Origin of the sequence: Streptomyces sp. CB02400, assembly GCF_001905725.1 — a bacterium.
Taxonomy (GTDB): domain Bacteria; phylum Actinomycetota; class Actinomycetes; order Streptomycetales; family Streptomycetaceae; genus Streptomyces; species Streptomyces atrovirens.
On the sequence record NZ_LIWB01000022.1, the window covers coordinates 1 to 56,064 of the forward strand.

Consider the following 56,064-nt stretch of genomic DNA (forward strand, 5'->3'; position numbering starts at 1 on the left):
GCTGATTTCGCCAACAGCGTCGTTCACATCCGGCGGGGCGTCCGCCGTTTGTCCGGAGCCGGGAAGTCGCCCGGAGCCGGGAAGTCGTCCGAGTCCCCGGACAGCGAAAACACCCGAAAACTTTCGGCACTTCCAGCCCCTCCCGCATCTGTTGACGCCCCGCACTCCGCTGGTGACACTCCGGGAAACAACAGAATCCCTCAGACTCCGACAGGAAGTGTCATGCGCCGCCACACCGCCCGTCGCACGCTTCTCGTCCCGTTCCTCGCCCTCCTCCTCGCCCTGCTCGCCGCCCCGCCGGGCACCGCACACCCCGGAGCACCGCCCTTGAAGAAACCCACGTACGCCGGTTACCTCTTCGCCTACTTCACCGGCGAGGGCACCGCCGACGGCGAGCAGATCCGCTACGCCCTCAGCCGCGGCAACGACGCCCTGCACTGGCGCGAACTGAACGCGGGCGAGCCGGTGCTGACCTCCACGATCGGCGAGAAGGGGCTGCGCGACCCGTTCGTGATCCGCTCCCCCGAGGGCGACAGGTTCTACATGATCGCCACTGACCTGCGGATGTACCGCAGCAGCAGCGGAAGCTGGGACGAGGTCCAGCGGCACGGCAGCAAGTCGATCATGGTGTGGGAGTCCACCGACCTGGTCCACTGGACCGACCAGCGCCTGGTGAAGGTCTCCCCGGACAACGCGGGCAACACCTGGGCCCCGGAGGCCTACTGGGACGACGAGCTCGACGCGTACGTCGTCTTCTGGGCGTCCAAGCTGTACGCCGACGACGACCCGGACCACACCGGATCGACGTACAACAAGATGCTGTACGCGACCACGAAGGACTTCCGCACCTTCAGCGAGCCGAAGGTCTGGAACGACCCCGGTTACTCGGTCATCGACTCGACCGTCGTCAAGCACGAGGACACGTACTACCGCTACACCAAGGACGAGCGCGACCCGTCCTCCGGCTCCCCCTGCTCGAAGTTCATCACCGGTGAGAAGTCGGCGTCGCTGACCGACACCTCGTACGACTTCGTCTCCGACTGCATCGGCAGCGGCGCGATGAGCCGGGGCGAGGGGCCGACGGTGTTCAAGTCGAACACCGAGGAGAAGTGGTACCTGTTCATCGACGAGTACGGCGGCCGGGGCTACCTCCCCTTCGAGACCACCGACCTCGACTCCGGCGAGTGGACCCCGTCGACGGACTACCAGCTTCCCGCCAGCCCCCGGCACGGCACGGTGATCCCGGTGACGCAGGCGGAGTACGACCGGCTGCTGGCCGCGTACCCGGAGAGCCCCGCGTCGATCGTGGACGCCACGGCCCCCGGCCAGAAGGGGTACGCCGTCGTCAGCGAGGAGACGAGCAAGGTCGTGCTGCCGATGGAACCGGGCGCGGACCTGCGGCACCTCGCACCGAAGCTGTGGGTGGGCGAGGGCGCGACGGTCAGCCCGAGGCCCGGTGCCCGACGTGACTTCCGCGAGCCGCGGACGTACACGGTCACGGCCGCCGACGGCACGCGGCGCACCTGGACCGTGGAGGCGGTACCCACCCGCAGCCCGGTCCTGCCCGGCCTGTACGCGGACCCGGACGTGCGGTACATGGACGGCCGGTACTGGATCTACCCGACCACGGACGGCTTCCCCGGCTGGAGCGGTACGCGGTTCAAGGCGTTCTCGTCGAGGGACCTGGTCCACTGGAAGGACCACGGCGTGATCCTCGACCTCGGTCCCGACGTGTCCTGGGCCGACAAGAACGCATGGGCGCCCGCGATCGCGGAACGCGACGGGAAGTACTACTTCTACTTCTGCGCCGAGCAGCAGATCGGCGTCGCGGTGGCCGACTCCCCGGCCGGCCCCTTCGAGGACGCGCTCGGCGAACCGCTGATCGGGAAGACGCAGTTCAGCGGCCAGATGATCGACCCGGCCGTGTTCACGGACGACGACGGGCAGTCGTACCTGTACTGGGGCAACGGGCACGGCTATGTGGCCCCGCTCGACGACGACATGGTGTCCTTCGACGCCGCCCGGGTGAAGGACATCACCCCGGACGACTTCCGCGAGGGCTCGTTCGTGGTGAAGCGGGACGGCACGTACTACTTCATGTGGTCCGAGGACGACACCCGCAGCGAGAACTACCACGTGGCCTACGCGACCGGCCCGTCCCCGCTCGGCCCCTGGACCGAGCGCGGCACGATCCTGTCCAAGCGCCCCGAGTACGGCATCCTCGGCACCGGTCACCACTCCGTGGTCAACACCCCAGGCACCGACGACTGGTACATCGTCTACCACCGGTTCGCGCTCAACGGCCCCGGCACGTCCGGCGGGGACGGCACGCACCGCGAGACCACCGTCGACCGGCTGGAGTTCGCGGCCGACGGCACGATCGAGCCGGTGGTGCCGACCCTGGAGTCGGTCAGCCCGGTGCGGCGGCGGTGACCGACCCCAGCCACGCGTAAACCTCGTCCTGCATCGCGGCGTCGAAGACGTGGCCGCGCTCCGGCCACGTCTTCAGCCGCAGCCGCTCCTCGGCACCGCACGCGCGCCAGACGGCCCGCAGCTTGTCGTACGCGACGCGCACCCCGTCGGCGGTGAACAGGGCGTCGAGCCCGCCGTGGAAGAACAGCATCGGCTTCGGCGCGGCGATGCCCGCCACGTCGGGGATGTCGAGGTGCCGGGCGAGCCCCGGGTGGAGCATGTGGAACGCGGACTGCCCGCGCAGGGCGTTGTTGCCCGGCACCATCATCTCCTTGAGCCCCGTCATCCAGCACACGCTCACCGCGGCGGCGATGTCGTCGCTGAGCGCGGCGGCCTGCCAGGCGCGGTAGCCGCCCATGGAGAAGCCGACGGCGACGACCCGGCGGGCGTCCACCCGGTCCAGGCCGGCCAGGAAGGCCGCGGCCCGCTGGTCCTCGCGGGCGTGCAGTCCGGCGAGGGAGGAACCGAGGTGGTAGAGGGTGCTCGCCAGTGCCTGCTGCCGCTCGTAGGCGAGCGGCTCGCGGTCGCCCCAGCCGAGGGCGTCCGCGCAGAACACCGCGTACCCCCGCCGGGCCAGTTCGTCCCCGACGAAGCGCCCGCCGAAGCACCGGTCCGCCCACTCCTCGGCGGAGGCGAGGCGGGTGTCGTCGTACCAGGGCCGGACGCACTTCTCCTTGCCGATGTCGAACCGGGACCCGTGGTCGTGCAGGAGGAGGACCGCCGGGAACGGGCCGGCGCCCCGTGGGGTGAGCAGGGCGCCGCGGACCCGTCCGTGGCGGGTGAGGGAGAGGGTGACCAGCTCCCGCGTGTACCCGTCACCGTCCGAACGGGCGGTGAACTCCGGGGCGTACGGCGTCCCGTCCTGCCGGCCGACGAGGAGGTGCTCCTCGACCACCGCGCGGGCCGCGCGCCGCCACGCCCCGAAGTCCCGGACCGGCGAGGTGCCCCAGGCGAGCGGGAAGGTCAGCTCGTCCTTGAGGGACGTATGGAATCCGGGCAGGTCACCGGTGGCGGGCATACGGCCGCCAGTCGCCGAGGTACGCCTCCCGCGTCTGCGAGGCGGCCTCCGCGCGGGTGAGCTGGGGCCGGTTCTCGGGGACGGTGACGACCGCGCCGGGGCCGGTGTTGCGGTACTCGGCGAACCGCTGGTCCTGCCAGGGGTGCGCGTCCCGCATGTTGGCGTAGGGCGCGACGGCGTCGATGCCCGCACCGAGGTGGGTCTCGCGCACGGTGAGCATGGGGCGGGCGGTGGTGTCGGAGCTGGGCACCCAGGGGCGGGCCAGCTTGTAGTAGCCGTCGGGGGCCTCGCTGCTGATCCTGCTCCGGGTGACCAGGTAGCCGCGCGGGTTGGCGCCGGCGGTGGAGGGCGCGAAGACGAAGCCGTACGGGGCCGCCGCCAGGTCGGGGCGGACCAGGGTGCGGAAGTGGCAGTGCTCGAAGACGGCGGTGGCCCGGCCGAAGACGAAGTCGACGTCGCCCTCGGCGTAGCAGTGGGCGAAGTACTGGCGGGCGAAGGTGTCCAGCGAGCGGGAGTCGGCGTACAGGGTGTCCTGGTGGCCGAGGAACCGGCAGTGGGTGAAGGCGCTGCGGTCGCCCTGCACCTTGAGGGCGACCGCCTGGGTGCCGCTGGTGCCGGGGAGGTCGGTGCGCAGCCAGTCGTTGGCGAAGGTGATCCAGCGGGCGGTGAAGCCGTCGGGGCGCACGGTGGTGGTGGCGGAGCCGGAGGTGCCGTAGGTGCTGGAGCCGTCGGGCTTGGGGGTGCCGGCCGCGTTGTCGTAGACGATCACCACGGCGCGTGGGTCCTCGGAGGCGCCGAGCCAGGTCATGTCGGTGCGGTCGGCGTCGACGGAGACCGTCTCGCGGTAGGTGCCCGGGGCGATGACGAGGGTGCGTCCGGTGCCGGTCGCGGCGGTGACGGCGGCCTGGACGGTGGTGAAGTCACCGGCGCCGCGCGGGTGGACGTACAGGGTGCCCGGGGTGAGGCGGGCGGACGGTGAGCCGTACCGGCCGAACGGGCGGCGGGGCCGGTGAGGCCGGTGGGCGGCCTGGGCGGGGACGGTGGCCAGGGCGAGCGCGGCGGAGGCCGTGGCGCCGGTGAGCAGGAAGTTCCTTCTGGACAGGGGCGAGGGCATGCGGGTGCTCCTTGGGTGACGTCGGACGGCCGGGGCGGTCCGCGATGGGGGCGGACCGCCCCCGGCCGGCTGTCGGGGAGGGTCAGCGGATACGGCCGGCGCCCGCGCCGTACTTGACCAGGAACGGGACGACCCGGGCCGGGTGGACGGCGGTGCGCAGGGTGGGCGTCCAGCCGGCGCCGGACTGGAGGGTCTCGGCCGGGATCTCCGCGTTGTGCACGGCGATCAGGTCCACGCGCTTGCCGTTGACCACGTTGTGGGCGGCGGTGAGCGGTGCCTCGCTCCACTTCTTGAGGATCTTCGCCGGGCTGATGCCCTTCGCCAGGGTGAAGGCGTTGTGCTCGGCGACGAGCTGGGACTCCTTGCCGACTCCGAAGCTGTAGGAGTAGCCGTCCTCCGCCACGAAGTGGTTGTTGTACACGTCGACCTGCCCGAAGCGGACGCGCGGCGCGCGCTCGACCAGGCCGGAGAACAGGTTGTGGTGGAAGGTCGCCTTCAGCTTGCCCCGGTCGCCGACGGCGGTGGACTCGCTGTCGCTGTTGCCGATGAGGATCGTCTTGTCGTGTTCGGTGAAGACGTTCCAGGAGGCGGTGACGTAGTTGGCGCCCTTGACGATGTCCAGCTCGCCGTCGTGCTGCTGGTACAGCATGCCGAAGTAGGTCGGGGCCTCGCTGTCGGGGTGCTCGCCGTCGGTGAACGTGTTGTGGTCCAGCCAGACGTGGGTGGAGCCGTGGACGACGGCGGTGTCGTACTCGGAGTTCCAGTTGCCCTGGCTGCCGTCGGTCGGGTCCCACTGCGGGAAGCAGTCGATCGGGCTCTCGAGGGCGAGGTTGCGGACGATGACGTTGTCCACGCCCTTGATCTGGAGGCTGGCGCCCTTGATGCCGGCGTTCCGGCCGACACCGATGATCGTGGTGTTGGAGGGGACGGACGCCTTGATGGCCGTGTCCTGGGCGGCGGCGGAGGCCCTGCGCAGGCCCTCCGGGCTGTCGTCCGGCTCGGCGCTCAGGTCCTGCTCCAGGCCCCAGGTCTCCGGCGCGTACGCCTCCAGGTAGGCGTCGAAGTCGTAGCCGGGCGCGGCGAACGCCTCGCAGCCCTCGGAGACCGCGTCGATGGTCCCCTTCACCTTGATGATCTTCGGGGCGTCTCCGCCGTCCGCCAGGGCCGCCTTGAACTCGGCCCAGGTGCGCACGGTGTAGACGTGCTCGCGGTCGGCGTCGGCGCCTCCGGTGGTGCCGGTGCCGTAGGAGGCCCAGCCGTCGCCCGCGCCCAGCGTCTGCCGGGCGGCGTCACGGTGGTGGTGCGACGGGGAGTGGGCCTGGGCGCCGGTGCCGGTCAGGGCCAGCACGAGGGCGGTGCAGCCGGCCAGCGACGCGGCTCTCACTGTGGCATGCCCATGCCATCCGGATGTGCTCATGGTGCGGCTCTCCTTTTTCATGGTCCAGGGGGTGTTACGCGACTTTCATGGTCCGAGGGGTGTTACGCGACGGCCTCCGGCCAGGTGATCCACGACTCCGGGATCTCTCCGTCCAGCCGCCGCACGTCGCGCGGCGCGAGCACCCGGGTGCGCAGCAGCTCCCGGGCGACCAGCCGCGCCACGGCGATCGCGCCCGGCGGATCGAAGTGCGTGTTGTCCTGCTCGGTCGCCGTCCAGTTGAAGTACTTCTTGGTCTCCTCGACCCCGAGCTCCTGCCACAACGCCAGCGACAGGGCCTGGATGTCGAGCAGCGCGACCCGCTCCTCGGCGGCCAGCGCCCGCATCGCCGCCGGGTACTCCCCGTGGCTCGGCACGGCACGCCCGTCCGCGTCGAACCGCCGCCGCTCCACGGCGGTGGCCAGCACGGGCCGCGCCCCACGGGCCCGCGCCCCCTCGACGTACATCCGCAGATACTCCTGGTACGTCGACCAGGGCTCGGTGTAGCGGGTGGGATCGGCGGACTTCTCGTCGTTGTGCGCGAACTGGATGAGGAGGAAGTCACCGGGCCGGATCGAGGAGAGGATCACCTCGAGCCGCCCCTCGTCGACGAAGCTCTTGGAACTCCGCCCGTTCACGGCGTGATTGGCGACGGTGAAATTCCGGTGCAGCAGAAACGGCAACGCCATCCCCCACCCGGTCTCGGGCGCGGCATCGGCGTATTTCTGCGCGGCGGTGGAATCACCGGCGATGTAGAGGGTGCGGTGACGGCGTCCGCCGGCATGAGCGGTACCGGTTGCGGCGAACGCCAGAGGAATGGAAGCGACGGCAGCGGAAGTAACCTGTCTACGGCTGAGCGACACGCCGATAGCCCTTTCAACTGGGGAACGGACGGACACCTAGGGGCGCGGGGCTGTTTCGATTTGCGGCTCCGCCGCGTGGGCGCGATCAACCAGGGACGGCCCGCAGCCCGAAAACCACAGGCCGCCCCACGGCGAAACCGCTGATTAACCCTTCTGCTCCTGCCACTCCGCCTGAGCCTCGTTCAACTGCTCAGCCATCGTGTCCAGGAATTCCTGCGCACTCATGTCCCCCAGAAGCACTTTCTGGAAGTTCGGCTCATTTTCAGCCTTGGAAATCGTGTTCCAGTCCGGCAGGTAGTACGGAAGCTGCACAATGCTGGTGGAACCGTCGTTCAACGCCTCGGCCGCCAGCTTCGTGGGCTCCGCCTTGCTGATCCACTCGTCCTTCGCCGCGTCCGTGTTCGCCGGCACCTGACCGGCCGACTCGTTGAACTTCGAGTTGGACTGCGCCGACACGGCGAACTCTATGAACTTCCAGGCGGCCTCCTTGTTCTTGGAGCCCTTGAACATGCCGATGCCGTCGACCGGGTTGGAGACCTGGACCCGCTTGCCGCCGGGCCCGGTCGGCTGCGGGATGCCCCGGAACTTCTCGGTGGTGAGCGCCTTGACGTGGTCCTGGTACGAACCGAGGTTGTGGTTCAGCATGCCGATCGTGCCGGTGTCCCACTGCGCGGTCATCTTGGTGAAGTCGTTGTTCAGGTCGGCCGCGGGGGTGACCTTCTTGAACAGGCCCGCGTACTTCTCCAGGGCCTCGGCGTTCTTCGGGTCGTTGACCGTGGTCTTCTTGCCGGAGGAGTCCCAGAACGAGGTGATGCCGGACTGCCCGTACATCGCGTCCAGGGCCTGGGCGATGGAGCCGGCGCCGCCGCGGATGGTGTAGCCGAACTCGTTCTTGCCCTTGTTCGTCAGCTTCTCGGCGGCCTCGTAGAACCGGTCCCAGGTGGTCGGCTCCTCCAGGCCCGCCTTCTCGAACAGGTCGGTGCGGTAGTACAGCACGCCGTTGTTCGCCGAGGTCGGGATCGAGTACAGCTTGTCGTCACCGCCGCCGGCGGCCCGCATGGACTCGACCATGTCCTTGTTGAGCTTGCCGTTCAGCGGGGACTTGGCCAGCCGGAAGTCCAGCGTGTCGAGCGCTCCCTGGGCGGCGAAGCCCGCGAGCATCGAGGCGCCGATGCCGCCGACGTCCGGCAGGCCGCCGCCCTGGATGGCGGTGTCGACCTTGGACTGGTACTCGGTGGAGGCGATACCGACGTACTGGACGTCGATGTCCGGGTTCGCCTTCTCGAAGTCGGCGATGATCTCCTTCCAGATCTCGGTGCGGACACCGCCGTTGTTGTCCCAGAAGACGATCTTGCCCTTGCCGCTGCCCTCGGCCCCGTCTCCGCCGCCGCTGCCGTCGTCGCCGCAGGCGGTGGCGGTCAGGGCGAGCACGGCCCCCAAGGCGACGGCGGTGGAGGTCCGGCGCCTGCCTGTGCTGTTTCTGAGAATGCTGATCTTCATTGGTCGGCTCTCTTCTTCTGGATTCGACGGAGCGGTGAACGGACTGAACACGTGGGGGGGTCGGTGGGATGGGTCGGTGGGAGGGTCCGGTGGGCCGGCTCAGTGGGCGCCGAGCTGCTTCTGCGGTCCGGAGAAGCGCTTGACCAGCGCGGGGACGGCGGCAGCCGGGTCGAGCCGGTAGTCGTAGAAGTCGCCCGGTTCGAAGGCGTCGCCCCACGCGTCGTGCCGGCCGGTCGTGTCCTTCAGGATCGACCCGCGCTGCACCAGTTCCGCGGTGGCGTCCGCCTGGTAGGGGTGCTGGACCCCGTCGTAGTAGCTGTTCTCGATGACCATCCGCGTCGCGCCGCGCGCCCAGTTCCCGTACGTCCACTGCGGGTCGCCGTCGGCCACCTGGGCGGAGAGGTAGTTGTTGTACAGGTGCGCGTAGGCGCAGTTGTCCGCGGAGGGGTTGCGCTGCTTCGTGCCGGTGAACCAGTTGTGGTCGATGGTGATCTGGGTGCGGACGTTGTCCGTCCAGCCGATGCCGAGCGCCTTGTTGTGGTTCTCGAACCGGTTGTAGGAGACGGTGACGTACTCGCTGTCCTTGCGGATGTCGAGCAGTCCGTCGCCCATGTGCGTGAGGCGGTTGTGGTCGATCCAGACGTGGTGGACGGAGTCCATCTGGATCGCGTCGAAATCGGTGGTCTTGCCGTCCCAGTCACCCTCGACGTAGCTGTCGCGGATGGTCAGGTTGCGGATGATGACGTTGTGCGTGCCGGGGTTCAGGTGCAGCTCGCCGTGGACGATCTCGCCGGTGTCGCCGACACCGATGATCGTCTTGTCGGAGCCGACCACGATGTCCGAGCCGAAGGGCGCGACGGCGATCGAGCCCGCCACCCGGATGACGTACGGCCCCTCGGCCGCGGCGTACTTCGCCAGCGCGGCCTGGTCGGTGACGGTGACGACCCTGCCTCCCTGGCCGCCGGTGGTGCCGCCGGCCAGGGAGGCGAAGCCGTGCGCCCTGTCGGTGTGGCGGGGTGACCCCGTCTCCCGGTCCGGGGCGGCCTGGGCCTGTCCGGCCGTCCCGAGGGCCAGGGCGGCGACCAGGCCGAGGACGGCGGTCAGCGCCCTGCCGGTCCCCGGCAAACGCTTGCTACGGTGCGTCACTGCGGCTCCCAACAGGCGTACGGATGAGTGCGGTGGTTACCGGGTTCCGATCCGGAACCGGGTGAAGGTGGCGGTGCCGGCGTGTCCCTCGCCGGCGGGCGCGAGCGCGAACAGGCCGAGCAGGGCGCCGACCCAGCGCCACGGGGTGGCGGCGAAGACCTGGCCGGTGGGGCGCGGTCCGTCGCCGAGGTCGTAGGAGAAGCGGCAGCGTGCCCCGGGGCCGGTCTCGATCCGCAGCCGTACCCGTCCCTGGGGTGCGGGGCGGGGGTGGTCGGCGTCCCGCTCGGCCTGGGCCACCGACTCCGCGAACCGGTGCACCAGGTGGACCGTCCCGTCCGCGCCGCGCTGGAGCCCGATCCAGCGGTAGGCGTCGCCGAGCACCGCCAGTCCGGCCCGCGCGCCCGTCTCCTCGCCGTCCAGGCGCAGCTCCACCTCGATCACCGAGGGGTCGCCGGGCAGCCGCTGGGTGAGCACGTTCGGCAGTCGGCGCAGGTCGTGCGCGTCGGCCGAGCGGACGCAGGCGAGCCGCAGCCCGTCCCCGGAGTGCTGGGTGGCCCAGCCGTCGCGGGGGTTGGCCGTCCACGACCACTGGCGGCCGAACCGTCCGCCGGGGAAGTCGTCGTCGGTCGCGGGCGCGGCCGGCGACTGCGGGGGCAGCGCGGGACGGACGTGCCCGGCGACCGGGGCGCCGTCGTCGCCCAGTACCGGCCAGCCTCCCCCACTCTCGGCTTCGCTCGACCGGGAGGTGCCCCCATCCGCCCACCGCATCGGCTGGAGGTGGACCACCCTGCCATACGCGCCGCGCTGCTGGAAGTGCAGGAACCAGTCCTCGCCCGCCCCGGTGCGCACCCAGCCGCCCTGGTGGGGGCCGTTGACGTCGGTGTCCTTCTGTTCGAGGACGACCTTCTCCTCGTACGGGCCGAAGAACTCGCGGGAGCGGAAGGCGCCCTGCCAGCCGGTCTCCACTCCCCCGGCGGGGGCGAGGATCCAGAACCAGCCGTCGTGCTTGTAGAGCTTGGGCCCTTCCAGGGTGAACCAGCCGGGGATGCGGTCGGCGTCGACGATCACCTTGCCCTCGTCGAGGAGTTCGGTGCCGTGGGGGTGCATCCGGTGGCCGGTGAGGCGGTTCTTGACGCCGGAGCGGGACTTGGCCCAGGCGTGCACGAGGTAGGCCTCGCCGGTCTCGTCGTCCCACAGGGGGCACGGGTCGATCAGGCCCTTGCCGGCCTTCACCAGCAGCGGCCGGGTCCAGGGGCCGCGGATCTCGGGGGCGTTGACCTGGAAGATGCCCTGGTCGGGGTCGCCCCAGAAGATCCAGAACCGGTCGTCGTGGTGGCGCAGGGACGGGGCCCAGACCCCGCAGTCGTGCCGGGGCGTCCTGAACTCGGCTTCGGGTTCCAGGCGTTCGAGGGCGTGGCCGACGAGGGTCCAGTTGACCAGGTCACGGGAGTGCAGCAGGGGCAGTCCGGGGGCGCGGCCGAAGCTGGAGGCGGTCAGGTAGAAGTCGTCGCCGACGCGGACGACGTCCGGGTCGGACCAGTCGGCGTTCAGGACGGGGTTGGCGTACGTGTCCGCGGTCTCGGGGGTCACGGGCCCACCGCCTTTCGTACGAGGGTGGCGGCGCCGTCGGCGTCGAGGCGGCCGTCGGCGACGACGGTGACGATCCGGCGGACGAGGGTGTCGCCGGGGGCGATCGCGGGCCGTTCGTCGTACGCGAGGGACGAGCCGACACCCGGGTACTCCTCGGTGCGCACGAACCACGGGTCGTGCCGGGTCCGTTCGGTCGCCCCGGCGAACACCAGCGACCAGGTGTCGCCGGTCAGGGCGAGCCAGTCGGCGCGGGTGCCGTGGACCTCCCGCTCGCCCTCGCGGTCGGCGGTGAAGACCCTGGGGGCCGTGTCCTCCTTGCGGGCGCGCCAGAAGAAGCCGCCGTAGGCCGCGCCGGGGCGCCCGTTGGTGGCGGGGCTGCCGATGGTGAGCGGCGCACTTGTGACGTTGGTGAGGGAGAAGGTGAAGTCCAGCGCCCAGGCGGAGCCCGTGAGTTCGGTGGCCGCGACCGTGCGGCGCTCGCGCAGCAGCTCGGTGCCGGCGGCGACCCAGCGCAGCTCCTCGACGAAGCCGTCGGGGTCGCGGAGCTGGAAGGCGGTGTGCCGCTGGGCGCCGTGGTTGTCCAGCTCGGTCGGCCCCCGGTCACGGACGTAGGTGCGCCCGCCCCAGAAGTTGTGCCCCTCGACGTCGGGAACGGCGACACCGACGCCGAGGTGGTGGAGGTGGTCGGCAGGGCTGAACTCGGTCACGGCCGTGCCGGCCAGGGTGGTGACGGGGTGCAGGTAGGGGCGCGGGGAGAGCCGGGCGGGCAGCTCGGGGCGGGTGACGTAGCGGCCGACGGGGCGGCCCGCCACGCGCAGTACCGGGGAGTCGTTGCCGGTCATCGGGTGCTCACCTCGTTCAGCGGGTGCTCGGTGCGCGGCGCCCAGGGCGCGCCCAGTTCGGAGTAGAGGGAGAGGGTGTCGGCGGCGGCGGCCACGAGTCCGTCGATGCCGGGGACGACCCGGCGGTCCTCGCCGGGGACGCGGTGCCAGGCGGCGTCGGGCAGCGGCTCCGGGTCGGGGGCCCGGCGGATCGCCTCGACGACCCGCATGAAGGCGCCCGTCTCGTCGGGCGGGACCAGCAGGCCGGCGCCGGTGGTGAGGTGGTCGGCCAGGTTCTCCAGCAGGTCGGTGCGGCCGTGGTGGTACTCCTCGGGGCCGTGGCCGCCGCGCTGGAGCAGGACGCGGTCCTGTTTGTACCAGAAGGTGATGCGGCCGCTGCTGCCGTGCAGCAGGACGTACGGCTCGTCGGCCCGCTCGGCGCACAGGGTCGCGGCGACGGTGACGCGGAGCCCGCGCGCGGTGGTGATCCGTACGCAGGAGGTGTCGTCGGCCTCGATGTCGTTGGCGTGGCCGAGCTCGGTCTCGATGCCGGTGACGTCCTCGGCGCGGGCGCTGCCGCCGAGCGCGAGGGCGGTGGCGACGGCGTGCGCGAGGGGGTTGGTCAGCGCGCCGTCGATCACGTCGGCGCCGTTCAGCCGCCGCCGGCCCGACCAGGGCGCCCGGCGGAAGTAGGCCTCGTCGCGCACCCAGGCGCCGGCCCCGCCGATGCCCATCAGCTCGCCGATCGCGCCCTCGGCGACCAGCTCGCGGATGGCCGGCACGGCGTGCGAGCCCAGCGACTGGAACCCGACCTGGCAGGCCACGCCGGCCTCGGCGACCCCGTCGGCCATCCGGCGGAACTCGGCGTACGACGGTGCCGGGGGCTTCTCCAGGAGCAGGTGCACGCCCCGCCGGGCGGCGGTCAGCGCGAGGTCGGTGTGGGTGGGGATCGGCGTGCAGATCACGGCGATCCGGGCGCCGGTGGAGTCGAGCAGGGCGCCGAAGTCGGCGGACTGCTCGGGGAGTTCACCGCCGGCCTCCTCCTCGGTCAGCGGGGTCAGCTCGCAGATGCCGGCCAGCCGGACCAGTCCCGCCCGCTCCAGGCGGCGGATGTTGGCGACGTGCCAGCGGCCGTGGCCGCGGGCGCCCGCCAGGACGACGGGCAGGGGTGTCCTCATCGCAGCCTCCCCGCGCCCGCGCCCCTCGCCACCGCCCGGTCGGCCGCGGCGGCGTTCTCGACCTCGCCGTGCAGGGTGGGTGCCCAGCCGACGTCGGCGGTCAGGTCGCGTTCGCTGCCCGAGTTGTAGGCGTTGTGGATGGCGAGCAGGTCGACCGGGTAGCCGTTGAAGAGGGTGCCGCTCTGGTGCAGGGCGCTGCCGTTCCAGCTCTTGACCAGGTCGGCGGCCTCCACGTGGCCGGGTGTGGTGAAGGCGTTGTTCTCCGCGTAGAGGGCGGACTCGGTTCCGACGCCGAGGGAGTAGCGATGTCCGGCGTCCCGGTCATCGATCACGTACCGGTTGTTGTAGAGGTGCACCTGGCCGTAGCGGACGCGCGGGGCGCGCTGGGCGACGGACTCGAACTCGTTGTGGTGCAGGGTGATCCGGAGCCTGCCGCGGTCACCGGTGGCCGAGTCGCTGTTGCCGATCAGCATCGCCTTGTCGTGGTCGGCGAACCGGCTCCAGGAGACGGTGATCAGGTCGGACTCGTTGGTGATGTCGAGCAGGCCGTCGTGGCGCAGGTAGTTGCGGGCGAAGTGGGTGGGCTCCTTCTCGTCCGGGTGGCCCTTGTCGCTCGCGGTGACGTGGTCGACCCAGACGTGGGTGGCGCCCCTCAGCCAGAGGTTGTCGTACGCCGTCTTCCAGTCGCCGAGGCCGCCGGTGTTGGGCTGCCAGACGGGGAAGCAGTCGTAGGCGTCGCGGAGTTCGAGGTTGCGGACGATGACGTTGTCCGCGTCCTTCACCTGGAGGCTCGCGCCCTTGAGCACGGCGTTCCGGCCGGTGCCGACGAGGGTGGTGTTCGAGCCGACGGGCAGCACGATCCGTTCGGCCTGCCGGGCGGCGGAGGCCTTGCGGGCCTCCTCCTGCGGGCCGCTGGGCTTGGCCTGCCCCCAGGTGCGGGGGTCGTAGGCGGCCAGGTACTTCTTCAGGTCGTAGCCGTCGGTGGCGTAGTCGGCGCAGTCCAGGCGGCGGCCGTCGTCGTCGGTGTTGGCGTCGATGGTCCCGGCGATCCTGATGATCTTCGGGGTGTCGCTGCCGCCGTCGAGGGCGCGGACGAGTCCGGCGCGGTCGGTCACGGTGTACACGTGGGCGTCGTCGGCGGCGGCGCCTCCGGTGGTGCCGCCTTCCGCCGCGGCCCAGCCGTCGTTCGGGGCGAGGGTGTCGCGGCCGATGTCGCGGCCGGTGCCGTGGGTGTCGCGGGTGGCGGGGCCGGTCCCACGGGTGTCGTCGGCGTGTGCCGGCACGCAGAACAGGCTCAGCAGGGTGGCGGCCATCACCGCCTGGCGCAGACTCATCCCTTAACCGCCCCCGCGCTGAACCCGGTGATCAGCCACTTCTGGATGAAGGCGAAGACGATCACGACGGGGACGGCCGCGATGATGCCGCCCGCGGCGAGCGCGCCGAGGTCGACGCTGTCCGCGCTCATCAGGGTGTTGAGGCCGACCGGGATGGTCTGCTTCTCCTGGTTGTTGAGGAACATCAGGGCGAACAGGAAGTGGTTCCAGGAGTGGACGAAGGCGAAGGAGCCGACGGCGATCAGACCGGGCCGCAGCAGCGGCAGGACGACCACCCGGAAGGCCTTGAACCGGTTGCAGCCGTCGACCCAGGCGGCCTCCTCCAGGGAGTACGGCACGTTCTTGATGAAGTTGCTGATCAGGATGATCGACAGCGGTAGCTGGAAGACCGTCTCGGCGATGATGACGCTGCCGAGGGAGTTGATCATCTGCAGTTCGGCGAAGATCTCGAACAGCGGTACGAGCAGCAGCGCGCCGGGCACGAACTGGGAGCAGAGCAGGGCCAGCATGAAGGCCCGCTTGATCTTGAAGTCGAACCGGGCGAGGGCGTAGCCGCCGGCCAGGGCGACCAGCGTCGTCATGATCAGGGTGGCGACGCCGACCAGCACGCTGTTGTAGAAGAAGGTGCCGAAGCTGCGGTCCGTCCAGACCTTCTCGAAGTGGACGGTCGTCATCGGCCAGGGGATGAGCGAGGAGGAGCCGGCCGGGCGGAGCGCGAACAGCAGGATCCAGTAGAAGGGGATGAGGGTGAAGACGAGGTAGATGCCCAGCGGCAGGTAGATCTGCCAGCGGGGTGCCTCGTCCCAGGCCCGGCGCTTCTTGTTCGGCCGGGGCGGCTCGGGGGTGGTGCGCGCGGGGGCGGGGGCGGCCACGGGGGCCTCTTTGGTGATCACTTCTCGCCTCCGAACTTGCTCAGCCGCAGGTAGACCATCGAGCAGAAGAGCAGGATGAGGAACGCGACCGTGGTCAGGGCCGACGCATAGCCGAAGTCGTGGGCGTCCACCGAGGTGTTGGCGATGTACAGCGGCAGTGTCGTGGTCTCGCCCGCGGGTCCGCCGCCGGTCAGCGTGTAGAGCAGGTCGACGTTGTTGAACTCCCACACCATGCGCAGCAGCGTGGACAGGATGATGGCGTCCTTCAGGTGCGGCAGTGTGATGTGCCAGAACTGCTTGAAGCGGCTCGCGCCGTCGACCTCGGCGGCCTCGTAGAGGTCCTTCGAGACGGACTGGAGGTCGGCGAGGATGAGGATCGCGAAGAAGGGGACACCGCGCCACAGGTCGGCGACGACCGCCGCCGGGAAGACGGTGGAGGTGTCCGACAGCCAGCTGACGCCGTAGTCGCCGATGCCCATGTCCGCGAGGTAACGGGTGATGCCGGTCTGGGAGTTGTAGAGCAGCACCCAGATCGCGGAGGTCAGCACGCCGGAGACGGCCCACGGGGAGAAGACGAGGGCGCGGCCCAGACCGCGGCCGACGAAGGTCTGGTTGACGATGAGGGCGAGGGCCAGGCCGAACAGCAGCTGCAGTCCGACCTCGACGAAGACCCACTTGGCGCTGAAGACGAGGGTGTCCCAGAACAGGGGGTCGTCGGTGAAGATGCGGGTGAAGTTGTCGAAGCCCGCGAACCCGTTGCGCCAGGGCTTGGTGGGGTTGTAGTTCTGCAGGCTGTAGTAGAAGACGCTGATGACCGGGTACGCGATGAAACCCAGCATGAGCAGGGCGGCCGGCCCGATCAGCAGGTACGGGAGCCTGCGGGGCGTGGCGGAGGCACGGCGCCGCCGGGGTGGCCTGGGCGGTTTCGCCACGGCTGCGGCATGGGCCATGACTGTTCTCCGTTTCTCGGTACGTCGTGCTGTGTGGTGCGTGTGCGGGTGAAGCGCTTTCTTCGTATGTGTGCGGAGGCCGGGACGTACGGCCGGTCAGCCGGCGTAGGGGTCCTGGACCGTGCCCGGACGGGCGAGGAACTCGAAGTCGCAGCCGGTGTCGGCCTGCGTGATCTGCTCGTTGTAGAGCGCGCCGTAACCGCGCTCGTAGCGCACGGGCGGCGGCGTCCACCGCTCCCGGCGGCGTGCCAGCTCCTCGTCGTCGACATTGAGCCGAAGGACGCGGTTCTCGACGTCGAGGGTGATCGAGTCCCCGGTGCGTACGAGGGCGAGCGGTCCGCCGACGTACGACTCGGGGGCGACGTGCAGGACGCACGCGCCGTAACTCGTCCCGCTCATCCGGGCGTCGGAGATCCGCACCATGTCCCGCACCCCCTGCTTGAGCAGGTGGTCGGGCAGGGGCAGCATCCCGTACTCGGGCATGCCGGGGCCGCCCTTGGGGCCGGCGTTGCGCAGGACCAGCACGCTGTCGGCGGTGATGTTCAGCGCCGGGTCGTTGATGGTCCGCTGCATCTGCTTGTAGTCGTCGAAGACGACGGCGGTACCGGTGTGCCGCAGCAGGTGCGGTTCGGCGGCGATGTGCTTGATGACGGCGCCGTCCGGGCAGAGGTTGCCGCGCAGTACGGCGACCCCGCCCTCGTCCGCGACCGGGTTGTCGCGGGTGCGGATGACGTCGTCGTCGTGCACCTGCGCGCCGGCGATCTGCTCGCGCAGGGTGTCGTGGCAGACGGTGGGACGGTCCAGGTGGAGCAGGTCCGGGATCCGGGAGAGGAACCCGGGCAGTCCGCCCGCGAAGTGGAAGTCCTCCATCAGGTACGTCTGTCCGCCGGGCCGCACGTTGGCCAGCACCGGGACGGTGCGGGCGATGCGGTCGAAGTCGTCGAGGGTGAGCTTGACGCCCGCGCGTCCGGCCATGGCGATCAGGTGGATGACGGCGTTGGTGGAGCCGCCGAGTCCGAGGACGGTCGTGACCGCGTCCTCGAAGGCGTCCGCGGTGAGGATGTCGCTCAGTTTGCGGTCCTTGTGGACCAGGTCGACGATGGTCAGGCCCGCCTTGGCGGCCATCCGGTCGTGCCCGGAGTCGACGGCCGGGATGCTGGAGGCGCCCGGGACCGTGACGCCGAGGGCCTCGGCGGCGGCGGTCAGCGTGGACGCCGTACCCATGGTCATGCAGTGGCCGGGCGAGCGGGCCAGGCCGCTCTCCAGTTCCTGCATCTCGCAGTCGCCGATGACACCGGCGCGCTTGTCGTCCCAGTACTTCCACATGTCGGTGCCGGAACCGAGGACCTCGTTGCGCCAGTGCCCGGGCAGCATGGGCCCGGCGGGCACGAACACGGTGGGCAGGTCTGCACTGGCGGCGCCCATCAGCAGGGCGGGCGTGGACTTGTCGCAGCCGCCCATCAGCACGGCGCCGTCGACCGGGTACGACCGCAGCAGCTCCTCGGTCTCCATGGCGAGGAGGTTGCGGTAGAGCATGGGGGTCGGCTTCTGGAAGGTCTCGCTGAGGGTGGAGACCGGGAATTCGAGGGGGAAGCCGCCCGCCTGCCACACCCCCCGCTTGACGGCCTGCGCGCGGTCGCGCAGGTGGACGTGGCAGGGGTTGATGTCGGACCAGGTGTTGAGGATCGCGATGACCGGCTTGCCCAGGTGCTCCTCGGGGAGGTAGCCGAGCTGGCGGGTGCGGGCGCGGTGGCTGAAGGAGCGCAGGCCGTCGGTGCCGTACCACTGGTGGCTGCGGAGCTGCTCGGGGGATTTCATATGGCCCACCCCGCGGCGATGGCGGCGACCTCGGCGCGCTCGCTCTCCGGCAGCGGTTTGCTCGGCGGGCGGACCTCGCGGCGGCACAGGCCGAGGGAGGCGAGGGCCTCCTTGACGACGGTGACGTTGTTGGCGGAGCCGTTGGCGGCGCGCAGTTCCTCGAAGCGGCGGATCTGCTCCCACACCTTCATGGCGGTCGGGTAGTCGCCGGAGCGCAGCGCCTCGATCATGTTCAGCGAGACGGACGGGGCGACGTTGACCAGGCCCGAGGTGAAGCCGGTGGCGCCGGCCGAGAAGTAGGAGGGGGCGTACGGCTCGGCCAGCCCCGCCACCCACACGAACCGTTCCAGTCCCGCGTCCCGGGCGAACGCGGCGAACTTCGACGCGTCCGGCACGGCGTACTTCACGCCGATCACGTTGGGGCAGGCGTCGGCGAGTTCGGCGAGCCGGGCGCCGGTGAGCTGGGCGTTGCGGATGTAGGGGACGACGCCCAGTTCGGGCACCGCCTCGGCGATCGCGCGGTGGTAGTCGACCCAGCCGCTCTGCGAGACGTAGGGGTGGACGGGCTGGTGCACCATCACCATCTGCGCGCCGAGTTCCCGGGCGTGCCGCGCGGAGTCGACGGCGGTGGGCACGTCGTGGCCCACCCCGACCAGGATCACCGAGCGGTCGCCGGCCTCCTCGACGGTCAGCTCGGTGACCAGCCGGCGCTCGTCGGGGGTCAGGGCGTAGAACTCGCCGGTGTTGCCGTTGGGGGTGAGGGTCGTGATGCCACCGTCGAGGAGACGACGCAGCAGGGCCCGGTAGGTGCCTGGGTCGACGGAGCCGTCCTCGGCGAACGGGGTCACCGGGATCGCCACCACGTCGGCCAGGGCCGCCCGCTGGGTCTCGAACGTCGTTGTCATGCCTGACCGTCCTCTTTCTGGGCTTCCGGGGCCGCCTCGAAGTCCTCTTCGACCTCGGGGAAGGCCCGTCGCACGAACGACGCGATGTGCGAGTGCAGGGCGCGTGCCGCGCCGTCCGCGTCCCCGTCGAGCGCGAGCCGCAGGATCTCGCGGTGCTCGCTCGCCTCCCGTTCCCAGGAGGGGTCGGCGGCCCAGGCGACGGCCGAGACGAGGGCGGCCTGGTCGCGGACCTCGTCGAGCATCCGGCCGAGCAGCGGGTTGCCGCAGGGCACGTAGAGGGCGCGGTGGAACTCGCGGTTGGCGAGCGACCGTTCGGCGGTGTCGTCGGCCTGGTCGGCGCGGGTCAGCGCGTCGCGTGCGGCGTCCAGGGAGGCGCCGCGGCGCACGGCGCGCTTGAGTGCCTCGGGCTCCAGGAGCAGCCGTACGTCGTAGACCTCGCGTGCCATGTCCGCGTCGACCATGCGCACCGTGACGCCCTTGTACTGGTTCATCACGACCAGACCGGTGCCGGCCAGGGTCTTGAGCGCCTCGCGCACCGGGGTCTTGGACACCCCGAACTGTGCGGCGAGGTCGGTCTCGACCAGGGCCTGGCCCGGTGTGAACCGGCCGGTGAGTATGCGGCGTTTGATCTCCTCCAGCACGTACTGCGTGCGGGAGGGGATCGGCGTGGGCACAGAGGTCATGCGCGCCTCTCGGATTTCGCGTCGGATCTCGCGTATCGGATCTCGCGTATCGCGTCTCATATATGACGTACGAAGTACGACGCCGATGACCGTAAGAGCGGCCCGGAGTTTCGTCAATGCTTCTGACAAAGGAACTTGGTGTTGCCTCACACGGTGTACGTGCGGCCCTCCCGGGCGGTGGCGGTGGGTCCGCCGAAGGCGGAGGCGGCCCGGACGGTCGCCTCCTCGGGGGTGAGCGTGGGGCCGACGTGCGTGACGAGGAGTTCGCGCACGCCCGCCCGCCAGGCGGTGTCACCGGCGTCCTCGGGTGTCAGGTGGACCCGTTCGCTTTCGCGATGCTCGTCGATGTCCGCCTCGCAGAGGAACAGGTCGGCGTCGCGGGCGAGTCCGGTGAGGGCGGCGCACGGTCCGCTGTCCCCGGAGTAGGCGAGGACGCGCCCCGCGCACTCGGCGCGCAGCCCGTAGGCCTCGACGTCGTGGACGACGGCGGTGGAGGTGAGGGACAGGCCGCCGTATTGGACGGCCTGCCCGTCGTCCAACGGCCGGAAGTCGAATACGCCGCTGAGGAAACCGGTGTCGGGGCGCCCGAAGAACCCGGCGAGGCGCCGCGCGCAGTCGGCCGGCGCGTGGACCGGGATCGGCACGGGCGGGGTGAGCCCGCCGTAGGCCAGGCCGTACACGGCGGCGAGCAGATCGGCGCTGTGGTCGGCGTGCAGATGGGAGATCCACACGGCGTCGATGCGGGCGGGGTCCGTGTGCCGTCGCAACTCGGCGAACGTCCCGAACCCGGCGTCGACCCACACCTCGGCGCCTCCGCCGCGCAGGAGGTGCCCGGAGCTGGGGCGGTCCGGGCCGGGGTGCGGGGAGGCGGTGCCGAGGACGGTGAGGGTGAGAGTCATGCGGGGAGGCTACGAGGCGCTCCCCGGCCCTCGCGCGCGCTTTGTGCCGACCGCGGTCCAGCCCTGGTTATGCCGACCTCGTCCAGCCCGGGTCCCGGCCGCTCAGCCCGATCGTCCGGTCCAGGAGCGGGGCGTCGGGCGGGACGGGGACGACGGGACCGAAGATGCCGCCGCCCCCGTCGGAGTCCGCGGCGGTGGCCAGGAGGAAGTCGTACGACGCCCGCAGCGGGGCGGGGTCGGGCGCGTACGACTGGCCGGTCGCGCGGGCCAGGTCCCAGCCGTGGATCACCAGTTCGTCGGTGACGACGGCACCGGCGGCCGCACCCGGCAGGTCCACACCGCCCGCGCGGGTCATGCCGGTCCAGGCCGCCGGGTCCCGCCAGACCTCGGCGAGCTCGTCGAGCACCTTGGGCAGCTCCTCGCGCCAACCGGGTCCGATGTCCGGCAGGGCGGCCTCCGGGCTGGTGTCGGTGGTGACACCCAGCTCCTTGCGGCCCGCGTCCCGGAAGGCGACGGCCAGCCCGAGAAGGTGGCCCAGCATGTTCCGTACCGCGTACCGCGGACAGGGTGTCCCGTCCGCCAGTTGCTCGTCCGTGACGCCCTCGGCGAGACGCGCCACGATCCGGGTCTGCGGTCCGAGGTCGAAAATGGTGTCGGGCATCGGGCTGCTCCTCCTGACGGTCTTCCTGGGAGGTAGACCGATCCCGGCCGCGGAACTCATCGCCCGGCCGTCCCGTTTCTAAGACACCTGCCCGATCCCCGCGGCCGGTCCTTAGAACCACGATGACCAGGCATGACGACGACATGGACGGCGGCCCGCGTGGTGCGGGACCGGAATGCGGGCCTCTACCTCGCCGGGGTGGTGATCTCCGGCTTCGGCACCTCCGCGCTGTGGCTGGCCTCGGGCGTGTGGGTCAAGGACCTCACCGGCTCGGACGGCCTCGCGGCCCTGTGCGCGCTGGCGATGTGGGCGCCCACCCTCGCCGGCCCGCTGCTCGGCACGCTCGCCGACCGGTTCCGCCGCCGCCCGCTGCTGATCGCCGCGAGCCTGCTCATGGCGGTGCTCCTGCTCACCCTGTGCGCCGTCGACTCACCGCGCGGGCTGTGGCTGCTGTACGCGGTGCTGTTCGTGTACGGCGCGGCGGGCGTCGTCCACGACGCGGCCGAGTCGGCGCTGGTCGCCACCGCCGTGGACCGCTCCCTGCTCGGCGACTTCAACGGTCTGCGGATGACCGCCGACGAGGGCATGAAACTGCTGGCCCCGTTGGCGGGCGCGGGCCTCTACGCGGCGTACGGCGGGGCGGCCGTCGCCGTCCTGGACTCGGTCACCTTCCTGCTCGCCACGGTCGTGTACGCGTTCCTGCGGGTACGGGAGGACCGGCCGGCGCGCCCGACGGGCAGCCGCCGGGAGCAGACGGCCGAGGGTGCCCGCCGTCTGTGGGCGCATCCGGTGCTCCGCCCACTGGTGCTGGCGGGCGGCGCCACGATGCTGTGCGCGGGCCTGAGCGGGGCGCTGGTCTACGCCGTGGTCGACGCTCTCGGCCACTCCCCCGCGTACGCCGGTGTGCTGTACGCCGTCCAGGGCGCGGGGTCGGTGGCGGTCGGCCTGCTCTCCGGCCCGGCCCTGCGCCGCCTCGGCGAACGGCGCTTCGCGGCGTACGGCATCGCCGTACTGGCCGTCGCGGTGGCACTGCGCGCGGTGCCGGACGATCCTCTGGCATGGACGTGCAGCGCGGCGATCGGCGCGGGCCTGCCCGCCGTACTGATCGCCACACTGACCGCCGTGCAGCGCGAGACCCCGGCCCCCCTGCTGGGCCGGGTCACCGCCACCGCCAACACACTGGTGTTCACCCCGAACGTCCTCGGCCTGGCGGCGGGAGCGGCCCTGGTCGAACTCCTCGACCACCGACTGCTCCTGGCCACCGTCGGCTGCGTCCTGACGGCAACGGCGGCAGCCCTGCTCGGCCACCGCCCCCTGGCCGTGTCGCCCTAGCTGCGGGCAATCGTGCCTCCCCCAGTGCCTTGAAGGCCTGGGAGGCACCCCCAGGGCGGCACGGGTGGGCGCAGCGGCACCCCTCCAGCGGGGCGAGCGGACACCCCCGGCCCGCACCCACACCCACACCGGCACCGGCACCGGCACCGGCACCGGCTCAGAACCCGGCCAACGCCGCCCGCACCGCCTCCAGATCCCCGTCCGACGCCAGCCCCGCGTGGTACAGGCGCAGTTCCGTCGCGCCCAGGCGGCGGGCTTCGGTGGCGTCGGCCGCTAGGGTGCCGGGGCTGCCGCCCATGCCGGAGACCACGGTGAAGTTGGCGGCCAGGACGGTGTCCGCGCGGGCCTCCTCCGCGAACGGGGTCAGCAGGCCGGCGCCTCCCGTGCAGGGCACGACCACTCCGTCGGCGACGGAGAGGACGTGGGCCGGGTCGACGCCGGCGTTGGCGCCGCAGTGGTAGGAGACCGGGTCCGCGTGCAGGAGGACCTGGAAACCCCCGGGAGCTGCCTGTCGTACGGCGGTGACCGCGGCCTCCTGGAGCGTGCGGGCCGTTTCGTCGCGCCACGCGCGCGTGGCGTTCGCCGGTGTCTCGCCGAGGAGCTTCTCGACGCCCGCCCAGCCCCCGTCGGAGGGCGCCCCCCGCCACACCGGTTCCAGCGCGGCGCGTACGGCGGCGGCGAGTGCGTCGGCGTCCAGGCCCTGAGCGCCGTAGCCCTCGCGGCAGGACGGGCAGAAGCACAGGGACATCAGGTACTGCCCGGCGTCTCCGAGGCCGACCCCGGCGATCTTGTCGTGGGCGTGCAGATGGGCCAGTCCGTACCAGCCGAGGGACTCCAGTTCGGTGCCGCGCGCTCCGGGGCGCACCGCCGCCTCGGCGGCGAGGTCGGTCAGGTACGCGCGGGTGGCGGGCTGGGCGATGCACGGCGCCCAGGGGTAGCGGTCGCCGTAGGCGTTGACCACCGAGGTGTCCGGGTGCTCCGCGCCGAGGCGGGAGTTGTGCGCGAGCACCACCCATGTGTGCACCTCCAGGCCCGCGTCCGTGAGCGCGGCGGCGGCCTCGCCGAAGGCGTCTCCGGGCGCCCAGTCGCCGGCCGGGTACGGGCGCGGGGTGCGGTCCGCCCAGTGCTCCCCCACCGGGTACAGCACGGCCGCGTGCTCCGCGGTGACGACGCGGTGGCGCGGGTGGCGCGGGGTCAGCGCGCGGGTGGAGTGGTAGGCGGAGGCGAGCGTCACCTGTGCCGTGCCGAGCGCGGCGATCCGCGCGGGTGCCTCCGGGTCCCCGTTGACGTCCCAGGGGTAGACGAACGCCGACGTCCTCACTGGCCCTCCTCGAGCAGTGCGTGTCCCCGCTCGATGAGCTGAGCGAGCTGCTTGACATGATCCCCGGCCGGTTCGTGCAGCGGCGGCCGCACCTCCCCCACGTCCAGGCCGCGCAGGCGTACGCCGGCCCTGACGAGGGAGACGGCGTAACCGCTGCCCCGGTCGCGCAGTTCGACGAACGGCCGGTAGAAGCCGTCGATCAGGCGGTGCGCGGTGGCCGTGTCGCCGGTGCGGAAGGCCGTGTGGCAGGCGAGGGCGACCTCGGGCGCGAAGCAGAACGCCGCGGACGAGTAGAGGGTGATGCCGATGCCGCCGTAGGCGGGCTGGGTCAGTTCGGCGGTCGGCAGCCCGTTGAAGTACAGGAAGTCGGCGGGGCCTTCGGCGCGTACGGCGCTGATGATCCGTTGCATCAGGTCGAGGTCGCCGAGGCCGTCCTTGAAGCCGACGATCCCTTCCGTGCGGGCCAGTTCGACGACGCTCCCGGGGGTGAAGACGGCGTTGTCGCGCTGGTAGACGATGACCGGCAGGGAGGTGGCCGCGGCCACCTGCCGGTAGTGCCGCAGCAGTCCCTCCTGCGCGGCGCGCACCAGGTACGGCGGCATCGCGAGCAGCCCGTCGGCCCCGGCGCGCTCGGCGAGGCGGGCGTAGCGGACCGCGAGCGCGGTGCCGTAGCCGGCGCCCGCGACGACCGGGACGCGTCCCTCGGCGGCCTCCACTGCGGCCGTCACGCACAGCTCGAACTCCTCCGGCGTCAGCGCGTGGAACTCACCGGTACCGCAGCAGGCGAACACGGCGGCGGCCCCGGCCTCCACCCCGCGCCGCACATGGAGGCGGTAGGTGTCGAGGTCGACGGAGCCGTCGGGTCCGTAGGCGGTGACCGGGAAGAACAGCGGCCCGCTGGGGACACCGAGTCGGGCGGCGAGAGGGGCTGGCGTCACAAGCTCTCCCTGGTCCATATTCCTGATTCACGTCCACATTCCTGAACATGTTCACGCTAAGACGCCCCGGGGACCCCGGTCAAGCACTGCAACCCGTCACACACCAGCGGATTCTTCCGTTCCACAGGAAGTCGCGGAATACTTGACGCGCCGCGCCCCACCTCCTTAGCGTGTCCACGAATATGAATGCCGTGCGCCCATATGTATGGACTCATGGGTACGGGCGACACGGCCGGCGATGCAAGGAGACCCGAGGATGCCCGCTCCCCGCACCGTTCTGCTCACCGGCGCCGCCGGTGGCCTCGGCACGCTGATGCGGGGCCTGCTCCCGGACCACGGCTACGACCTGCGCCTGCTCGACCTGCGCCCGATCGACGGCGAACCGGACGCGATCGTCGCGGACCTCGCCGACAAGGACGCCGTGCGCGAGGCGGTCCGCGGCGTCGACGCGATCGTCCACCTGGCCGGCATCTCCCTGGAAGCCTCGTTCGAGAAGATCCTGAAGGCCAACATCGAGGGCACCTACAACCTGTACGAGGCCGCCCGCGAGGAGGGCGTCAAGCGCATCGTCTTCGCCTCCTCCAACCACGCCGTCGGCTACACCCCGCGCCCCCGGGGCGACGACCCCCTCATCCCCGTCGACACCCCGCGCCGCCCGGACACCTTCTACGGCCTGTCCAAGTGCTTCGGCGAGGACCTCGCCCAGCTCTACTGGGACAAGCACGGCATCGAGACCGTCTCCGTGCGCATCGGCTCCTGCTTCCCCGAGCCGACCAGCGTGCGCATGCTCTCGGTGTGGATGAGCCCCGCCGACGGCGCCCGCCTCTTCCACGCGGCCCTGACCGCCGAGAACGTCGGCCACACCGTCGTCCACGGCTCCTCCGCCAACACCCGCCTGTGGTGGGACCTCACCTCCGCGCGGGCGCTCGGCTACGAACCGCGGGACGACTCCGAGCCGTACGCCGAGAAGCTGATCGCCGAGCAGGGCGAGCTGGACCCGGACAACCCGGCGCACGCCGCCCTGGGCGGCCACTTCGTCACCGACCCGCCCATCTGGCCGTACTGACGACAGCACTCCGGCGGGAAATCGACGCGTCCCACGGCGGGCGGGCACCGAACGGGCCCGCCCGCCGTCGTATGCGGGCATCCGCGCTGCCCGCTCCCACCCGTTCCCCCGCGCCCTCCCAGGTCCGGGCCGGGCACGGCGCGAGCCGAACGGGCACAACCGGGCAGGAACGGGCCCGCAACAGACCTGGTCAGCAGCGAAAGCCCGCTGTACAACTTCCTGCATGGGTCCCACCGGGCCCGAACGGGCAGCGAGATCAGGAAGCGGGTGTCCGGCCATGAGCCACAGGACGGCCGAAGAGCGCCAGCGGGAGATCGTACGGGTGGCGCGCACCACCGGCGCGGTCGACGTCAGCGCGCTCGCCGCCGAACTGGGCGTGGCCAAGGAGACCGTACGGCGGGACCTGCGCGCCCTGGAGGACCACGGCCTGGTGCGCCGTACCCACGGCGGCGCCTATCCCGTGGAGAGCGCCGGCTTCGAGACGACGCTCGCCTTCCGCGCCACCAGCCACGTCCCCGAGAAGCGCAGGGTCGCGACCGCCGCGGCCGAGCTGATCGGGGACGCCGAGACGGTCTTCGTCGACGAGGGCTTCACCCCGCAGCTCATCGCCGAGGCCCTGCCCACCGACCGGCCCCTCACCGTGGTCACCGCCTCCCTGCCGGTCGCGGGCGCGCTCGCGGAGACCGGCACCGCGTCCGTCCTGCTGCTCGGCGGCCGGGTCCGCCCCGGCACCCTCGCCACCGTCGACCACTGGACGACGAAGATGCTCTCCGGTTTCGTCATCGACCTGGCGTTCATCGGCGCCAACGGGATCTCCCGCGAACACGGACTGACCACGCCCGACCCTGCGGTCAGCGAGGTCAAGGCACAGGCGGTGCGGGCCTCCCGCCGGGTGGTGTTCGCGGGCGTCCACACCAAGTTCGGGGCGGTCAGCTTCTGCCAGTTCGCCGAGATCGGCGCGCTGGAGGCGATCGTCACGAGCACCCTGCTCCCGGCGGCCGAGGCCCACCGCTACTCCCTGCTGGGGCCGCAGGTCATCCGGGTCTGAAGAAGATCAGATCAGCACACCGTCGCACGTCCCCTCCGGGCCGAGCCATGCCGGGTGACGCCCGCTGTCTCCCCATACCACCCGCCTTGTCGAGGAGTGATCCATGCAAACCCAGAGCCGACGGAGGCCGCCGCGAGCCGCACTCGCCGCGGTCGCCGCAGGGACGCTGCTCGCCCCGCTGCTCTCCGGCTGCTGGGTCGGAGCGGGCGGGGCCGGATCCGGCGGTGACTCCATCAACGTCCTGATGGTCAACAACCCGCAGATGGTCGAGTTGCAGAAGCTGACCGCCGACCACTTCACCAAGGACACCGGCATCGAGGTCAACTTCACCGTGCTGCCGGAGAACGACGTCCGCGACAAGATCAGCCAGGACTTCGCCAACCAGGCCGGCCAGTACGACGTGGCCACCCTGTCCAACTACGAGATCCCCATCTACGCCCGCAACGGCTGGCTGAAGGAGATGGACTCCTACGTCGCCGAGGACCCGGACTACGACCAGCAGGACGTCCTCGAACCGATGCGCCGGTCCCTCACCGGCGACGACGGCAAGCTCTACGGCCAGCCCTTCTACGGCGAGTCGTCCTTCCTGATGTACCGCAAGGACATCTTCGACAGGGAGGGCCTGGAGATGCCCGCCGACCCCACCTGGCAGCAGGTCGCCGACCTCGCCGCCGAACTCGACGGGGCCGAACCGGGCATGAAGGGCATCTGTCTGCGCGGACTGCCCGGCTGGGGCGAGATCATGGCCCCGCTGACCACCGTGGTGAACACCTTCGGCGGCACCTGGTTCGACGAGGACTGGAACGCGAGGCTCGACTCCCCCGAGTGGCAGAAGGCGACGAAGTTCTATGTCGACCTGGTCCGCGAGCACGGCGAGTCCGGCGCCCCGCAGGCCGGCTTCGCCGAGTGCCTCAACAACATGACCCAGGGCAAGGTCGCCATGTGGTACGACGCCACCTCCGCGGCCGGCTCCCTGGAGGCCGACGGCTCCCCCGTCAAGGGCAAGGTCGGCTACGCCCCCGCCCCCGTCGAGAAGACCGAGTCCTCCGGCTGGCTCTACACCTGGGCCTGGGGCATCCAGGACGCCTCCCGCAACCCCGACAACGCCTGGAAGTTCGTCTCCTGGGCCTCCAGCAAGGAGTACGAGCAGCTCGTCGGCGACGAGATCGGCTGGTCCAACATCCCGGCCGGCAAGCGCGCCTCCACCTACGACAACCCCGACTACCGCGCGGAGGCCGCCGCCTTCCAGGAGATGACCAAGGAGGCCATCGCACAGGCCCGGCCCGACGACCCCGGCGTCCAGCCCCGCCCGGCGCCCGGCATCCAGTTCGTCGGCATCCCCGAGTTCACCGATCTCGGCACCAAGGTCTCCCAGGAGATCAGCGCGGCCATCGCCGGACGCCAGTCCGTCGAATCGGCCCTGAAGAAGTCCCAGCAGCTCGCAGAAGAGATCTCCGAGGAGTACGAGGGACGATGACCGCCACGACAACGGCCCCCGCGGCCGCACCGGAAACACGCTCCGCCCCTCGCCGGCCCTCCGCCCGGCTCCGCGCGTGGGCCACCCGCGCCCCGCTGCTGCCCGCCCTGATCTTCATGATCGTGGTCACCCAGCTGCCCTTCGTGGCGACCCTGGTGATCTCCTTCTTCGACTGGAACTCCCTCTACCCCGACGCCCGCAGCTTCGCCGGCTTCGAGAACTACCAGGAGGTCCTCACCGACGCGGCCCTGCGCAAGTCCGTCTGGACGACGATCCTGCTGACCGTGGCGGTCGTCCTGGCCAGCCTGGTCCTCGGACTGCTCCTCGCCCTCCTCCTGGACCGGAGGTTCCGCGGCCGGGGCATCGTGCGCACCCTGCTCATCGCCCCGTTCCTGGTGGTCCCGGTGGCGGCGGCCCTGCTGTGGAAACACGTCCTCTACAACCCCGAGTACGGCCTCCTCAACGGCCTGCTGCACTACGTCGGCGGCCCGCAACCCGACTGGATCTCGAACACCCCGCTGCTGGCGGTGGAGGCCTCACTGGTGTGGCAGTGGACCCCGTTCATGATGCTGATCCTGCTCGCCGGACTGCAGAGCCGGGACCAGCAGCAGATCGAGGCCGCCCGCGTCGACGGCGCGAGCGACTGGCAGATCTTCGTCCACCTCACCCTGCCCCACCTGCGCCGCTACCTCGAACTGGGCGCCCTGCTCGGCTCGATCTACATCGTGCAGAACTTCGACGCGGTCTTCACCATCACCTCCGGCGGCCTCGGCACCGCCAACCTGCCCTACACCGTCTACCAGACCTTCTACCAGGCCCACGAGAACGGCCTCGCCTCGGCCGCCGGCGTCCTGGTCGTCATCGGCTCCATCATCATCGCGACCTTCGCCCTGCGCGTGGTGTCGTCCCTGTTCCGCGAGGAGGTGTCCCGCGCATGAGCAGCATCGCCGTACGCACCCGCGGCCGGTTCCGCGGCGGAGCGGGTCTCGGCCTGGTCGCCTGGCTGGCCGGCATCGTGTTCTTCCTGCCCATCGCCTGGATGGCGCTGACGTCCTTCCACTCCGAGACGGACGCGGCCACCAACCCGCCGTCCTTCACCGCCGCCCTCACCCTCGACGGCTACCGCGAGTTCTTCGGCGCGGGCGGCGGCGCCAGCCCCTGGCCGGCGCTGATCAACTCGGCGGTGGCGTCGATCGTGTCGACCCTGTTCGTCCTGGTCCTGGCGCTGCCCGCCGCGTACGCCCTGTCCATCCGCCCGGTGAGGAAGTGGACGGACGTCCTGTTCTTCTTCCTCTCCACCAAGATGCTGCCCGTGGTGGCCGGCCTGCTGCCGATCTACCTGTTCGCCAAGAACGCCGGGATGCTCGACAACATCTGGCTGCTGGTCGTCCTCTACACCTCCATGAACCTGCCGATCGCGGTGTGGATGATGCAGTCCTTCCTGGCCGAGGTCCCGGTCGCGATCATCGAGGCGGCCCGGGTGGACGGCGCGAAGCTGCCCACGATCCTGGTACGGGTGGTCGCCCCGATCGCCCTCCCCGGCATCGCCGCGACCTCCCTCATCTGCTTCATCTTCAGCTGGAACGAACTGCTCTTCGCCCGGGTCCTGACGGGCGTGGTCGCCGAGACCGCCCCCGTCTTCCTGACCGGCTTCATCACCAGCCAGGGCCTGTTCCTGGCCAAGGTGTGCGCCGCGTCGCTCGTCATCTCCCTGCCGGTGCTCGCCGCGGGGTTCGCCGCCCAGGACAAACTCGTCCAGGGCCTGTCGTTGGGAGCCGTGAAATGAAGGCCGCCGTCATCGAGTCCGTGGGCAAGGCCGTCGTCGCCGAGGTCCCGGACCCGACGCCAGGGCCGCGCGACGTCGTCGTCGAGGTCGCCGCGTGCGGGCTGTGCGGCACGGACCTGCACATCCTCCAGGGCGAGTTCGCGCCGAAGCTGCCGATCGTGCCGGGGCACGAGTTCGCCGGCGAGGTGGTCGGCGTCGGCGCCCAGGTCACGGAGGTGTCGCTCGGCGACCGGGTCGCGGTGGACCCCTCCCTGTACTGCTACGAGTGCCGCTACTGCCGTACCGGCCACAACAACCTCTGCGAGCGCTGGGCCGCGATCGGCGTCACCACGGCGGGCGGCGCGGCCCGGTACGCGGTGGCGCCGGTGGCGAACTGCGTGAAGCTGCCGGAGCACGTACGGACCCAGGACGCGGCGCTGATCGAACCGCTGTCGTGCGCGGTGCGCGGCTACGACGTGCTCCAGTCCCGTCTCGGCGCTCACGTCCTGATCTACGGGTCGGGGACCATGGGCCTGATGATGCTGGAACTGGCGAAGCGGACCGGTGCGGCGAGTGTGGACATGGTGGACCTGAATCCGGCGCGGCTGGAGACGGCGCGGGGGTTGGGTGTCTCCGCGTCGGCGGCGTCGCCGGACGAGCTGGACCGGCCCCAGGGGTGGGATCTCGTCATCGACGCGACGGGGAACGCGGCGGCGATCCAGGACGGGCTGGGGCGGGTGGCGAAGGCGGGTACGTTCCTCCAGTTCGGAGTGGCGGACTACGCGACGCGGGTGACGATCGATCCGTACCGGATCTACAACCAGGAGATCACGATCACGGGGTCCATGGCCGTGCTGCACAGCTACGAGCGGGCGGCGGAGCTCTTCGCGGGGGGTGTCCTGGACCCGGACGTCTTCATCAGCGACCGCCTTCCCCTGGAGCAGTATCCGCAGGCGCTGGAGCAGTTCGCGGCGGGGGTGGGGCGGAAGATCGTGGTGGTGCCGTAGGGGTTTTTCGCCCCCGCCGCCCCTTCCCGTCCCGAACCTGGGGCTCCGCCCCAGACCTCGCTCCTCGAACGCCGGAGAGGCTGAGATTCAGCCTCTCCGGCGTTCGAGGAGCGGGGGTTCCGGGGGCAGCGCCCCCGGGATGGGACGGGTAAGGGCGGCGGGGGCGAGGAAAATCCACTGGTCCGATCGGGCCGAGGTAAGGGAACGGTAAAACGCCCCCGCTCGTTCACCCGGCATGACCGCAATGACCCCCGGCTCGAACATCCCTCTCCCCACCGCCCGCGTGACGGTGGACGTCGCCGCCCCCGTGCGCCTCGACGTATCGGGCCTCCTGCTCACCGCCGACGGCAAGGTGCGCTCCGACGACGACTTCATCTTCTACAACCAGCCCACCGGCCCAGGCGTGACCTACCGGTCCGGCGGCGGCACCGCCCCCGACGCCATCACGGTCGACACCACAGCCGTACCCCCCGGCATCGAGAAGATCGTCGTCACCGCCAGCCCCGACGCCGCCGGCCAGACCTTCCAGGGCATCGAGCCCACCGCCACCCTCCGCAACGCGGACGACAACGCGGTCCTGGCCACCTTCACACCCCCGGCCCTCGGTACCGAAACGGCCCTGGTGGTCGTCGAGATCTACCTGCGCAACGGCGCCTGGAAGGCCCGCGCCGTCGGCCAGGGCTACGCCAACGGCCTGGCCGGCATCGCCACCGACTTCGGCGTCACGGTCGAGGAACCGGCCGCCGCCCCGCCCCAGCCGGCGGCCGCCCCGCAGGCACCCCCCATGCCGACCAACGCCCCCGCCGCACCCCCGGCCCCGCCCGCCCCCGCCCCCGGCACCGGGAAGATCAACCTCGACAAGGGCCGGGTCAGTCTCCAGAAGAACCAGACCGTCTCCCTGATCAAGGGCGGCCAGCCGCTGCTGTCCCAGGTCAAGATGGGCCTCGGCTGGGAGCCGGCCTACCGCGGCAAGGACATCGACCTCGACGCCTCGGTCATCGCCTACGGCCCGCAGCGCAACCACATCGACAGCTGCTACTTCGGCAAGCTCCAGATCGTGAACGGCGCGATCCGCCACTCCGGCGACAACCTCACCGGCGAGGGCGGCGGGGACGACGAGGTGATCACCGTCGACCTCGGCCGGCTCCCCATGGACGTCACCGGCCTGGTCTTCACGGTCAACTCCTTCTCCGGCCAGAAGTTCACCGAGGTCGCCAAGGCGTACTGCCGCCTGCTGGACGCCACCACGGGCGAGGAACTGGTCCGCTTCGACCTCACCAGCGCCGAACCGCAGACGGGCGTGATGATGGCGAAGCTGATCCGCCAGTTCTCCGGCGAGTGGGAGATGACCGCGATGGGCGACTTCGTGAAGTCCCGCACCGTACGGGGGATGGTGAAGCCGGCCGCCCAGGCGCTGTAACCACTCCCTCAAGCCGCCGGGCGCCCCCGCTCAGGGGGCGCCCTGGGCCCGCAGCCCGGTCATCAGCAGCTCCAGGTACCGGCGGATCTGCGTACCCTCCCCGCCCGCCAGCTCCGAGGCCGTCGCCACGCCGTGGGCCAGCCGCAGCACATCGACGGGCTCGACGTCGCGCCGCAGCACGCCCGCCTCCCGCGCCGCCCCGACCAGCCGGGACACCGCGCTCTTCAGCGGATCGCAGCACTCCGTCCCGCCGTCCCCGACGGCGGCACCCAGCAGCGCCCGCAGCCCCCGGATCCGGAGCATCCCGGCGCCGAGTTCGTTCAGCCACTCCACCAGCGCCTCGCCCGGCGGCAGCCGCCCGGCCAGTTCGCCGGCCCGCGCCGCGATCGACTCGATGCGGTCGACGTACGCGGCCTCCAGCAGCGCCTGACGGGTCGGGAAATGCCGGTAGAGCGTGCCGGACCCGACGCCCGCCCGCTTGGCGATGTCGTCGAGCGAGGCGCCCTCACCGTGCGCGGAGAACGCCTCCACCGCGGCCTCAAGGAGCAGTTCACGATTGCGGCGGGCATCCGCGCGCATGGACCTGACCTGCGCCATCAGCCACTCCTCACCACCGGGAACCCTCCCCCACCCTATCGAGCGGGGGACGAGGAGGGTCCCGGTCCTGAGCGGTCCCTCACGCGGCCCACGGCCAGTCGGCGTCCCGGCCGGCCTCCAGCAGCGGAACCATCCGGAAGGCCGCGTCGGAGAGACCGCCGAAGGTGTGCCGGTTCGCGGTGCCCGACGGGCCGTGGTCCGCGCGGTATCCGGCGAGGTTCCAGGTGTAGACCGGTACCTCGGCCGGGACCTGCTCGGTCGGGTCGCCGTGGTGGAACGGCACCGGCTTGCTCGTCGAACCCGAGCGGTCGACGAGCGCCAGGGTGCGGCCTGGCGGCGCGGGCACGCTGGCCGGCGAGTGACTGTGTGCTGGTCCAACAGGCAGCACGGCCACCACGTGTGCTGACTGGTTGCGTGCCGTGGAAGGCGAACTCCGGTCAAGGTCGCGTACGTGCACAGGTCAATGTCTCCGCACCCGTGGAGGGTGCCACGGAAGCGCCAGTCACAACACCGTTTGCGATCCACAGACGCGACGGAGACACCTCGACGCTGTAGACCTTCCTCACGCCAACCGTCGACACAGACACGACCCGGTCCCACATGATTGCATCTGCGTAACCACGAGGGCCGGTCGCAGATCGACGGGACGCTCGTCCCCGTGCGGCCAAGGCCGCCAGGGCCGCAGCCTTGTACTCCGTCCGCAGCCTCACCGTCTCACTCAATCGCACAACAGAACGCCCATCAGCCACACGGAGCCGCCAGAGTGGCTTCATGCTGTGGTTGTTCCTCTTGCTGCTGACATGGCTCTGGATGCCAAGTCGAAGCAGCTCGTCGCCGAGTCGGCGGACGAGATTTTCGGAGGTATTGGCGAATTCGACCTGTCGCGCCCCCACCGAGCCATCGCTGTCAAACAGACCGGCTACAAGGCCGCAGACAAACTCACGGCTGCACGAAAGGTCAGCTACTCGCTTTTCTTCGCCTTTCAAACCCCATACCTGGTGCGTGGCCAGCAGGTCGCGCAACGCGTTGCGATGCCACTCGGGATCAGTGAGACGAACCCGCAGCCAGGTGCCGTTGTCGTCTACCCGAACCTGACAGCCATGCCTGGCGGCGTAGTCGCGCATCTGCTGGAGCGTTCCGTCGTCATGTCCCGCCCAGGTCGGAGTCCTTCCGGTCATATTGCCGTCTCCAAGCATCGAGCCGACGAACCAACCATCCCACTCGTCCCCGAGGCTCCCGAAAAAGTCTGCGTTCAGTGGTGCCGGGATAGCACACCCCGGCACCAACTCTGCCGTTGCCTTCCAGGTCGGACGGCGTGAGCCCGCGCGACTCCGCACCGCCCATCGATGGTTTGCTGTCACTTCGACAAGCCGACCCGAAGCGAGCCGGACGGCGAAGACGGGCTGCATACCGTTACTGATCCAGCGCGTGGGCAGGACACCAACCAGGTTGCCGACCGTATGGTCCCGCGGTGGATACGGGCGTCCGAGCCTGGCTTCCCGCAGGTCCCACTCCTTGTCGAAGGCGAGCACAGCAAGTTCTTCCGTAACGACGCGCTCCACAGGCGCGACTGCGCCATCCGGAAGCCAGACCGGAGTTCCCTCGGCGAGACCCTCGAAGGTGGACATAGATGAACGGTATGTCCACCATGACCGACCACCTGCCAAATCGGATGGGACCACCCGTACGCGTGATTCTCCGTTCTATTTACGCTGCCGCTTCCAGGGCCCGGTGATGGCGAGCATGATGCCGGGTTCCTGGATGTTGGCGTAGAGGGTCTTGCCGTCGGGGGAGAAAGTGACTCCGGTGAACTCGCTGAACTCCGGCTCGTCCTCGGTGCCGATGTTCAGTTCGTTGCGGGCGATGGGGTAGGTGCGTCCACTGTCGGTGGCGCCGAACAGGTGCTGCACGCCCTCGCCGTCCTCGGCGATGATCAGGCCGCCGTACGGTGAGACGGTGATGTTGTCGGGGCCGTCGAAGGCGCCGTCCTCCGCCGGGTCACGGTCGACGCCGAGCAGGACCTTCAGGGTCAGCGTGCGGCGCCTGGGGTCGTAGAACCAGACCTGGCCGTCGTGCTGCACGGGGCTCTCCTCCCGGGCGTACGAGGAGACGATGTACGCCCCGCCGTCGCCCCACCACATGCCCTCCAGCTTGCGGGCGCGGGTGACCTCGCCGGCCTCGAACTGCTCGCGCACGTCGACGGTCCGCGCGTCGCGGTCGGGCACGTCCACCCAGTCGACGCCGTACACCGTGCCGGTCCTCGTGGCGCGGGAGAGGTCGTCGACGTACCGGCCGCCGGAGTCGTAGCACCTGGGCGCCTGGAGGACGCCGGCGTCGTCGGCGAGGGTGCGGAGCCTGCCGGGGCCGTAGCGGAAGCCCTCCGGCGGGGTCCAGCGGTAGAACAGGCCGTTGGGCTCGTCGGCGTCCTCGGTGAGGTAGGCGTGGCCGCGCTTGGAGTCGATGACGACGGCCTCGTGGTCGTAACGCCCGAAGAACTTCAGCGGCTTGGGGTCGCGGTTGGCACGCCGGTCGGCGGGGTCGACCTCGAAGACGTAGCCGTGGTCCTTGGTCATGCCGTTCTGGCCGGCCCGGTCGGAGTTCTCCTCGCAGGTGAGCCAGGTGCCCCAGGGGGTGCTGCCGCCCGCGCAGTTGTTGGCGGTGCCGGCGATGCCGACCCACTCGGCGACGCTGCCGTCCCGGCGCACCTCGACGACGGTGCAGCCACCGGGCGCGGCCGGGTCGTAGACCAGGCCCTCGGCGAGCGGGACGGGGAACTCCCGTTCGTCGCGCGGGCCGTCCATCTCGTGGTTGTTGACCAGGAGGGTGCTGCCGCGAGGTCCGGGGAAGGCGGCGGTGCCGTCGTGGTCGGCGGGCGTGAACTCGCCCGACTCCAGCCGGGTCCTGCCGGTGTGGGTGAGGACGCGGTAGCTGAACCCGGCGGGCAGGGCGAGGAGTCCGGCCGGATCCGCGACGAGCGGCCCGTACCCGACCCCGACGTGCCGCCCGGCCGCTTCCCCGGCCCCTTCGTCCGCGCTCTCGGTGTCGGCGGCCGCGAGGGCGTTGGGCGCGGAGGCGAGGGCGGCCACACTGCCCGCCAGCGTGACACCGGCGATCGCGGACGTCCTGGTGAAGTCCCTGCGGGTGAGCGACATGCTGTCTCCTGTGACGTGGCTGGACCGTGGAGGGTGGCGAACGCCGTGCGCCCGCCACGCTCCCGCCCATGCCTGAACGCCGGTTGAACACCGGGGGTCACGGTGGTTCTCCCTTCCGTGAACCACCCGGGTCCCGCACGGCACCGTCCACCGGGCCCGTCCCGCGTCAGGCGTCCCACGCGGCACCGGGCGCGTGCCGCTGTCGCGGCGCGTGGGGTTCCCGCCTCCGCCGGTCCTCTCCCGTCCCTGGAGGCCGGCCCCTCGGGGTGCCTCTGCGCCCACACGGCGGAGCCGCATGCCGGCACAGCCCCGCGCACGCCCCACCGCCCGACCGCGGGTCACGCGAGCGCGAGAGGGACGGCGCTCAGCCCCCCTGCTGCGACCGGGCCTTGAACGCCGCCTTCCGCGCTTCCTTCGCGATCCGCTTGTCGGGGTGCAGCCGCCCCATGGCCTCCAGCACGTCCGCGGTGGCGGGGTGTTCCACCCGCCAGGCCGTGTCGAAGAAGCCGCTGTGCTGCCGCGCCAGCCCCTCCACCAGGGAGCGCAGTTCCTCGGAGTTGCCCTCGGCGGCGAGCTGGGCGGCGACCGTGTCGACGGTCAGCCAGAAGATCAGGGCCTCGGACGGCGGCGGTACGTCGGTCGCCCCGTGCTCGGCCAGCCACACCCGGGCCAGCCCGCCGAGTTCGGGGTCGTCCAGCACCTCCCGCAGCGCGGGCTCCGCCGCCACGCCGACCAGCGACAGCGCCTGCTGGCACCGCAGCCGCCGCAGCGGCGCGCCCTGGTCCGCCCCGCGTGCCGCCGCCAGCAACTCGCGTGCGGCCTGGAGCGGATCACGCCGGTCCAGCCACTGCTCGGTCTCCGCGTGGGCGGCGGCCGGCGGGAAGACGGCGGTGCCGTCGAGCAGCGCGTCCGCGCCCTTGTCCACGAGGTCGCCGACGGCCGGCGCCTCGAACCCGGCCTCCAGCAGCCGGGCGCGCAGTCCGTACAGCCCGAGCGGGGTCAGCCGCACCATGCCGTAGCGGGCGACGTCGGTGTCGTCGACCGGCGCGGCGGGCTCCTCGTCGGCGTCGGCCATCAGCGCCTCGTCCACCGGCCGGTACTCCACGAGCCCGACCGGCTCCAGCATCCGGAACTGGTCGTCCAGCCGCATCATCGCGTCGGAGACCTGCTCCAGGACGTCGTTGGTGGGTTCGGCCATGTCATCGGGCACGATCACCGAAGCGGCCAGCGCGGGCAACGGCACCATGTCGGTGTCCTCCCCGCCCACGGTCAGCAGATAGAGGTTCCCGAGCACGCCGTCCAGGAACTCCGCCTCGGCCTCCGGGTCCCAGTCCAGCGCGTCGAAATCGATCTCCCCGGACCCCTCCCCCTCGGCGATGGCGTCGACCAGCCCGCCCAGGTCCGGAACGCTCGCGTCACCGATCACCGTCTCCAGGGCCGCGAGCCACACCCCGAGCACGTCCTGCGGCGACCCCCCGGTGAGCACTCCCAGCTCGTCCCCCGCGGCGACGGTCCCCTCCTCCTCGTCGACCACCTCGACGAGCCCGGCGTCCACGGCGACGCGCCAGGCCTCACTGGCGTCGGCTGCGGCGTCCTCCCCGGTCAGCCCCAGCTCCGCGGCGGCCGCCGGCAACTGCTCGTCGACGAGCCCGGCACCGGCGTCGACCCTGGTGTCCGGTCCGGCCCAGCGGGCGAGCCGGGCGGCGCGGGAGAGCACCGGGGTGGACAGGGCGTCGCGCGCCAGCTCCGCTTCGGGGTGCAGCCGCGCAGGCGGCAGGATGGAGCTGTCTGACATCGGCTGTTTCTCCTAGGCCTCTCACGACTCAGCCACTCAGCCTAGACGGATTTCCACCCATGCCGCCCGCTTCATCTCCCCTTCAGCTGGCGTACATGGCCGAAACCTTGACAAGTGGCGGGGCCTGACAGGAGATTGACGCGCGTAGAAGAGGGTGGGTCACACGTCCCCGGAGGGAATCCGTTGCCGAGAAAGTCCGCGCGTCTCGCCGCGCTCACCGTAGCCGCCGCATGTTCCGCGGCGTCCGCCGTCGTCCTCACGTCGCCCGCGCACGCCGACACGGTGCGCATCCATGACATCCAGGGCGACACCCGCACCTCACCGCTGGCCGGACAGCAGGTCACCGACGTGACCGGAATCGTCACCGGCGTCCGCACCTACGGCTCGTCCCGCGGCTTCTGGATCCAGGATCCCGCCCCGGACGCCGACCCGGCCACCAGCGAGGGCGTCTTCGTCTTCACGGGCTCCACCCCCAAGGGTGTCGCCGTGGGCGACGCCGTCACGGTCTCCGGCACGGTCTCGGAGTACGTCCCCGGCGGCACGTCCTCCGGCAACCAGTCCCTGACGGAGATCACCCGTCCGGCCTTCACGGTCGTCTCCGGCGGAAACCCGCTGCCGGCCGCCACCACCCTCGACGCGCGTTCCGTCCCCGCCGCCTACACCCCGGAGCCGAACGGCTCGATCAACGCGCTCCCCCTGCGCCCCGCCGAGTACGCCCTGGACCTCTACGAGTCGTTGGAGGGCATGAACGTCCAGGTCTCCGACGCGCGCGTGGTGGGCGCCACCGACCCGTACACCGAACTCTGGGTCACGGTGAAGCCGTACGAGCACCGCAACCGCCGGGGCGGCACGGTCTACGGCTCCTACGACGCCCAGAACACCGGCCGCCTCCAGATCCAGTCACTGGGCAAGGCGTCCGACTTCCCCGACGCGAACGTCGGCGACACCCTCGCCGGCACCACCGCGGGCCCCCTGGACTACAACCAGTACGGCGGCTACACCCTCGTGGCAGGCGAGCTGGGCACCCTCGAAACCGCGGATCTCGAGCGCGAGACGACCCGCAGGCAGCGCACCGGCGAACTGGCCGTCGCCACCTACAACGTCGAGAACCTCGACCCCTCCGACGACACCTTCGCCGCCCACGCCGCCGCGATCGTGAACAACCTCAAGTCCCCCGACATCGTGTCCCTGGAGGAGATCCAGGACAACAACGGCGCCACCGACGACGGCACGGTCGCCGCCGACCTGACGATGACCAGGCTGATCGACGCCATCGAGGCGGCGGGCGGCCCCCGCTACGACTGGCGCTCCGTCGACCCCGCCGACAAGCAGGACGGCGGCCAGCCGGGCGGCAACATCCGCCAGGCCTTCCTCTTCAACCCCGCGAGGGTCTCCTTCACGGACCGAGCCGGCGGCGACGCCACGACCGCCACCGACGTCACGAGGATCCGCGGCAAGGCGGCCCTGACCCTCTCCCCCGGCCGCATCGACCCGACGTCCGAGGCCTTCGACGACAGCCGCAAGCCGCTCGCCGGCGAGTTCACCTTCCGGGGCCGTACGGTCATCGTCATCGCCAACCACTTCGCCTCGAAGGGCGGCGACCAGGGCCTGACCTCCCAGTACCAGCCCCCGACCCGCAGCTCGGAGACCCAGCGCCACCTCCAGGCGAAGGCCGTTCACGACTTCACGGCGAAGGTCCTCAAGACCCAGAAGAACGCCGACGTGGTGGCCCTGGGCGACATCAACGACTTCGAGTTCTCCGAAACGACGGAACTCCTCGAAGGCGGGGGAACCCTCTGGTCGGCGATCAAGTCCCTCCCCCGGTCCGAGCGCTACTCCTACGTCTACCAGGGCAACAGCCAGACCCTGGACCAGATCCTGGTCAGCCCGTCCATCCGCCGCGGCGCCTTCACGTACGACAGCGTGCACATCAACGCGGAGTTCCACGACCAGATCAGCGACCACGACCCGCAGGTGCTCCGCTTCCGTCCGTAGGGAAGAGCAGTCGCCCACGGCGGTGAGGGGACGGGGCGGGGGTACCCGCCCGCAGCGGCCGGCGCGTCAATCCGGGCACATGCGAGTGCCCGATTCCGCGCCGGTCCGAGGACGGGTGGCCCCGCCCCGGCCCCGCCCCACGACGCACCCTGGGCGCTACGCACGCCCCCACCGAACCGAGAGCCGCGCCGCAGGCGGAGTCGCTCAACAACGATGGCGCCGCAGCATCACCACACCCGCGGCGAGCACCACCACCGCGCCGCCGACGATCATCACCGGCCTCCGGTACCGCGTCCCGATCTCCCCCGCGCTGCTCCGCATCTGCACGGTCATCGCCCCGGCCCGGTCCCGGAGGTCGTCGGCCCGCGCCCGAGCCCGCCCCTTCACATCCATTTTCCCGGCCAACTCCTCGACGGTGTCGCCGAGTTCATGCCGCGTCCGCTCGATCTCCCGCCGCAGCTCGTCCGGCCCTTTGGCCCCGCGCCCCGCAGCCGCGGCCTCCGCGCCCGCATCCACATGGGCCCCTGACTGGGCCCCCGCGCGCCTCACGTCGTGCGTCATCGGTGCGCCCTTCCCTTGATCTCCTCGACATCGGCCTTCACGCTGCCCATGGTCCGCTCGGGTTTGGGCGGCGTGGCCCGGCGCAACTGCCCACGACCGGCAAGAGCGAGCACACCGGCGATGGCGAACAGCAGCCCCGTGACGATGAGCGCCGCCGCCCACAGCGGCAGCACCAGATCCAGCGCAACGACACCAGTGGCGGCCAGCGCGAGCAGTCCCGCGTAACCGAACGCCCCCGCCGCACCCAGCATCCCGCCGCCACGCCCCGCGCGGCGCCCCTTCTCCGCCAGTTCCTCCTTGGCGAGCGCCACTTCCTGCCGTGCGAGCCGGGAGATCTGTTCGGTGGCCTGCCCGACGAGCTCACCCACGCTGTGCTCGTCGCGAACCGGCCGTCGCTCGATGGTTCCGGTCACGATGCGCCTCCTCTCGGGTCGGGAACCCCGAGTACCCCCACCGCACCGACGGTATCCATAAAGCAACGCTTACCAGTAATCACCACAACATTTAAGTGGACCTTCACCACCCATCGCCGGACACTACCCCCATGACCCCACCCCTGGGCCGCACCCTGTGCGCGATGATCACCCCGTTCACCCCCACCGGCGCACTCGACCTGGACGGCGCCCAGCACCTGGCCGACCACCTGGTCACCCACGGCTGCGACGGCCTGGTCCTCTCGGGAACCACCGGCGAGTCCCCCACCACCACCGACGCGGAGAAGTCGTCCCTCATCAAGGCGGTACGCCGAGCCGTCGGCACCCGGGCGACGATCGTCGCGGGCGTCGGCACCCCCGACACGGCCCACACCGCACGACTGGCCCGCGAGGCGGAGAAGGCCGGCGCGGACGCCCTCCTGGTGGTGGCCCCGTACTACAGCAGACCCCCGCAGGACGCGATCGAGGCCCACTTCCTCACCGTCGCGGAGTCCACGGAACTCCCCCTCGCCCTGTACGACATCCCGTCCCGCACCGGAGTCCGCATCGAACCGGACACCCTCCTCCGCCTGGCGGAACACCCCCGCGTCAAGGCGGTCAAGGACTGCTCGTACGACTTCCTGGCCGCCCAGAAGGTCATGTCCCGCACCGACCTCGCGTACTACGCGGGCTGCGACGAACACAACCTGGCCCTCTACGCGGTGGGCGCCGCCGGCTGCGTCAGCACGGTCGCCAACGTGGCCCCGGCCCACATCCGCGCCGTACTGGACGCCTTCGACGCGGGCGACACGACAAGAGCGGCACACCTCCAGCAACAGGCGGCCCCCCTGATCGAGGCGATGATGTCGAACGGCCTCCCCGGCACGGTCACCGCGAAGGCCCTCCTCACCACCCTGGACCTCCCCGCAGGCCCACTCCGCCCACCGCTGAGGCCCGCCGACCGGGAGACGACCGACGGGCTCAGAGCGGCACACGCGCTCCTGACGGAAATCGACTAGGAGCGACGCTCGACGAAGACCGGCTCCCACTCCACCGTCTCGAACACCTCGCCCGGCTCACGCACCCCGCTGAGCGGTACGACCTTCTCGCTGCCGATGGTGACCAGTACCAGCCGCGGCCGGTACTCCTCCGACCCGGGGGCCCGCTCCCAGGCGATGAGCCGCCGGTCGTCCACCCAGGCGAGCAGCTGCGCCCCGCGCACCCGGGCGACCTCCTCGCCCGTGTACGGATCACGGATCTCGGACCAGGACGTGTCCTTGGCCTCGGCCGTCAGACCGAGCGCGGCCAACTTGCCGTCGGGGGACAGCCGCGCGGAGACGTCGGACCGCAGATGCCGTTCGTTCGCGGGCGCGGGAACCGTGTTCCCGTCGAGGTCGTGGAACTGCTGCAGTCCGTCCTTGCCCCCGACGACCTGCGAGTACACGAGCCGGCCGTCCCGGGAGAACGCGAAGTCCTGCCGTCCGTTGATGTCTTGGCGGTCCGCGACCGGGCTCCAGTCGCCCCGTCCGTCGGCCACGTCCAGGACGTAGAAGCCGCTCCGGGACGATTCGCCGCCGAACAGCAGCACCCAGGCCACGTCCCCGGAAGAGCTCTCCGCCCGCCTCAGCAGATCGGGGTGCTCGTCGTAGGTCGTGGCGACGAGCCTGCTCCCGTCGCGCGAGTAGGCGAGGCCGCCGACTCCGCGGTCGACGGTGATCCACCGGTCGACGTGTCCCGAGGCCAGGTCGAGGATGCCGATCCTCCGGGCGGGCAGCGTCCGCTCCAGTACGGCCGCGGTACGCGCACCGGGTGCCACGGCGACGAACGACCACCGGTCGTCCTTCCTGTACGTCCCGGTCTCCGGGTCGAGCAGCCAGTAGGTGCGGGTCAGCACCCCTCGGTCGCCCGACCGGACCACGGGTTCCGCCGTGTAGTAGGCGGCCAGCACGGACCGCCCGGCCGCGATCGCGTCGCGCGGCGGCGACTGGTCGGGGTGCGCGGAGACACCGCTCCCGTCGAGGACGGACGCGGGACGGACGTCCTCCTTCCCGGTGTCCAGCAGCGGCACGCCGACGGCGACCGCGACGACGGCCGCCATGGCGGCGGCGCCGGAGACCAGCCCGCGGACCCGGCGCCGCCGCCGTACCGCCAGCACCCGGTCGGCGAACCCCGGTCCGGGCGCGGTCAGTTCGGCCGCCTGTTCGCGCAACGCGTCACGCACGAGTTCGTCGACGTTCACGACCGCACCTCCACGGGCGAGTAGTCACCGGACGGCTGCCGCCCGGCCTCGGTCTCGGACCGGCCGAGGGAGCGCAGTTCGGGCGCGAGGGCGCGCAGCCGGGCCAGGGAACGGTGGGTGGTGGACCGTACGGTGCCCACCGAGCAGCCCAGGATGCGGGCCACCTCGGCCTCGGGCAGGTCCTCGAAGTAGCGCAGCACCAGAACAGTGCGCTGGCGGGCGGTCAGCCGGGCCAGAGCACCCCGCATCAGCAGGCGCAGCTCCGCGTCGGCCGAGGCGGCGTCCCCGTCCGCACCGGGTTCCGGCGGTTCGGCCACGCTGAGTTCACGTCCGCGCCGTTTCAGCCGCCAGCGGCTGATCTGCTGCCGGTAGAGGATCTGCCGTACGTACGCCTCGGGTTCGTCGATGCGGTGCCAGCGGCCCACCGCCTTGATCAGCGCGTTCTGCAGCAGGTCCTCGCCCGCGTGCCGGTCGCCGCCGCTCAGCAGGACGGCGGTCTTCAGCAGCGCGGGCGACCGGTTCGCCACGAACTCCCGGAAACTCTCCTGCGCCTCGGCATCCATCGTCACCTTCTCTTCACCCGGGAGCGGGCCCTGTGTCCGCTCCCCGCGCCCCTATGGACGCGCGCGGGCGGCTCCCGCTATGCCACCGCTCGGCGACTTCACGAAAAAAGCGGGCCGGACCGCGTCGCGTTTCCACGCGCTGCGGTCCGGCCCGCCGAAGCGGTCCCTCAGTCCCAGGTGTACCCGTCCCCGAACAGCAGGGTGTGTTCCAGTACGTCCTCGGCGGGGTCGTCGATCTGGCCGACGTTGGCGTTGATCAGCCCGACGCGGTGACCGTTGTGGGAGGCCGTGTTGGTCTCGTCCGCGTATGCGGAACCGGCCAGTGTGCCGCACAGCATCAGCACGGACACCACTCCCATCACTCCGACCGCACAGCGGAGCACGCCCCACACCCACTCGTTCGTCATCGCCCGTTCGTCCCCATTTCTGTATGTCAGTCGTCCCGGCTTCTGATCGGACTCTGTGTCCACCCGTTCATCTGCCAAAACGACCCCGAGGTCACGGGGAGTAACCCGTACGAGAGCGTACGGGTGTGACGGCGGGCTCAGTTGTGGCTGTGCAGGACCTCGTTCAGGCCGCCCCAGACCGCGTTGTTCGGGCGGGCCTCGACCGTGCCGGTGACGGAGTTGCGGCGGTAGAGGATGTTGGAGGCGCCGGACAGCTCACGGGCCTTGACGACCTCACCGTCGGGCATGGTGACGCGGGTACCCGCGGTGACGTACAGGCCGGCCTCGACCACGCACTCGTCACCGAGGGCGATGCCGACGCCCGCCTCGGCGCCGACCAGGCAGCGCTCGCCGATGACGATGCGCACGTTGCCGCCGCCGGAGAGGGTGCCCATGGTGGAGGCGCCGCCGCCGATGTCGGAGCCGTCGCCGACGACGACACCGGCCGAGATACGGCCCTCGACCATCGACGTGCCGAGCGTGCCGGCGTTGAAGTTGACGAAGCCCTCGTGCATGACGGTGGTGCCCTCGGCGAGGTGCGCGCCGAGCCGTACGCGGTCGGCGTCGGCGATGCGGACGCCCTTGGGGGCGACGTAGTCCGTCATGCGGGGGAACTTGTCGACGGAGGTGACGGCCAGGTGCAGGCCCTCGGCGCGGGCGTTGAGCCGCACCTTCTCCAGGTCGTCCACGGCGACCGGGCCGAGGGAGGTCCAGGCGACGTTGGCGAGGTGGGCGAAGACGCCGTCCAGGTTCTGGCCGTGCGGCCGGACCAGACGGTGGGAGAGCAGGTGGAGGCGCAGGTAGACGTCGTGGGCGTCGACGGGCTTCTCCGCGAGCGAGGAGATGACCGTGCGGACCGCGACCACCTCGACGCCCCGGCGGGCGTCCGGACCGACCGCCGCGGTGGCGCCGCCGCCCAGGAGTTCCGCGGCCTGCTCGGCGGAGAGCCGCTCGGTGCCGGACGGGCCGGGCTCGTCGGCCAGTACGGGGGCGGGGAACCAGGTGTCGAGAACGGTGCCGTCGGCGGCGACGGTGGCGAGGCCGGCGGCCACCGCGCCGGAGGTGCTGTGAGCAGTCGTGTCGGTCATGAGGGCAACCTAACCAACCGGCGCCCACGGACGCGAACCGGTACGGACCACGTCTCAGCGTGCGGTCCGCGCGAACGGCGGCCCCGCCGGAGGGCGGCCCCTCCGGTGTGGCACACACGGCCACGAGACAGCCCCGCCCCAGGCGACACACCGCCACGAAACAGCCCTGCCCGAGGGGCGACACACACCGCCGCCGAACAGTCCGCCCGAGGCCGCACACCGATCAGTGCGCCCCGCCCAGATTGAGCACCACCACCCCGGCGATGATCAGCGCGATGCCACCGGCCTTGGCCGCGGTGAGCCCCTCGCCCATGAACATCGTGCCGATCACCGCGATGGCGGCCGTCCCGACCCCGGACCAGATGGCGTACGCCGTTCCGACCGACAGGGTCTTCAGGGTCTGTGCGAGCAGGGCGAACGCCACCAGGTACCCGGCGACGGTGATGACCGAGGGCCAGAGCCGGGTGAATCCCTCGCTGTACTTCATGGCGGTCGTCCCGACCACTTCCGCTGCGATGGCTCCGACGAGCAGTGCGTACCCCATGACGGCGATCGTAGCCAGGGACAACCACATGCACGTGGCCCCCGGCACAGTGCCGGGGGCCACGTGACCGAACCGCTCGCTCAGACGTTGAAGCCCAGCGCCCGGAGCTGCTCACGGCCGTCGTCCGTGATCTTGTCGGGGCCCCACGGCGGCATCCAGACCCAGTTGATGCGCAGTTCGCTGACCAGGCCGTCCGTGGCGGACTTGGCCTGGTCCTCGATGACGTCCGTCAGCGGGCAGGCCGCGGAGGTCAGGGTCATGTCGACGGTCGCCACATTGGAGTCGTCGACGTGGATGCCGTAGATGAGGCCGAGGTTGACGACGTCGATGCCCAGTTCGGGGTCGACGACGTCCATCAGGGCCTCGCGGAGCTCCTCCTCCGAGGCCGGCTTCATCTCCAGGGTCTCGCTCATGCCGTTGTCCTTTCGGCGTCGGCGCCCAGCGCCTGGGCCGTCGCGTCCTTCCACGCCATCCAGCTGAGGAGGGCGCACTTCACCCGGGCCGGGTACTTGGACACCCCGGCGAACGCGACCGCGTCCTCCAGGATCTCCTCCATCGCGTCGTCGGGCTCGATCTTCCCCTTGGACTGCATCAGCTCCAGGAAGGTCCCCTGGATCCGCTGCGCCTCGGCGAGGTCCTTGCCGACCAGCAGGTCGTTCAGCACGGAGGCGGATGCCTGGCTGATGGAACAGCCCTGCCCCTCGTAGCTGACGTCGCTGATCTTCGTGCCGTCGTACTTCACGCGGAGCGTGATCTCGTCACCGCACGTCGGGTTGACGTGGTGCACCTCGGCGTCGCCGTCCCTCAGACCACGCCCGTGCGGGTTCTTGTAGTGGTCCAGGATGACGTCCTGGTACATGGAGTCCAGCTTCACGCCTCAGCTCCTCATCCGAAGAAGTTCCGTACGTGCTCCAGGCCGTCGACCAGTGCGTCGATCTCGGCCGGCGTGGAGTACAGATAGAACGACGCCCGCGTGGTCGCAGGAATTCCGTACCGCAGGCAGACAGGGCGGGCGCAGTGGTGACCCACGCGTACCGCGATGCCCTGTTCGTCGAGGACCTGACCCACGTCGTGCGGGTGGATGTCGCCGAGCGTGAACGAGATCGCCGCGCCCCGGTCCTCGGCCGTCGTGGGGCCGATGATGCGCAGGTCCGGGACCTCGGCCAGGCGCTTGACCGCGTACTCGGTGATGGCGTGCTCATGGGCGAGGATCTTGTCCATGCCGATGGCCGACAGGTAGTCGATCGCCGCGCCGAGACCGACCGCCTGGGCGATCGGCGGGGTGCCCGCCTCGAACTTGTGCGGGGCCGGCGCGTAGGTCGACGAGCTCATCGAGACGGTCTCGATCATCTCGCCGCCGCCGAGGAACGGAGGCAGGTCCTCCAGCAGTTCCTGGCGGCCCCAGAGCACGCCTATGCCGGTCGGGCCGCACATCTTGTGGCCGGTGAAGGCCACGAAGTCGGCCTGGAGGGCCTGGACGTCCAGCGGCATGTGCGGCGCGGCCTGGGAGGCGTCGATGCAGACGAGCGCGCCGACCTCCTGGGCGCGGCGCACGATCGCCTCGACCGGGTTGACCGTGCCCAGGATGTTGGAGACCAGCACGAAGGAGACGATCTTCGTCTTCTCGGTGATGACCTCGTCGATGTTGGAGAGGTCGAGCCGGCCGTCGTCGGTCAGCCCGAACCACTTCAGCTTCGCGCCGGTGCGCTGCGCGAGGAGCTGCCACGGCACGATGTTGGAGTGGTGCTCCATCTCCGTGATGACGATCTCGGTCTCGTGGTCGACCCGGTAGGGCTCGTCGGCCCAGCCGAGCATGTTGGCCACGAGGTTGAGCGACTCGGAGGCGTTCTTGGTGAAGATCACCTCGTCGCGCGAGGGCGCGTTGACGAACTCCGCGACCTTGTCGCGCGCACCCTCGTACAGCGCCGTGGCCTCCTCGGCGAGCACATGCACACCGCGGTGGACGTTGGCGTTGTAGCGCTCGTAGTACTCGCTCAGGGCGTCCAGCACCTGGCGCGGCTTCTGCGAGGTCGCCGCGTTGTCCAGGTACACGAGCTTCCGTCCGTCGTGGACCTGTCGGTCCAGGACGGGGAAGTCCTTGCGGATCGCCTCGGTGTCGAGGAGGCCCGGCAGCTGTGTCACTCGGATGCGCCACCCTTCGTGTATGCCTCGTAGCCCTCGTTCTCCAGCTTGTCGGCGAGCTCGGCACCGCCGGACTCGACGATCTTGCCGGCCGAGAAGACGTGGACGTGGTCGGGCTTGATGTAGCGCAGGATGCGCGTGTAGTGCGTGATCAGCAGCGTGCCGACCTCGCCGGACTCGCGGACGCGGTTGACGCCCTCGGAGACGACGCGCAGGGCGTCGACGTCGAGGCCGGAGTCGGTCTCGTCGAGGATCGCGACCTTCGGCTTGAGCAGTTCGAGCTGGAGGATCTCGTGGCGCTTCTTCTCACCGCCGGAGAAGCCCTCGTTGACGTTGCGCTCGGCGAAGGCGGGGTCCATGTTGAGGCGCTCCATGGCCTCCTTGACCTCCTTCACCCAGGTGCGCAGCTTGGGGGCCTCGCCGCGGACGGCGGTGGCGGAGGTGCGCAGGAAGTTGCTCACCGACACACCGGGGACCTCGACCGGGTACTGCATGGCGAGGAAGAGGCCGGCGCGGGCGCGCTCGTCGACGGACATCTCCAGGACGTCCTCGCCGTCGAGGGTGACGGTGCCGCCGGTGATCGTGTACTTGGGGTGACCCGCGAGGGAGTAGGCGAGGGTCGACTTGCCGGAGCCGTTGGGGCCCATGATGGCGTGCGTCTCGCCCTGCTTCACGGTGAGGTCGACGCCCTTGAGGATCTCCTTCGTGGCGTTGTCGGCCTCGACGGTGACGTGCAGGTCTCGGATTTCAAGCGTTGCCATGGGTGCCTCAGGACTCCTGGGTGAGGGAGACGAGCACGTCGTCCCCTTCGATCTTTACGGGGTATACGGGGACGGGGCGCGTCGCCGGGAGGGCGTCGGGCTTGCCGGAACGGAGGTCGAAACGCGAGCCGTGCAGCCAGCACTCGATGTGGCAGTCGTCCACCTCGCCCTCCGCGAGGGAGACGTTCGCGTGCGAGCAGATGTCGTGGATGGCGAACACCTCCCCCTCGGTCCGCACGATGGAGACCGGCGTGCCGTCGAGTTCCACCCGCTTCGGGGTGTCCTCCTCCAGCTCGCTCAGCCCGCAGGCGCGTCGGTACGTCATGCGACCGCCGCCTCCAGCTCCTCCTCGATCTTGGCGATCAGGCGCTCCTCGATGTCCGGGACGCCGATCTGCTGGACGAGTTCGGCGAAGAAGCCGCGGACCACCAGACGGCGGGCGTCCTGCTCGGGGATGCCGCGGGCCATCAGGTAGAAGAGCTGCTCGTCGTCGAAGCGGCCGGTGGCACTCGCGTGCCCCGCTCCGACGATCTCGCCGGTCTCGATCTCCAGGTTGGGCACGGAGTCGACGCGGGCGCCGTCGGTGAGGACCAGGTTGCGGTTCATCTCGTAGGTGTCGGTGCCCTCGGCCTTGGCCTCGATGAGCACGTCACCGATCCACACGGCGTGCGCGTCGTCGCCCTGGAGCGCGCCCTTGTAGGCGACGTTGGACTTGCAGTGCGGCACGTTGTGGTCGACGAGGAGGCGGTGCTCCTGGTGCTGGCCCTTGTCGGTGAAGTACAGGCCGTACAGCTCGGCCTCGCCGCCGGGGCCCGCGTAGGTGACGCGCGGGTGGAGGCGTACGACGTCGCCGCCGAAGGTGACGATCACCGACTTGAAGGAGGCGTCGCGGCCGAGGAGGGCGTCGTGCTGGGCGGCGTGCACCGCCTTGTCGTCCCAGTCCTGGACGGAGACGACGGTGAGCTTGGCGCCGTCGCCGAGCACGTACTCGACGTTGGCGGCGAGCACCGCGTCACCGGTGTGGTCGATGACCACGAGGGCCTCGGCGAAGGCGCCGAGCTCGATCACCTGGTGGGCGTAGGCGGTGCCGCCCTCGCCGTGCACCGCGATGCGGATCGGCTCGGTGAGGACGGTCTCCTTGGGCACGGTCACGACCGAGGCCCGCTCGAAGGCGGAGTACGCCTGGGCGGCGACGCGGTCCACCGGGGTGCCGGCGCGGCCGAGCCGCGCGTCGTCGCGGCCGACGGTCTCGACGACGACGCCCTCGGGCGCCTCGACGGTGACCTTGACGCCCGCGTCGGTGGCGGTGGCGGTGCCGTCGTGCAGACCGCGCAGCCGCTCCAGCGGGGTGAACCGCCACTCCTCCTCGCGGCCGTGGGGGACGGGGAAGTCCGCCACGTCGAAGGACGGGGGCGCGCTCATGCGGGTCGCGACGGTCGACTCCGCGGCGACCGCGATCGAGCCCGCGGTGGTGGAACCCACGGGGATGTTCTGAGCCTCAGCCATGGCTGTCGTAGTGCTCGCTTTCCTTTGCGTAAGGGGCTTGACGGAACGGCGCTGGTGCTTAGCCGACCGCGCCTTCCATCTGCAGCTCGATCAGCCGGTTGAGCTCGAGCGCGTACTCCATCGGCAGTTCCTTGGCGATCGGCTCGACGAAGCCGCGCACGATCATCGCCATCGCCTCGAACTCGCTCAGACCGCGGCTCATCAGGTAGAAGAGCTGGTCCTCGGAGACCTTGGAGACGGTCGCCTCGTGGCCCATGGACACGTCGTCCTCGCGGACGTCCACGTAGGGGTAGGTGTCCGAGCGGGAGATGGTGTCGACGAGCAGCGCGTCGCAGAGCACGTTGGACTTGGAGCCCGGGGCGCCCTCGCCGATCTCGATCAGACCGCGGTAGGAGGTGCGGCCACCGCCGCGCGCCACCGACTTGGAGACGATGTTGGACGAGGTGTTCGGGGCCATGTGGACCATCTTGGCGCCCGCGTCCTGGTGCTGGCCCTCGCCGGCGAAGGCGATGGACAGCGTCTCGCCCTTGGCGTGCTCGCCCATGAGGTAGACGGCCGGGTACTTCATCGTCACCTTGGAGCCGATGTTGCCGTCGACCCACTCCATGGTCGCGCCCTCGTAGGCCACGGCGCGCTTGGTGACCAGGTTGTAGACGTTGTTCGACCAGTTCTGGATGGTCGTGTAGCGGCAGCGGGCGTTCTTCTTGACGATGATCTCGACGACCGCGGAGTGCAGCGAGTCCGACTTGTAGATCGGGGCGGTGCAGCCCTCGACGTAGTGCACGTAGGCACCCTCGTCGACGATGATCAGGGTCCGCTCGAACTGGCCCATGTTCTCGGTGTTGATCCGGAAGTAGGCCTGGAGCGGGATCTCGACGTGCACGCCCGGCGGGACGTAGATGAAGGAGCCGCCCGACCACACGGCGGAGTTCAGCGACGCGAACTTGTTGTCGCCGACCGGGATGACCGTGCCGAAGTACTCCTTGAAGAGCTCCGGGTGCTCCTTCAGGGCGGTGTCGGTGTCGAGGAAGATGACGCCCTGCTCCTCCAGGTCCTCACGGATCTGGTGGTAGACGACCTCCGACTCGTACTGGGCGGCGACACCGGCGACGAGGCGCTTCTTCTCGGCCTCCGGGATGCCCAGCTTGTCGTAGGTGTTCTTGATGTCCTCGGGCAGGTCCTCCCAGGACTCCGCCTGCTTCTCCGTGGAGCGCACGAAGTACTTGATGTTGTCGAAGTCGATGCCGGAGAGGTCGGAGCCCCAGTTCGGCATGGGCTTCTTCTCGAACAGGCGCAGGCCCTTGAGGCGGAGCTTGGTCATCCACTCCGGCTCGTCCTTCTTCGCGGAGATGTCCCGGACGACGTCCTCGTTCAGGCCGCGGCGCGCCGACGCACCGGCCTCGTCACGGTCGGCCCAGCCGTATTCGTAGTTGCCCAGACCCTCCAGCTCGGGGTGGGCAGTCTCCGTGGGGAGAGTCATGCGGGGTTCCTCCCGGACGTGCTTTCAGATGCGTGGTGGGAAATCTTGGGGATGAACGTCGTGCAGACGCCGTCGCCGTGCGCGATGGTGGCCAGTCGCTGCACATGCGTACCGAGGAGCTCGGCGAAAAATTCCGTCTCGGCCTCGCAGAGCTGCGGAAACTTCTCGGCGGCGTGGGCGACCGGGCAGTGGTGCTGGCAGAGCTGCTCACCGACCGGCGCGCTGCGCGCAGTCGCAGCGTACCCGTCCACGCTCAGGGCCTTGGCCAACGCTTCCGTCCGCTCCTCGGGGGCCGCGGCCTCGACCGCCTTGCGGTAGGCGTCCGCCTGGGCGGCGATCCGGGCGCGGGCGAACGCGGCGATCGCCTCGCCGCCGCCCTCCCGCTCACCGATCCACCGCAGGGCGTCCAGGGCCAGTTTGTCGTACGACTGGTCGAAGGCGTCCCGCCCGCAGTCGGTGAGGGCGAAGACCTTGGCCGGGCGCCCGCGCGTGCGCGCGCCGTAGACGCGCCGCTCGCGGGCTTCCACGACGTTGTCGGCGGTCAGTGCGTCGAGGTGCCGGCGTACGGCCGCCTGGGTGAGGCCGAGCCGCTCGGCGAGCTCGGCGACGGTCGACGGGCCGTGGTCCAGGATGGAGCGGGCGACGCGGTTGCGGGTGGACCGCTCACCGGTTGCCAGTTCCTCGTGGGGAGCCTCGCCGACGTTTTTCACAACGCCATTGTTGCGTAATTCATCTGAGCCGGGCAAGCCGCGCCCGGACGGTCCGAAGGTGCGCTGCATCACTTAGGTATACCTAATGTGACCTGCGGAAACGATCTTTGATCGATCAAATCGGTGGCGTCCCGCGGCGCCTTCCGGGAGACTCCGGGACCATGCCCACACCCCCTCCGACCGGCCCTCTTGTCACCCGCGACACCCTCACCGCGCAGCTTCGCGAGCTCGGTGTGCGGCCCGGTGAGACCCTCCTCGCGCACACCTCGCTCAGCTCCCTCGGCTGGGTCAACGGCGGACCCGTCACGGTCGTCCGGGCGCTGCTGGACGCGCTGGGTCCGGACGGCACGCTGGTGGTGCCCACCCAGTCCGCGGACCTCTCCGACCCGGCGCTGTGGCAGGCACCGCCGGTACCCGAGGAGTGGTGGGAGACCATTCGGGCGACCATGCCCGCCTACGACCCGCTGACCACGCCCTCGCGCGGGGTCGGGATGATCCCGGAGACCGTACGGACCTGGCCGGGCGCGGTGCGCAGCGCGCACCCCCAGACGTCGTTCGCGGCGGTGGGCGCCCGCGCGGCGGAGATCACGGCAGGGCACGCGCCCGACTGCCGCCTCGGCGAGCGGAGCCCACTGGCCGCGCTGGAGCGGCTCGGCGCGCGGGTGCTGCTGCTCGGCGCCTGGTACGACACCTGCACCGCCTTCCACCTCGCCGAGTACCGCGTCCCGTCCCCGCGCGTGACGGTGGGCCGCCCCGGCCCTCACGGCTGGGAGACGGTGACCGAGGTGTCGATCACCTCCGAGCGCTTCGACGAGCTGGGGCACGACTTCGAACGGGACCGTCCCGTCGTACGCGGCCGGGTCGGGGCGGCCGAGGCGCGGCTGTTCCCCGTGGCGGACGCGGTGGCCTACGCCGAGCGCTGGCTGGCGACGCACCGTTCCCGTGAGGAGGAGTGCCGGCACCCGGCGGTCTGAGCCCCCGGCCGCCTCCCTAGACTCGTGACCCATGCGAAGTGAGCCCGTGGTCCAGGTGCAGGCCCTGGTGAAGCGGTACGGCACGAAGACCGCGGTGGACGGCCTCGACCTGGTGGCCCGGCAGGGCGTGACCGCCGTGCTCGGCCCCAACGGGGCGGGCAAGACGACCACGGTCGAGACCTGCGAGGGGTACCGGCGGCCGGATTCCGGCACGGTGCGCGTCCTGGGCCTCGACCCGGTGAAGCAGTCGGCGGCGCTGCGGCCCCGCGTCGGGGTGATGCTCCAGTCCGGCGGCGTCTACTCGGGCGCACGGGCCGACGAGATGCTCCGCCATGTGGCGAAGCTGCACGCGCATCCGCTGGACGTGGACGCGCTGATCGAGCGCCTGGGGCTCGGGTCCTGCGGCCGTACGTCGTACCGGCGGCTCTCCGGTGGCCAGCAGCAGCGGCTCGCGCTGGCGATGGCCGTGGTGGGGCGCCCGGAGCTGGTGTTCCTGGACGAGCCGACCGCCGGCCTCGACCCGCAGGCCCGCCGCGCCACCTGGGACCTGGTCCGGGATCTGCGCGCGGACGGCGTCTCCGTCATCCTCACCACCCACTACATGGACGAGGCCGAACAGCTCGCCGACGACGTGGCGGTCATCGACGCCGGCCGGGTCATCGCCCAGGGCTCCCCCGAGGAGCTGTGCAGGGGCGGCGCCGAGAACACGCTCCGCTTCTCCGGACGGCCGGGCCTGGACATGGCGTCCCTGCTGAAGGCGCTGCCCCCCGGCTCCTCGGGCGCCGAGGTGGCCCCGGGCTCGTACCGGGTCGTCGGCAAGGTCGACCCACAACTGCTCGCCACGGTGACGTCCTGGTGCGCGCAGCACGGGGTGATGCCGGACCGGATCTCGGTGGAACGGCACACCCTCGAAGATGTCTTTCTGGAGCTCACCGGCAAGGAGTTGCGCTCATGATTCCGGCCCAGACGGAGACCGGCCGGGGGCCCGGGGGTCGCTCCCCGGGAAGACACAGCCTGGAGCTCACCGGCAAGGAGTTGCGTTCGTGACGGCCACCGGCACCTACACCCCGAAGCCGGGGGCCGCTCCCCTGGCGCGCATGATCGCCGCGCAGGCCGCGCTCGAGACGAAGATGCTCCTGCGCAACGGCGAGCAGCTGCTGCTGACGGTGATCATCCCCACGCTGCTGCTGGTGCTCTTCAGCACCGTGGACGTGGTGGACACCGGTGAGGGCGAGGCGGTGGACTTCCTCGCCCCCGGCATCCTCGCGCTCGCGGTGATGTCGACGGCGTTCACCGGGCAGGCCATCGCGACCGGCTTCGAACGCCGGTACGGCGTGCTGAAGCGGCTGGCCTCCTCCCCGCTGCCGCGCTGGGGCCTGATGACCGCGAAGACGCTGTCGGTGCTGGTCACCGAGGTCCTCCAGGTGATCCTCGTCACGGTGATCGCGCTCGCGCTCGGCTGGTCCCCGCAGGGCAACCCCTTCGCGGTGTTCCTGCTGCTGGTCCTCGGCACGGCCGCCTTCTCCGGGCTCGGCCTGCTGATGGCGGGCACCCTCAAGGCCGAGGCGACGCTCGCCGCCGCCAACCTGGTGTTCCTGCTGCTGCTCGTCGGCGGCGGGGTGGTCGTACCACTGGACAAGTTCCCTGCCCCGGCCCAGGACGTCCTGGGCCTGCTGCCGATCTCCGCGCTCTCGGAGGGCCTGCGGGACGTACTCCAGCACGGAGCCGGAATGCCGTGGACCGACCTCGGCATCCTCGCTGTATGGGCGATCGCGGGCCTCACGGCGGCCGGACGCTTCTTCCGCTGGGAGTAGGGCAGCCGCCGCTCTCCGCGGCAATCGCACGCCGCGTAACCGCGGGCAGTCGTGCCGCTGGGGCGGCACGGGTGGGCGCGACGGCACCCCGTAAGCGCCGGGCCGCGCGAACACCCCCGACCAAGACGGACCCTCGTGAAACCATGCACAAGCGGCGTCCTACGATGGGACGCGTGCCAAACGTGACCCGCGCCGACGCCCAGGCGGCCCTGCGCAACCCGCTCGCCTTCATCGCCGCACGCTGGACCCCGGCTCCCCGGACCGTCCGCCGAGCGGCCCTCACCGCGCTCGTCATGGCGGTCGTCATCGTGGTCACCGGCGGTGCCGTACGCCTGACCGGCTCCGGCCTGGGCTGCCCCACCTGGCCCAAGTGCACCGACGACTCACTCACCACCACCAGCGAGATGGGCCTGCACGGCCTCATCGAGTTCGGCAACCGCCTGCTGACGTACGTGCTCTGCGCCGCCGTCGGCTGGGCGATCATCGCCGCGCGCTCGGAGAAGCCGTACCGGCGCGGCCTGACCCGGCTGGGCTGGGCGCAGTTCTGGATCGTGATGAGCAACGCCGTCCTCGGCGGCATCGTCGTGCTCGTCGGCCTCAACCCGTACACGGTCGCGGCGCACTTCGTGGCGACGGCGGCCCTCATCGCGGTGGCCGCGGTGATGTGGCACC

At 70.9% G+C, this 56,064-nt stretch carries 52 protein-coding genes and 2 pseudogenes (1 of these 54 only partly in view); 15 read left to right on the forward strand and 39 right to left on the reverse strand.

Features of this window, described 5'->3' with window-relative positions; genetic code table 11:
- Positions 1-222: 222 nt before the first annotated feature.
- A complete protein-coding gene (locus tag AMK33_RS34965) occupies positions 223-2,433 on the forward strand; it encodes a family 43 glycosylhydrolase (protein ID WP_073937046.1) in 2,211 nt (736 codons plus the stop codon).
- On the opposite strand, the gene AMK33_RS34970 is transcribed toward AMK33_RS34965, so the two are convergent.
- The 17 genes and pseudogenes from AMK33_RS34970 to AMK33_RS35050 form a co-directional block, all read right to left on the reverse strand.
- Positions 2,411-3,490 (reverse strand): dienelactone hydrolase family protein, encoded by a 1,080-nt coding sequence (locus AMK33_RS34970; RefSeq protein WP_073937047.1) that lies wholly within the window; start codon positions 3,488-3,490, stop codon positions 2,411-2,413. The genes AMK33_RS34965 and AMK33_RS34970 overlap by 23 nt on opposite strands.
- The gene (locus AMK33_RS34975; protein WP_073937048.1) at positions 3,474-4,604 is read right to left on the reverse strand and encodes a pectinesterase family protein; all 1,131 of its coding nucleotides are present in this window, start codon (positions 4,602-4,604) and stop codon (positions 3,474-3,476) included. The genes AMK33_RS34970 and AMK33_RS34975 overlap by 17 nt, the downstream gene beginning before the upstream one ends.
- Before the next feature lie 82 nt (positions 4,605-4,686).
- A complete protein-coding gene (locus tag AMK33_RS34980; RefSeq protein WP_073937049.1) occupies positions 4,687-6,021 on the reverse strand; it encodes a pectate lyase family protein in 1,335 nt (444 codons plus the stop codon).
- A gap of 62 nt (positions 6,022-6,083) precedes the next feature.
- Positions 6,084-6,881, reverse strand: a complete 798-nt coding sequence (locus AMK33_RS34985; RefSeq protein ID WP_073937050.1) for a rhamnogalacturonan acetylesterase — start codon at positions 6,879-6,881, stop codon at positions 6,084-6,086.
- A gap of 144 nt (positions 6,882-7,025) precedes the next feature.
- Positions 7,026-8,381 carry an ABC transporter substrate-binding protein gene (locus AMK33_RS34990; RefSeq protein ID WP_073937051.1) on the reverse strand — a complete coding sequence of 452 codons (1,356 nt, stop codon included), beginning with the start codon at positions 8,379-8,381 and terminating at the stop codon, positions 7,026-7,028.
- A 108-nt stretch (positions 8,382-8,489) separates the two neighbouring features.
- Positions 8,490-9,527: pseudogene (locus tag AMK33_RS34995) on the reverse strand (pectate lyase family protein); the annotation flags it as partial.
- Positions 9,528-9,563: 36 nt separating this feature from the next.
- The gene (locus tag AMK33_RS35000; RefSeq protein WP_073937053.1) at positions 9,564-11,117 is read right to left on the reverse strand and encodes a glycoside hydrolase family 43 protein; all 1,554 of its coding nucleotides are present in this window, start codon (positions 11,115-11,117) and stop codon (positions 9,564-9,566) included.
- A complete protein-coding gene (locus tag AMK33_RS35005) occupies positions 11,114-11,959 on the reverse strand; it encodes a PmoA family protein (protein ID WP_073937054.1) in 846 nt (281 codons plus the stop codon). The genes AMK33_RS35000 and AMK33_RS35005 overlap by 4 nt, the downstream gene beginning before the upstream one ends.
- Positions 11,956-13,116: a Gfo/Idh/MocA family protein gene (locus AMK33_RS35010; protein ID WP_073937055.1), complete on the reverse strand. Its 1,161-nt coding sequence runs from the start codon at positions 13,114-13,116 to the stop codon at positions 11,956-11,958. The genes AMK33_RS35005 and AMK33_RS35010 overlap by 4 nt, the downstream gene beginning before the upstream one ends.
- Positions 13,113-14,450, reverse strand: coding sequence for a pectate lyase family protein (locus tag AMK33_RS35015; RefSeq protein WP_073937056.1), 1,338 nt, complete (start codon positions 14,448-14,450; stop codon positions 13,113-13,115). The genes AMK33_RS35010 and AMK33_RS35015 overlap by 4 nt, the downstream gene beginning before the upstream one ends.
- Positions 14,447-15,343, reverse strand: a complete 897-nt coding sequence (locus tag AMK33_RS35020) for a carbohydrate ABC transporter permease (RefSeq protein ID WP_073937057.1) — start codon at positions 15,341-15,343, stop codon at positions 14,447-14,449. The genes AMK33_RS35015 and AMK33_RS35020 overlap by 4 nt, the downstream gene beginning before the upstream one ends.
- Positions 15,340-16,272, reverse strand: a complete 933-nt coding sequence (locus AMK33_RS35025) for a carbohydrate ABC transporter permease (protein ID WP_073937058.1) — start codon at positions 16,270-16,272, stop codon at positions 15,340-15,342. The genes AMK33_RS35020 and AMK33_RS35025 overlap by 4 nt, the downstream gene beginning before the upstream one ends.
- Before the next feature lie 96 nt (positions 16,273-16,368).
- Positions 16,369-18,090 (reverse strand): L-arabinonate dehydratase, encoded by a 1,722-nt coding sequence (gene araD / locus AMK33_RS35030; protein ID WP_073937059.1) that lies wholly within the window; start codon positions 18,088-18,090, stop codon positions 16,369-16,371.
- Positions 18,087-18,995, reverse strand: coding sequence for a dihydrodipicolinate synthase family protein (locus AMK33_RS35035; RefSeq protein WP_073937060.1), 909 nt, complete (start codon positions 18,993-18,995; stop codon positions 18,087-18,089). The genes araD and AMK33_RS35035 overlap by 4 nt, the downstream gene beginning before the upstream one ends.
- Positions 18,992-19,678, reverse strand: a complete 687-nt coding sequence (locus AMK33_RS35040) for a GntR family transcriptional regulator (protein WP_073937061.1) — start codon at positions 19,676-19,678, stop codon at positions 18,992-18,994. The genes AMK33_RS35035 and AMK33_RS35040 overlap by 4 nt, the downstream gene beginning before the upstream one ends.
- A 146-nt stretch (positions 19,679-19,824) precedes the next feature.
- Entirely contained in the window at positions 19,825-20,577 is a 753-nt protein-coding gene (locus AMK33_RS35045; protein WP_073937062.1) for an MBL fold metallo-hydrolase, read from the reverse strand.
- 67 nt (positions 20,578-20,644) lie between these two features.
- A complete protein-coding gene (locus AMK33_RS35050; protein WP_073937063.1) occupies positions 20,645-21,238 on the reverse strand; it encodes a TIGR03086 family metal-binding protein in 594 nt (197 codons plus the stop codon).
- A gap of 132 nt (positions 21,239-21,370) precedes the next feature.
- On the opposite strand from AMK33_RS35050, the gene AMK33_RS35055 reads away from it, so the two are divergent.
- Complete coding sequence (locus AMK33_RS35055; RefSeq protein ID WP_073937064.1) at positions 21,371-22,570, forward strand: MFS transporter; 1,200 nt, start codon at positions 21,371-21,373, stop codon at positions 22,568-22,570.
- A 157-nt stretch (positions 22,571-22,727) separates the two neighbouring features.
- Here AMK33_RS35055 and AMK33_RS35060 read toward each other — a convergent pair whose 3' ends face one another.
- Positions 22,728-23,891, reverse strand: coding sequence for a hypothetical protein (locus tag AMK33_RS35060; protein ID WP_073937065.1), 1,164 nt, complete (start codon positions 23,889-23,891; stop codon positions 22,728-22,730).
- Positions 23,888-24,829 (reverse strand): 5-dehydro-4-deoxyglucarate dehydratase, encoded by a 942-nt coding sequence (locus AMK33_RS35065; RefSeq protein WP_073937066.1) that lies wholly within the window; start codon positions 24,827-24,829, stop codon positions 23,888-23,890. The genes AMK33_RS35060 and AMK33_RS35065 overlap by 4 nt, the downstream gene beginning before the upstream one ends.
- Positions 24,830-25,085: 256 nt before the next feature.
- Here AMK33_RS35065 and AMK33_RS35070 point away from each other — a divergent pair, with 256 nt between their 5' ends.
- The 7 genes from AMK33_RS35070 (at position 25,086) to AMK33_RS35100 (ending at position 32,612) form a co-directional block, all read left to right on the forward strand.
- Entirely contained in the window at positions 25,086-25,895 is an 810-nt protein-coding gene (locus AMK33_RS35070) for an NAD-dependent epimerase/dehydratase family protein (RefSeq protein ID WP_073937067.1), read from the forward strand.
- Between the two features lie 277 nt (positions 25,896-26,172).
- Positions 26,173-26,943 carry a DeoR/GlpR family DNA-binding transcription regulator gene (locus AMK33_RS35075; protein ID WP_073937068.1) on the forward strand — a complete coding sequence of 257 codons (771 nt, stop codon included), beginning with the start codon at positions 26,173-26,175 and terminating at the stop codon, positions 26,941-26,943.
- Positions 26,944-27,046: 103 nt separating this feature from the next.
- Positions 27,047-28,420 (forward strand): ABC transporter substrate-binding protein, encoded by a 1,374-nt coding sequence (locus AMK33_RS35080; protein ID WP_073937069.1) that lies wholly within the window; start codon positions 27,047-27,049, stop codon positions 28,418-28,420.
- On the forward strand, positions 28,417-29,358 hold the full coding sequence (locus AMK33_RS35085; protein WP_073937070.1) for a carbohydrate ABC transporter permease: 942 nt from the start codon (positions 28,417-28,419) through the stop codon (positions 29,356-29,358). The genes AMK33_RS35080 and AMK33_RS35085 overlap by 4 nt, the downstream gene beginning before the upstream one ends.
- Positions 29,355-30,206 (forward strand): carbohydrate ABC transporter permease, encoded by an 852-nt coding sequence (locus tag AMK33_RS35090; protein ID WP_073937071.1) that lies wholly within the window; start codon positions 29,355-29,357, stop codon positions 30,204-30,206. Before AMK33_RS35085 ends, AMK33_RS35090 begins: the two co-directional genes overlap by 4 nt.
- Positions 30,203-31,192 (forward strand): zinc-dependent alcohol dehydrogenase family protein, encoded by a 990-nt coding sequence (locus AMK33_RS35095; RefSeq protein ID WP_073937072.1) that lies wholly within the window; start codon positions 30,203-30,205, stop codon positions 31,190-31,192. The genes AMK33_RS35090 and AMK33_RS35095 overlap by 4 nt, the downstream gene beginning before the upstream one ends.
- A 244-nt stretch (positions 31,193-31,436) precedes the next feature.
- Entirely contained in the window at positions 31,437-32,612 is a 1,176-nt protein-coding gene (locus AMK33_RS35100) for a TerD family protein (protein WP_107425313.1), read from the forward strand.
- A gap of 30 nt (positions 32,613-32,642) precedes the next feature.
- Here the strand turns inward: AMK33_RS35100 and AMK33_RS35105 are convergent, their stop codons facing one another.
- The 5 genes and pseudogenes from AMK33_RS35105 to AMK33_RS35125 form a co-directional block, all read right to left on the reverse strand.
- A complete protein-coding gene (locus tag AMK33_RS35105; protein WP_073937074.1) occupies positions 32,643-33,209 on the reverse strand; it encodes a TetR/AcrR family transcriptional regulator in 567 nt (188 codons plus the stop codon).
- Between the two features lie 79 nt (positions 33,210-33,288).
- A pseudogene (locus AMK33_RS41895) lies at positions 33,289-33,480 on the reverse strand (TROVE domain-containing protein); the annotation flags it as partial.
- Positions 33,481-33,646: 166 nt separating this feature from the next.
- Positions 33,647-34,837, reverse strand: coding sequence for an LAGLIDADG family homing endonuclease (locus AMK33_RS40865; protein ID WP_079195078.1), 1,191 nt, complete (start codon positions 34,835-34,837; stop codon positions 33,647-33,649).
- Positions 34,838-34,912: 75 nt separating this feature from the next.
- Positions 34,913-36,361, reverse strand: a complete 1,449-nt coding sequence (locus AMK33_RS35120) for an alkaline phosphatase PhoX (RefSeq protein ID WP_073937076.1) — start codon at positions 36,359-36,361, stop codon at positions 34,913-34,915.
- A 364-nt stretch (positions 36,362-36,725) separates the two neighbouring features.
- A complete protein-coding gene (locus tag AMK33_RS35125) occupies positions 36,726-38,156 on the reverse strand; it encodes a hypothetical protein (protein WP_073937077.1) in 1,431 nt (476 codons plus the stop codon).
- 183 nt (positions 38,157-38,339) lie between these two features.
- Between AMK33_RS35125 and AMK33_RS35130 the strand changes: the two genes are divergently transcribed.
- Positions 38,340-40,151, forward strand: coding sequence for an endonuclease/exonuclease/phosphatase family protein (locus tag AMK33_RS35130; RefSeq protein ID WP_073937078.1), 1,812 nt, complete (start codon positions 38,340-38,342; stop codon positions 40,149-40,151).
- A gap of 204 nt (positions 40,152-40,355) precedes the next feature.
- On the opposite strand, the gene AMK33_RS35135 is transcribed toward AMK33_RS35130, so the two are convergent.
- A complete protein-coding gene (locus AMK33_RS35135; protein WP_073937079.1) occupies positions 40,356-40,712 on the reverse strand; it encodes a DUF3618 domain-containing protein in 357 nt (118 codons plus the stop codon).
- Positions 40,709-41,125, reverse strand: coding sequence for a phage holin family protein (locus AMK33_RS35140; protein WP_073937080.1), 417 nt, complete (start codon positions 41,123-41,125; stop codon positions 40,709-40,711). The genes AMK33_RS35135 and AMK33_RS35140 overlap by 4 nt, the downstream gene beginning before the upstream one ends.
- 131 nt (positions 41,126-41,256) lie before the next feature.
- Here AMK33_RS35140 and dapA point away from each other — a divergent pair, with 131 nt between their 5' ends.
- Positions 41,257-42,144: a 4-hydroxy-tetrahydrodipicolinate synthase gene (gene dapA, locus AMK33_RS35145; protein ID WP_073937081.1), complete on the forward strand. Its 888-nt coding sequence runs from the start codon at positions 41,257-41,259 to the stop codon at positions 42,142-42,144.
- On the opposite strand, the gene AMK33_RS35150 is transcribed toward dapA, so the two are convergent.
- From AMK33_RS35150 to AMK33_RS44810, 13 genes are all read right to left on the reverse strand, one after another.
- Positions 42,141-43,364, reverse strand: coding sequence for a hypothetical protein (locus AMK33_RS35150; protein WP_073937082.1), 1,224 nt, complete (start codon positions 43,362-43,364; stop codon positions 42,141-42,143). The genes dapA and AMK33_RS35150 overlap by 4 nt on opposite strands.
- Complete coding sequence (locus AMK33_RS35155) at positions 43,361-43,927, reverse strand: SigE family RNA polymerase sigma factor (protein WP_073937083.1); 567 nt, start codon at positions 43,925-43,927, stop codon at positions 43,361-43,363. Before AMK33_RS35155 ends, AMK33_RS35150 begins: the two co-directional genes overlap by 4 nt.
- A 167-nt stretch (positions 43,928-44,094) precedes the next feature.
- Positions 44,095-44,334: a hypothetical protein gene (locus AMK33_RS35160; protein WP_073937084.1), complete on the reverse strand. Its 240-nt coding sequence runs from the start codon at positions 44,332-44,334 to the stop codon at positions 44,095-44,097.
- Positions 44,335-44,471: 137 nt separating this feature from the next.
- Entirely contained in the window at positions 44,472-45,461 is a 990-nt protein-coding gene (gene dapD, locus AMK33_RS35165; RefSeq protein ID WP_073937085.1) for a 2,3,4,5-tetrahydropyridine-2,6-dicarboxylate N-succinyltransferase, read from the reverse strand.
- A 223-nt stretch (positions 45,462-45,684) separates the two neighbouring features.
- A complete protein-coding gene (locus tag AMK33_RS35170; protein WP_073937086.1) occupies positions 45,685-46,005 on the reverse strand; it encodes a DMT family transporter in 321 nt (106 codons plus the stop codon).
- Positions 46,006-46,085: 80 nt separating this feature from the next.
- A complete protein-coding gene (locus AMK33_RS35175; RefSeq protein ID WP_030224563.1) occupies positions 46,086-46,418 on the reverse strand; it encodes a metal-sulfur cluster assembly factor in 333 nt (110 codons plus the stop codon).
- Entirely contained in the window at positions 46,415-46,879 is a 465-nt protein-coding gene (sufU, locus tag AMK33_RS35180; RefSeq protein WP_073937087.1) for a Fe-S cluster assembly sulfur transfer protein SufU, read from the reverse strand. The genes AMK33_RS35175 and sufU overlap by 4 nt, the downstream gene beginning before the upstream one ends.
- A gap of 11 nt (positions 46,880-46,890) precedes the next feature.
- Positions 46,891-48,147: a cysteine desulfurase gene (locus tag AMK33_RS35185; RefSeq protein WP_073937088.1), complete on the reverse strand. Its 1,257-nt coding sequence runs from the start codon at positions 48,145-48,147 to the stop codon at positions 46,891-46,893.
- A complete protein-coding gene (gene sufC, locus AMK33_RS35190; RefSeq protein ID WP_073937089.1) occupies positions 48,144-48,908 on the reverse strand; it encodes a Fe-S cluster assembly ATPase SufC in 765 nt (254 codons plus the stop codon). Before sufC ends, AMK33_RS35185 begins: the two co-directional genes overlap by 4 nt.
- A gap of 7 nt (positions 48,909-48,915) precedes the next feature.
- Positions 48,916-49,233: a non-heme iron oxygenase ferredoxin subunit gene (locus tag AMK33_RS35195; RefSeq protein WP_073937090.1), complete on the reverse strand. Its 318-nt coding sequence runs from the start codon at positions 49,231-49,233 to the stop codon at positions 48,916-48,918.
- Entirely contained in the window at positions 49,230-50,414 is a 1,185-nt protein-coding gene (gene sufD, locus AMK33_RS35200) for a Fe-S cluster assembly protein SufD (RefSeq protein ID WP_073937091.1), read from the reverse strand. Before sufD ends, AMK33_RS35195 begins: the two co-directional genes overlap by 4 nt.
- A gap of 58 nt (positions 50,415-50,472) precedes the next feature.
- Positions 50,473-51,894 (reverse strand): Fe-S cluster assembly protein SufB, encoded by a 1,422-nt coding sequence (sufB, locus tag AMK33_RS35205; RefSeq protein ID WP_073937092.1) that lies wholly within the window; start codon positions 51,892-51,894, stop codon positions 50,473-50,475.
- The gene (locus AMK33_RS44810) at positions 51,891-52,604 is read right to left on the reverse strand and encodes a helix-turn-helix transcriptional regulator (RefSeq protein WP_030858664.1); all 714 of its coding nucleotides are present in this window, start codon (positions 52,602-52,604) and stop codon (positions 51,891-51,893) included. Before AMK33_RS44810 ends, sufB begins: the two co-directional genes overlap by 4 nt.
- Positions 52,605-52,765: 161 nt before the next feature.
- Here AMK33_RS44810 and AMK33_RS35215 point away from each other — a divergent pair, with 161 nt between their 5' ends.
- The 4 genes from AMK33_RS35215 to AMK33_RS35230 all read left to right on the forward strand — a co-directional run.
- The gene (locus AMK33_RS35215) at positions 52,766-53,578 is read left to right on the forward strand and encodes an aminoglycoside N(3)-acetyltransferase (protein WP_073937093.1); all 813 of its coding nucleotides are present in this window, start codon (positions 52,766-52,768) and stop codon (positions 53,576-53,578) included.
- A gap of 31 nt (positions 53,579-53,609) precedes the next feature.
- Entirely contained in the window at positions 53,610-54,533 is a 924-nt protein-coding gene (locus AMK33_RS35220) for an ABC transporter ATP-binding protein (RefSeq protein WP_073937094.1), read from the forward strand.
- Positions 54,534-54,621: 88 nt separating this feature from the next.
- Entirely contained in the window at positions 54,622-55,392 is a 771-nt protein-coding gene (locus tag AMK33_RS35225; RefSeq protein ID WP_107425314.1) for an ABC transporter permease, read from the forward strand.
- 164 nt (positions 55,393-55,556) lie between these two features.
- On the forward strand, positions 55,557-56,064 hold the beginning of the coding sequence (locus AMK33_RS35230) for a COX15/CtaA family protein (RefSeq protein ID WP_443030947.1). It continues 521 nt past the right edge of the window; only the first 508 of its 1,029 coding nucleotides appear in the window; it begins with the start codon at positions 55,557-55,559; the stop codon falls past the right edge of the window.

Excerpts from the sequence above, each read along its gene's own strand:
- AMK33_RS34965 (WP_073937046.1), top strand. The coding sequence starts at position 223 with ATGCGCCGCCACACCGCCCGTCGCACGCTTCTCGTCCCGTTCCTCGCC.
- AMK33_RS34970 (WP_073937047.1), bottom strand. The coding sequence starts at position 3,490 with ATGCCCGCCACCGGTGACCTGCCCGGATTCCATACGTCCCTCAAGGAC.
- AMK33_RS34975 (WP_073937048.1), bottom strand. The coding sequence starts at position 4,604 with ATGCCCTCGCCCCTGTCCAGAAGGAACTTCCTGCTCACCGGCGCCACG.
- AMK33_RS34980 (WP_073937049.1), bottom strand. The coding sequence starts at position 6,021 with ATGAGCACATCCGGATGGCATGGGCATGCCACAGTGAGAGCCGCGTCG.
- AMK33_RS34990 (WP_073937051.1), bottom strand. The coding sequence starts at position 8,381 with ATGAAGATCAGCATTCTCAGAAACAGCACAGGCAGGCGCCGGACCTCC.
- AMK33_RS35005 (WP_073937054.1), bottom strand. The coding sequence starts at position 11,959 with ATGACCGGCAACGACTCCCCGGTACTGCGCGTGGCGGGCCGCCCCGTC.
- AMK33_RS35010 (WP_073937055.1), bottom strand. The coding sequence starts at position 13,116 with ATGAGGACACCCCTGCCCGTCGTCCTGGCGGGCGCCCGCGGCCACGGC.
- AMK33_RS35015 (WP_073937056.1), bottom strand. The coding sequence starts at position 14,450 with ATGAGTCTGCGCCAGGCGGTGATGGCCGCCACCCTGCTGAGCCTGTTC.
- AMK33_RS35025 (WP_073937058.1), bottom strand. The coding sequence starts at position 16,272 with ATGGCCCATGCCGCAGCCGTGGCGAAACCGCCCAGGCCACCCCGGCGG.
- araD (WP_073937059.1), bottom strand. The coding sequence starts at position 18,090 with ATGAAATCCCCCGAGCAGCTCCGCAGCCACCAGTGGTACGGCACCGAC.
- AMK33_RS35035 (WP_073937060.1), bottom strand. The coding sequence starts at position 18,995 with ATGACAACGACGTTCGAGACCCAGCGGGCGGCCCTGGCCGACGTGGTG.
- AMK33_RS35040 (WP_073937061.1), bottom strand. The coding sequence starts at position 19,678 with ATGACCTCTGTGCCCACGCCGATCCCCTCCCGCACGCAGTACGTGCTG.
- AMK33_RS35045 (WP_073937062.1), bottom strand. The coding sequence starts at position 20,577 with ATGACTCTCACCCTCACCGTCCTCGGCACCGCCTCCCCGCACCCCGGC.
- AMK33_RS35050 (WP_073937063.1), bottom strand. The coding sequence starts at position 21,238 with ATGCCCGACACCATTTTCGACCTCGGACCGCAGACCCGGATCGTGGCG.
- AMK33_RS35055 (WP_073937064.1), top strand. The coding sequence starts at position 21,371 with ATGACGACGACATGGACGGCGGCCCGCGTGGTGCGGGACCGGAATGCG.
- AMK33_RS35070 (WP_073937067.1), top strand. The coding sequence starts at position 25,086 with ATGCCCGCTCCCCGCACCGTTCTGCTCACCGGCGCCGCCGGTGGCCTC.
- AMK33_RS35075 (WP_073937068.1), top strand. The coding sequence starts at position 26,173 with ATGAGCCACAGGACGGCCGAAGAGCGCCAGCGGGAGATCGTACGGGTG.
- AMK33_RS35080 (WP_073937069.1), top strand. The coding sequence starts at position 27,047 with ATGCAAACCCAGAGCCGACGGAGGCCGCCGCGAGCCGCACTCGCCGCG.
- AMK33_RS35085 (WP_073937070.1), top strand. The coding sequence starts at position 28,417 with ATGACCGCCACGACAACGGCCCCCGCGGCCGCACCGGAAACACGCTCC.
- AMK33_RS35090 (WP_073937071.1), top strand. The coding sequence starts at position 29,355 with ATGAGCAGCATCGCCGTACGCACCCGCGGCCGGTTCCGCGGCGGAGCG.
- AMK33_RS35095 (WP_073937072.1), top strand. The coding sequence starts at position 30,203 with ATGAAGGCCGCCGTCATCGAGTCCGTGGGCAAGGCCGTCGTCGCCGAG.
- AMK33_RS35100 (WP_107425313.1), top strand. The coding sequence starts at position 31,437 with ATGACCCCCGGCTCGAACATCCCTCTCCCCACCGCCCGCGTGACGGTG.
- AMK33_RS35105 (WP_073937074.1), bottom strand. The coding sequence starts at position 33,209 with ATGGCGCAGGTCAGGTCCATGCGCGCGGATGCCCGCCGCAATCGTGAA.
- AMK33_RS40865 (WP_079195078.1), bottom strand. The coding sequence starts at position 34,837 with ATGTCCACCTTCGAGGGTCTCGCCGAGGGAACTCCGGTCTGGCTTCCG.
- AMK33_RS35120 (WP_073937076.1), bottom strand. The coding sequence starts at position 36,361 with ATGTCGCTCACCCGCAGGGACTTCACCAGGACGTCCGCGATCGCCGGT.
- AMK33_RS35125 (WP_073937077.1), bottom strand. The coding sequence starts at position 38,156 with ATGTCAGACAGCTCCATCCTGCCGCCTGCGCGGCTGCACCCCGAAGCG.
- AMK33_RS35135 (WP_073937079.1), bottom strand. The coding sequence starts at position 40,712 with ATGACGCACGACGTGAGGCGCGCGGGGGCCCAGTCAGGGGCCCATGTG.
- dapA (WP_073937081.1), top strand. The coding sequence starts at position 41,257 with ATGACCCCACCCCTGGGCCGCACCCTGTGCGCGATGATCACCCCGTTC.
- AMK33_RS35155 (WP_073937083.1), bottom strand. The coding sequence starts at position 43,927 with ATGGATGCCGAGGCGCAGGAGAGTTTCCGGGAGTTCGTGGCGAACCGG.
- AMK33_RS35160 (WP_073937084.1), bottom strand. The coding sequence starts at position 44,334 with ATGACGAACGAGTGGGTGTGGGGCGTGCTCCGCTGTGCGGTCGGAGTG.
- dapD (WP_073937085.1), bottom strand. The coding sequence starts at position 45,461 with ATGACCGACACGACTGCTCACAGCACCTCCGGCGCGGTGGCCGCCGGC.
- AMK33_RS35170 (WP_073937086.1), bottom strand. The coding sequence starts at position 46,005 with ATGGGGTACGCACTGCTCGTCGGAGCCATCGCAGCGGAAGTGGTCGGG.
- AMK33_RS35175 (WP_030224563.1), bottom strand. The coding sequence starts at position 46,418 with ATGAGCGAGACCCTGGAGATGAAGCCGGCCTCGGAGGAGGAGCTCCGC.
- sufC (WP_073937089.1), bottom strand. The coding sequence starts at position 48,908 with ATGGCAACGCTTGAAATCCGAGACCTGCACGTCACCGTCGAGGCCGAC.
- AMK33_RS35195 (WP_073937090.1), bottom strand. The coding sequence starts at position 49,233 with ATGACGTACCGACGCGCCTGCGGGCTGAGCGAGCTGGAGGAGGACACC.
- sufD (WP_073937091.1), bottom strand. The coding sequence starts at position 50,414 with ATGGCTGAGGCTCAGAACATCCCCGTGGGTTCCACCACCGCGGGCTCG.
- sufB (WP_073937092.1), bottom strand. The coding sequence starts at position 51,894 with ATGACTCTCCCCACGGAGACTGCCCACCCCGAGCTGGAGGGTCTGGGC.
- AMK33_RS35215 (WP_073937093.1), top strand. The coding sequence starts at position 52,766 with ATGCCCACACCCCCTCCGACCGGCCCTCTTGTCACCCGCGACACCCTC.
- AMK33_RS35220 (WP_073937094.1), top strand. The coding sequence starts at position 53,610 with ATGCGAAGTGAGCCCGTGGTCCAGGTGCAGGCCCTGGTGAAGCGGTAC.